This is a genomic window from Ruminococcus sp. YRD2003 (assembly GCA_900109435.1).
Taxonomy (GTDB): Bacteria; Bacillota; Clostridia; order Oscillospirales; family Ruminococcaceae; genus Ruminococcus; species Ruminococcus flavefaciens_G.
In genome coordinates this window covers 135188-189848 of the sequence record FNZT01000010.1, presented here as the reverse complement: position 1 = coordinate 189848, position 54661 = coordinate 135188, and the positions used below count along the sequence as shown (strand labels likewise).

The following is a 54661-nucleotide window of genomic DNA, read 5'->3' as shown; positions in this document are numbered from 1 at the left end:
GTATCGGTGCAGATACCCGAGAGCGTAACTCTCATCGGCGAGAACGCCTTTATGGACTGCTCATCGCTTGCAGAGGTCAATATCCCCGAGGCGGTGACAGGCATAGACAGAGGCGCGTTCGTCGCCTGCACGAGCCTTACCGAGGTCACTATCCCGCAGAACGTGGAATATGTCCATGAGGAGGCATTCACAGCCTGCGAGGGGCTCACCACCCTGCGTATACTCAATCCCGACCTGAAATATGAGAACTGGGGACTTGAAGACCTTCCCGACCTCATCATCTACGCTCCCGAGGGCTCGGAGGTGCTGAACTGGGCACAGGAGAGGGGCTTCAACTACATCGCGATATAAAGCGGAGGCATGGCAATGAAGAAGAGAATACCTGCCGCAGTCGCAGCAGCAATATGTCTGCTTGCCTGCGTTTCATGCGGAAAAGAGGCGGAGATATCGGTAAATGAGAACGTATCGGTGAACACATCACCGAGCGCCGCAGCCGATACCGCACCCACAGTCGGCGACATCGTCGAGCCGAAGGAGGGCAGCGAGGAATACGACCTCGGAAGCTACCGCGTAGCCGCCGACGGAGTCAAGTTCTACTATGAGGAGCCCGTTTCCGAGGAGCTGATGTTCGCGCTTGACAGATACTTCACGTCTTTCCAGAACGAAGACTTCGAGACATATCAGGAACTCATCTACCCCGACTACAAGGAGCGCTACGGCACATATTTGCAGGAAGAGTATGAGTACGGACTTGAAGACTCCTTCAAGCTCAACTGTGAGAATCTCAGGACCATAATGCAGAATGCGGTAGCGGGTGACGACGGCGACAGTTCGCAGTATACTGGCGATTTCACCATTACCCGCATAAAGGCGGAGCAGCCCGAGCTCAGCGAGGGGGAGACACTCGACGACCTGAAAGCGGACCTCTTCAGCTATTTCGACGAGATATTCGACACCGACTACTACGAATATGTCAAGGCGAATTCGGATGACATAGAATACGTCAGCTTTTATATATACGCCAAGGGTGAGGACGGCGCAGAGCACCGTCTGATAAGCGGCTACGAGATAGCCTTTGCCGTAGTTGACGGCAAGTATTACACCTTTGGCTGACAGGAGGAAGAGAAATGAAGAAGATGAACAAGGCAGCCCTCGCAATATTGCTTGCGGGAGCCATGCTGACAGCGGTATCCTGCGGTGACAAGGGAAGCTCATCGACATCGTCATCATCGTCAGGCGTGCGCATAGACGGCGGAGAGAACGCCCGCAAGAACATGACCGACGAGGAGTACCATTCGGCGTATATGGCGAACGACGACCTCAAGCCCGCAGATGACAGCAATGTCAGCATACAGATAAGCTACGACAACTCCTTCTGGAATGATTCCACGGGTTATGACGAGCTCTACATGGTCAACAAGTACGTGGAGGCACTCAACAGCGGCGACTACGAGGCTATAGCCGCCTGCTACTACCCTGGCTTCCTCGACGGCGTATGCAAGGCGAGCGAGAGGTACGACTCCGAGGAGAAGTTCATCGAGGACTACTATACGACCATGGAGCAGACCCTGTGCGAGGGCTTCAAGATAAACTTCATCGAGATATCGGACTGTCGTCTTGCAGGCGATACCGAAGCAGACGCGAGGTTTGAGTCGCGCGACCAAAACCTGAAGACAGTGTTCGGCGACGACATCATCTCAAAGATAACCGACCGCAAGCTGCTCACAATGGGCGGATACACCTACTATGGCAACGAGGAAAGCAATTATATCACTGAGCTGACGAACGTGCTGCCTGAGGGTATGCTCTTCTGCGTGTACACCATAGACGGCAAGCCGTATATTTTTTAAGCGGTCAGAGCTCAGAGCTCAGATATTGCGAAAAGCACTTGACAATTGCAAATCAGCGTGGTATAATAATTATAACCACATAAGAAAATATGTATATGGTTTTCACCAACAAGCGAAAAACCCCGAGAGTGGCACCTCTCGGGGTTTTTCTTTGTGGGCTGTTTGTCGGCATTATGACTGTTTAGCCACTTGCTCACGAAGTCACCAACTAAGCGAGCCGTAACAGCCACGATAAAAGAAAATATGTAATTCACGGTTTTCACCTCCTTCCTATCGGAAGAAGCCGACACTATGAGTATAACATAAACCGAAATTTTATGTCAAGAAAAGCCCCGCATATCGCGGGGCTTTAGCTGTTTTATATCTGTGTTGAATAGTTGGGAGCTTCCTTTGTGATGTAGATATCGTGGGGATGGCTCTCCTTGAGACCCGCGCCTGTGATGCGTATGAACTGAGCCTTCTCATGGAGAGTGGGGATATCAACGCAGCCGCAGTATCCCATACCCGAGCGGATACCTCCGACGAGCTGGAACACAGTGTCCGCAACGGAGCCCTTAAACGGCACACGACCCTCAACGCCCTCGGGAACGAGCTTCTTTGCGCCCTCCTGGAAATATCTGTCCTTGGAGCCGTTGGCCATAGCGCCGAGGCTTCCCATTCCGCGGTAAACCTTGAACTGACGGCCCTGATATATCTCGGTCTCACCTGGAGCCTCCGCACAGCCTGCGAGGAGCGAGCCGAGCATAACGACGTTAGCGCCTGCCGCGAGAGCCTTAACGATATCGCCGCTGTACTTGATGCCGCCGTCGGCGATAACGGGCACGCCGTACTTCTGAGCCACACAAGCGACGTCATAAACGGCAGTTATCTGCGGAACACCGATACCTGCGACAACGCGGGTAGTGCAGATAGAGCCGGGGCCGATGCCGACCTTTACGCAGTCAGCGCCCGCCTTGATGAGGTCCTCAGCGGCTTCTGCTGTAGCGATATTGCCTGCGATAACGGGAGTATCGGGGTACGCCTCCTTTATCATGGAGAGGCACTTGAGGATATTGGCGCTGTGTCCGTGAGCGGAGTCGAGCACAAGAACGTCAGCCTGAGCCTCGATGAGAGCCTTGGCTCTGTCGAGCACGTTGGCAGTCACGCCGATAGCGGCGCCGCAGAGGAGCCTGCCCTGAGAATCACGGGCGGAGTTGGGGTACTGCACAGACTTCTCGATATCCTTGATAGTGATAAGGCCCTTGAGGTAGCCCTCATTGTCAACAATGGGGAGCTTTTCTATCTTATGAGCGCGGAGTATCTCCTGAGCCTGAGCGAGAGTAGTACCCACAGGAGCTGTGATGAGGTTATCCTTGGTCATGACCTCGGAGATCTTAGCCTTGAAATCGGTGAGGAAGCGCATATCGCGGTTAGTGATTATGCCGACCAGCTTGCCGCTGCCGTCAACTATCGGAACGCCCGAGATACGGAACTTGCCCATAAGCTCGTCCGCATCAGCAACGATGTGATCCTCGGTGAGCGAGAAGGGGTCAACGATGACGCCGTTTTCGGAGCGCTTCACCTTGTCCACTTCCTCAGCCTGCTGTTCGATAGACATATTCTTGTGGATGATGCCGATACCGCCTTCACGGGCGATAGCGATAGCCATACGCGAATCAGTAACGGTGTCCATAGCGGCAGTCATGATAGGCGTGTTGAGGGTGATAGTCTTGGTGAGCTTGGTGCCGAGCTGTATCATATTGGGGGTGACGTCCGATTTAGCGGGTATGAGCAATACGTCGTCGAAGGTCAGACCCTCCTTCTGAAATTTGCTGTTCATGTCGGTCAGCATAAAATTTCCTCCTCCTTATTATATTATATTACCTTTAATGATACCAATTTTTTGTCGTTCTGTCAATACCTGAGCGGGTAAAACGGATATAGAAAAATTATACGAAAATATGGTTTAAATATGTTTATTCGTGTCGCATTAAAGCGACGAATCACTTAAGGCAATACCGTACAAAGCCTTCAGGCGTGCTTTGTGCGGTGTTGCCTTAAAGAGTGGAGAGCCGCGCATACTCGATGAGTATCTTTGTAGCGTCCTTTGCGTCTATCATCTTATCGGGAGACATATCGCCTACGATCCTCTGCCACGGGCTGAAAGACAGCTCAGCCCCCGTAGAGGCGCTTGAGTATTCGGCGAGCACAGCCGAAGCGTCCTTGGCATCGACCTTTTTGTCCTTGTTTACGTCGCCGACGAGGTAATTATCGGGGTCGAGGAAGTCGAAACCGTTCTCGTTGGCGTAGGTCTCGGCAGAGCTGCCTGTTTTGCCGCCGATGATAAAGCCCTCGGTCCTGACGGTATAGGACGAGTGCGCGTCAGACTGATAGCCTATTGCGGAGTATCCGATATCCGTGACGCTCTCGGGAATGAGGGTATCGAGCTCGGGGCAGCCGAAGAAAGCCTCTGCGCCGATAGTTTTCAGACCGTCGGGGAGGTAAGCCTCCTTGAGCGAGCTGCACGAGAAGAAGCATTCATAGGGTATATCCTTCACGCCCTTGCCGACAGAAACGGTCGTGAGGCTGTAGCAGCCCATAAATGCGCTGTCTTTGATGAACTGCACCGAATCGGGGATAACGAGCTGCGTCATCGCAGTGCAGCCTGCAAACGCCGATTTTTCAATATATTCGAGCTTGCTCGGGAAATACACGAATTCGAGCTTTGTCTGCCCGAGGAAAGCCTTCTCGCCTATGCCGATGACGGTGTGACCGTCTATCTCGTCGGGGATAGTCAGTGCGCCCTCGGCGGGTGTAGCGCTCATTATCGTTATTCCCGCAGGTTCCGAGTCCTCAATGGTGTAGGTGTAGGTCACGCCGTCGACAACGGCGGTGTGTCCGTCAAAATTGCCCTCAGCGTATGCCGAGGCGGGGACTGCGCATACCGCGAGCACGGCTGCTGCTGCGAGTGCAAAAATACGTTTCATATTATACCTCCCTGCGGATGAATTGTCCGTTTATAGCTACGAGCGCGGGCTCGCTCATCAGTCCGAGCGGGTCATCGCCCTTGCGGTAGAGCTGAACGTCCGCGTCCTTTCCGACCGCGATACTGCCTATTCTCTCCTCCGCGCCTATTATCTCGGCGGGAACTATAGTCAGCGCGCGCAGAGCCGTCATCTCGTCGAGCCCGCCCTTTACGGCAGCCTGAGCCGAGAGCGGCAGGTACTGTATCGGGATAACGGTGTGGTCGGTGCATATAGCGAGCTTAACGCCGTTTTCAGCGAGAACGGCGGCATTTTTGAGTTCCTGACCGCGCATCTCGGGCTTGCAGCGGTCGCATATTATCGGACCGCATATCACGGGGATCTCCTCCTCCGCGATGATATCGGCTATCTTGTAGCCCTCGGTGCCGTGGATTATGACGGTATCGAGCGAGAATTCCTTGGCTATTCTCATTGCGGTGCAGATATCGTCGGCGCGGTGACAGTGGAAGAACGCCTTCTGCTTGCGGTCGAGCAGGGGGAGAAGAGCCTCGAATTTCGCGTCATATTCGGGCGGGTCGCAGTTCTCGTTGTCGGAGTAGTAGCTGTCCATATCGTGGGCGTAGCGGCGGGCTTTGTAGAGCCCCTCGCGGATGAGTGCGGCAGTAGCCATACGAGTGACGGGAGTATCGTCCTTGTCGTTGTAGACGCGTTTGGGGTTTTCGCCGAGCGCGAATTTTATACCCGCATTCACGACGAGCATATCGTCGACGCGCCTGCCGACGGTCTTTATGACGCATATTTCGCCCCCGCAGGCATTCGCACTTCCGGGGCAGACCGCCGCCGCAGTGATACCGCGCATACGAGCTTCCTCGAAGCAGCGGTCGAACGGGTTGATACCGTCGAGCGCGCGCATCTGAGGCGTAAAAGGGTCGGTAGTCTCGTTGCAGTCATCGCCCTCGAAGTCGAGCCCGTCCTCGATAATGCCGAGGTGGGTGTGAGCGTCTACGAAGCCTGGCAGGAGAGTACCGCCCTGCGCGTCGATATCGCCGTCGGAGACAGAGTCGGGCATACCGCTTCCGAGCGCGGATATCTTCCCGTCCGCGAGTTCTGTCCAGCCGTTTTCGATGACGCCGTCCGCGTCCATGGTGTAGATCTTGGCGTTGTAAATCTTCATACGTGGCGACCTCACTATCGGTATTTCTTCACGGCGTCGGCGATCTTCTCGGCGGTCTCGATAGGACTTCCGCCGCAGTCGATCTGCACGTCGGAGTGCTCGATGTAGAGCACCCGCCGCGTATTGAATCGCTCACGGAGCTCTTCCTTGCTTGATGAGGCAGCTATCGGGCGGTTCTTGTCGTTGCAGATACGCTCATAGCAGGTCTCGAAGTCGGCGTCGAGGAAGACGACCACGCCCGCCTCCGAGGCAGCCTTAGCGGTATCGGGGTTGAGCATGGCACCGCCGCCGCAGGCGACCACTGCCGCCTTACCGCAGACGGACTTCACGATATCAGCCTCGACCCTGCGGAAGTATGGCTCACCCTTCTGAGCGAATATATCGGGGATAGACATTTTCTGGTCATCAACAATGAGGTCGTCGGTGTCGCAGAAGCCGCAGCCGAGCTTTTTCGCCGCGAGCTTGCCGACAGTAGTCTTGCCGCAGCCCATAAAGCCGCAAAGAAATACAGTCATGGCGTTCTTGTCCTTTCTAAGCCATTAGCCGTTAGCCGTCAGCCATTAGCTAATGGTATCGCCTTACGGCGATTTATTTAAATATTTGTCCGCGAAGCGGACACCGAGAGCCAAAGGCTAATAGCTAAAGGCTCTTAATTGTTCATAGCGTTGACGTGCTCCTCGACGTCGACGATTATCTTCGAGATATCCTCGGCTGAGAATTCGCCGCCGTACCAGTATTCGTGAGCCTTCACCGCCTGATACACGAGCATGGAAGCTCCGCCGACAGCGACCTTGCCGAGTGCGCGTGCCTTTCTCATGAGGAGTGTCTCGGTGGGGTTGTAGATGACGTCGAAGAAGCTGCCGCAGTCGGCGATGACGTTGTCGGAAACAGCGCAGTTTTCGGTCTTGGGGAACATACCCACGGGTGTCGCATTTATGAGCAGGTCGAAGCCGCCCTCGATGTCGTCAACGAGGCAGATACGCACATTTGCGCCGCTGCACTTGGCGAGTATCTCCGCCATAACGAGCTGAGCGTTCCTGATATCCTGCGGGATAACGGCGATAGTGAGCTCGGCGCCGTGAAGAGCGGCTTCAATGGCTATCATGCGTCCGACGCCGCCGCAGCCGACGAGCAGCACTTTTCCGCCGAGGGGGAGGCACTCTGCCGAGCGGAGGAAGCCGTCGCAGTCGGTATTGTAGCCGACGAATTTCCCGCCGTTATTGCTTATGCAGTTGACGGAGTTATATCGCAGAGCGCTCTCGCTGAGCTCGTCTGCGAAGGGGATAACGGCGGTTTTATGGGGGATAGTGATATTGAAGCCCCTCAGCTGCCTGAGCTCCTCCATGCGTGTTTCAAGGTCGGCGGGAGCGATGTCGATGAGCTCATAGCTGTAGTCGGAAATGCCGCTGAGAGCGAAGAGCTTCTCGTGAATGAGGGGGGACATAGAGTGTCCGAGCGGGTGACCGATGAGACCGTACTTATCCATAGATTTCCTCCGATTTTTCGAGAGTTTCGAGGTTCTCGACATTGAACGCCCTTACGTCTGTGAGAGTTTTCTTGACGAGCCCCGTCAGCGTCTTTCCGGGACCGAACTCAACGAAAGTGTCGGCGCCGTCGGCGTGCATGGCAGCGAGCTCCGAGGTAAAGCGCACGGGCGAAACGATGTGCTTTGCAAGGAGAGCGGGCATATCGCTGAAATCGGTCAGCTCGCCGCCCGTCACATTTGAGTAATACTTCACGTGCGGAGCCTTGAACGGTATCTTCTTAGCGGCTTCGTAGAACTTATCCGCAGCAGACTGCATCAGCTTCGAGTGGAAAGCGCCCGCGACGTTGAGCCTTACGACCCTCGCCTTCATTTCGGCGAAAATCTCGCTGACCTCGTCGATGCCCTCGGGAGTACCCGCGATAACGGTCTGCATGGGAGAGTTGTAGTTGACCGCCGCCACGTAATTCTTGGCGCTGCTGCATACCTCCTCGATTTTCTCGGGAGCGAGCTTCATAACGGCAGCCATAGCGCCCTTGTGTTCGCGGGCAGCCTCGTCCATAGCCTCGGAACGCGCCTTAATGAGGCGGAATACGTCCTCAAGCGAGACCATACCCGACATCGTGAGCGCCGCATACTCGCCGAGCGAGTGTCCCGCAACGCCGTCGAAGCGGAAGGGGATACCCGCCTTATGGACGCGGGTTATGGCAGCGGAGTTGCAGACGAGCGAAGTGAGGAGCACAGCGGGCTGCGCGTTGATAGTCTGCGCGAGCTCCTCGGGAGAGCTCTCGAAGCAGACCTTACGCATATCGCGCCCGAGCACATCGGAGGCGATATCATAGAGCTCGCCCGTGTGCGGGTAAGCGGCGAGGATATCATTTCCCATATTGGGGTATTGGGAGCCCTGTCCCGAAAAGAGAGAAATAATCATGAAGAGGAAGTCCTTTCTGTGAGATTTTACCGAATATCACAAGAGATATTTGTGAAAAATAACGATATCTCTTTTTTAGCAAAGCAAAGGGAAAAAATATCGTTGAAAAAATTTCGGAAATGATTTATAATATATATTGTATACTGCTATGGCTATATCCCGTAACAGTATAGATATAATATAGCACATTATTACTTAAAATGCAAGTGTCAGGTGCTACGGACACGGAACACGGAAATTACAATTGTAACCGATAAAGTTACATTTAGTACATTGGCAGAACGGCATAGATGTGATAAAGTGGAGTTAGTCCGCAAATTGTACCGTGCGGAGGTGAACTATCGTAGGGGCTGCCTTTGGCAGTCCGACGGATTCACCGACCTGCGGACGCCCGAAGGGCGCCCCTACGGCAGTTACGGATACTCGTTAATATAGTTCCACATACAAAAGGAGACAAAATATGGGCATAAAAATACTGGGAACGGGGTGCTACCTCCCCGACCAAAAGCTCACAAACAACGATTTCACCAAGTTCGTCGATACGAATGACGAGTGGATACGCACCCGCACAGGCATAGCCGAGCGCCGCATGGCAGGCTGGGAGCCCGTGTGGTATATGGGCAGCGAAGCCGCAAGGCAAGCCATAGCGCAGGCAGGCATCGCCCCCGAGGATATCGGGCTCGTCATTGCCGCGAGCGCCACGAACGACTTCCACACGCCGAGCATCGCCTGCCTCGTCCAGCACGAGACGGGCGCGGTAAATGCGGCTGCATTCGACGTAAACGCAGCGTGCTCGGGATTTGTTTATGCGCTCGATACCGCAAGACGCTTTCTTGAGACCGACACAGGCATGAAGTACGTCCTCATCGTGGCAGCGGAAGCGCTTTCCCGCTTCCTTGACTTCGGCGACCGCTCATCGTGCATTCTTTTCGGAGACGGTGCAGCAGCCGCGGTGATAGAGCGCAGCGACAAGCCGTTCACCTCGGCTCTCGGAGCTGACGGCAGCGGCGGAAGGCTTCTCTACGCAAGGAGCGTCGGAGTAGCAGAAGAGATAAAGGTCGAGCACGAATTCGACGACGGCTTCCCCGAGAAGCGCCTGCACAAGCTTTATCAGGACGGCAGGGAGGTCTACAAATTCGCAACGAAGGCGCTGCCGAAGGCATTCCACCTCGCCGCGGACAAGGCAGGCATCACCCCCGAGGACATCGACTGGTTCGTACCTCATCAGGCGAACATCAGGATAATCGAGACAGCCGCCAAGAACCTCGGAGCCCCGATGGAGAAGTTCATCGTGACCCTCGACCACTACGGCAACACCTCGAGCGTGTCGATACCGCTTGCGCTGCACGAATCCATAGAAAAAGGCGTCATAAAGCGCGGCCAGAAGCTTGCACTGATAGGCTTCGGAGCAGGACTGACATACGCGGGCGCCATCTTTGAATACTAAGGAGAATAACTATGAAAACACGTATAACCGAGCTTTTAGGCTGTAAATATCCGATAATACAGGGCGGCATGGCATGGGTAGCCGAGCACACACTTGCCTCCGCGGTATCGAACGCGGGCGGCATCGGACTCATCGCTGGCGGCAGCGCACCGATAGACTACCTCCGCGACCAGATACGCAAGTGCAAGGAAAAGACCGACAAGCCGTTCGGCGTGAACATAATGCTTATGAGCCCCAACGCAGACGACCTCGCACAGCTCTGCATCGACGAGGGCGTGAGCGTGGTAACGACGGGCGCGGGCAATCCTGGCAAGTACATCGCCGCATGGAAAGAGGCAAATATCAAGGTAATACCGGTCGTTCCGTCGGTAGCGCTCGCCAAGAGAATGGAGCGCGCGGGTGCAGACGCAGTAGTCGCAGAGGGCACCGAGAGCGGCGGACACATCGGCGAGAATACGACGATGTGCCTTGTTCCGCAGGTAGTTGACGCACTGGAGATACCCGTTATCGCGGCGGGCGGTATCGCCGACGGCAGAGGCATGGCGGCGGCGTTCATGCTCGGAGCCGAGGGCGTGCAGATAGGCACGCGCTTCCTTGCGTCGGAGGAGTGTCAGATACACCCGACATTCAAGGAGCTCGTCATCAAGGCAAAGGACACAGACAGCGTAGTCACGGGGCGCTACACAGGCCACCCGTGCCGCAATATCAAGACGAAATTCTCGAAGAAGCTTGCCAACGGCGAAAAGGACGGCAGTCTCTCGCCCGAGGAGTTCGAGCAGATAACACTCGGCTCACTCCGCAAGGCAGTCGTAGACGGCAACGTTGACGAGGGCTCGTTCCTCTGCGGAGCTATCGCAGGCATGGTAAACGAGATAAAGCCCTGCAAGGACATCGTTGAGGAGATAATGGCAGGAGCGGAGAAATTGCTTGCCCGCTAAATAAGAACGCGGACGGAACGCCGAGGGCGGCGTTCCCTACAATAGATACGGTGGCATATTTTACGAATCTGTATGCCGCGCGGATATCGTTTCCGATTTGAGCAGATTATGGCGCGAAATCGGGGGTGCAGGGGACGCTGTTCCCTGCCGGGGTCTGGGGCAGAGCCCCAGCAGAGTAGGGGCTGTCTTTGGCAGTCCGACAAATCTGTTTATCTGCGGACGCCCGAAGGGCGCCCCTACAGAGGGAAATTCGTATATATCGCCGTCAGGCGATACCACCAGCTAATGGCTAACGGCTAACGGCTAATGGCTAACAATTACACATCAGAAATACGGAGGGAATATAATGGCAACAGCGATAATAACAGGAGCATCACAGGGCATCGGAGCCTGCATAGCGAAAAGGCTTGCCAAGGACGGCTACGACGTAGCGATAAACCACTATCCGAGCGACGGAGACAAGGAGAAAGCGCTTGCGGTCGCGGAGGAGTGCCGCGCATTCGGCGTAAAGGCTGAGTGCTACGCAGCCGACGTGTCCAAGTATGCAGACTGCGAGGCTATGGTCGATAAGGTAAAGGCAGACTTCGGCACTATCGACGCCCTTGTAAACAACGCAGGCATAACGAAGGACACCCTTCTTGCGCGCATGAGCGAAGACATCTACGACGCAGTCATTGCAGTGAACCAGAAGAGCGTATACAATATGATGAAGCTCGTCTGCAATGTCATGGGCAAGCAGAGGAGCGGCAGGATAGTGAACGTCTCATCGGTCGCGGGACTCTACGGCAACCCGGGTCAGGTGAACTATTCGGCATCAAAGGCAGCTATCATCGGCATGACGAAGTCAGTGGCGAAGGAGTACGGCAAGCGCAACATCACCTGCAACGCTGTTGCTCCGGGACTTATCCGCACGCCCATGACGGACGTCCTCTCAGACGAACTCAAGGCAAAAATGCTTGAAGCGGTAGCGCTCAAGCGCTACGGCGAGCCCGAGGAGATAGCCTCGGTGGTATCTTTCCTCGTGTCGGACAACGCAAGTTACATCACGGGACAGGTCATCGAGATATCGGGCGGACTTTCAATGTAATGCAGGCCTTCGGCTTGCAGAGCTCGGGCGGGACGCCGTGGGCGGCGTCCCCTACAAAGGCTTGCCGTTGACGTTTCTGTCATTGCGGACGCCAGAAAGGCGCCCCTACAAGGAAAAATCAGATATATCGCCGTCAGGCGATACCGCAAGCTAATGGCTAAAGGCTAACGGCTAACGGCTTCTCAACAAAAGATTCAGAATACGAAAGGGTAATATATGAGCAGAAGAGTTGTAATTACGGGTATGGGAGCTGTGACTCCCCTCGGAACAGGCGTTGAAAAATTCTGGGAGGGCATCAAGGCTAACAAGATAGGCTTCTCCTTCATTGATAAATTCGATACAGAGCGCACGGGCGTCAAGATAGCGGGCATCGTCCGCGACTTCAGCGAGGAGGACTACTTCGATGTTGAGGGATGCTTCGACAAGAAGGAGTCCAAGCGCATGGATACGTTCACCAAGTACGCCCTCGTTGCGGCGCATGAAGCGCTCACCGACGCGGGAACTGATTTCTCCGACCTCGACCCATACAGAGCAGGCGTTATCGTCGGCTCGGGAATAGGCGGAATCGACCTCACACTCAGCGAGTACGGCAAGTATCTTGAAAAGGGACCCGGCAGAGTTTCCCCGTTCTATATCCCCATGATGATAAGCAATATGGCAGCGGGAACTATCTCGATGAAGACGGGCTTCCGCGGAGCTAATTTCGACGTAACTACAGCCTGCTGCACAGCGACTCACGCTATCGGCGAGGCATTCCGCAAGATAAAGGACGGCTACCTTGACGCAGCTATCGCAGGCGGCACCGAGAGCACCAACGTAGAGTTCACATACGCAGGCTTCTCAAATATGAAAGCGCTGACAAAGAGCGACGACCTCACCCGCGCGTCGATACCGTTTGACAAGGAGAGAAACGGCTTTGTCCTCGGCGAGGGCAGCGGCATCGTCATCCTCGAGGAGTACGAGCACGCCAAGGCACGCGGAGCGAAGATATACGCGGAAGTAGCAGGCTACGGCGCAACCTGCGACGGTTATCATATGACCTCGCCCATGCCCACGGGCGAAGCGGCGGGAAAGGGAATGTCCCTCGCAATGGAGGAGGCAGGCTTGAAGCCCTCCGACGTAGACTACATCAACGCGCACGGCACATCCACGGGACTGAACGACAAGTACGAGACAGCCGCAATAAAGCTCGCATTCGGCGAGGACGCCTACAAGGTGAAGATAAACTCCACCAAGTCGATGACGGGACACCTCCTCGGCGCGGCAGGCGGCATAGAGGCGATAATCTGCGCAAAGACGATAGAGGAGGGACTTATCCACGCTACAGTGGGATATAAAGTCCCCGACGAGGAATGCGACCTCGACTACTGCGTAAACGGCAACATTAAGCAGGAGGTACGCGCGGCGCTGTCGAATTCGCTCGGCTTCGGCGGACACAACGCGACCCTCTGCTTCAAAAAAGTAACAGACTAAGGAGAACAAAGATGAACGAGATATTCGGTATGACCGACCTTGACACGATAAGCAGCCTTGCGGACATCATCAACAGCAAGGAGCTTTCGGAGATAACGATAACGGAGGGCGGCAGGACTATCACGATAAAGGGCAGGAAGTGCATCCCCGCACCTCCTCCGCAAATGGCAATGCCCCCCATGCCGCAGATGAGCGCAGGAGCACCTGCCCCCGCACCGCAGACAGCGCCCGTCCCCGACGAGGCAAACGGCGGCAACATCGTAAAAGCGCCGATAGTAGGCACCTATTACCGCTCGCCCTCGCCCGACAAGCCGCCCTTTGTAAAGATAGGCGACAGAGTAAAGAAGGGCGACGTGATAATGATAATCGAGTCGATGAAGCTGATGAACGAGGTACAGTCCGAGTTCGACGGCGTAGTCGAGCGCATACTCGTTACCGACGGTCAGGCTGTTGAGTACGACCAGCCGATAATGATAATCAAATGAAACCGTCGGAGCTCACCTACATCACGCAGGACATCATAGACAAGGGCACGTTCAACGTGACCTCGCCCGAGATGCTCGAAGAGGCGCGGCGCTACAATATGGACGCCGTTACCAATAATTCCAAGCGAAAGCGTATGACGGTCACGACGGGGATATGGCTGATAATACAGATACCCATTATCATTGCCTCGATATGTATGTATCTGACGCTCGAGACGCTGTCAGACCATAACGCGTTCAGGGCAGGCGATTTCGGCTTGATAATGTCCTACGCGCGCCTCGGAGCGATGTTCCTCGGGCTGTTCGCGTATCTGGGACTGTTCGGCTACTACATCATCTTCCGCTTTCAGCGTGACCCGAAGATAATGTTCCTTTGTTCAGCCCCCGCTATGCTGACGACCTTCTGGGGCGTTCTCATCGTGATAATAAACGTTGTTGTGGCTTATATTTACGAGCACAAGGAGGAGAAATTCTCCGAGGAGGCAGGCTATCCCGCATTCGTGCGTCTCGCGGTCACTACCGTAGAGAGCGACGCAAGGAGCATACAAGACCTCACCTACGACAGCATAAAGGAGCGCACGAAGCACTGGCGCGCGGAAGGAGATGAGTTCCTGTGACGATAAGCGACCTCAAATACATCACCCCGCTCGATATACAGGCAGCTCACCTCAACGTGACCTCAGCGGAGATGTACGCCGAGGCTAAGGATTTCAACAGGCATATGTACGATATGCAGCGTATCCGCCACCGCTTCCTGCGGGATATGTGGGGGATACTGATACTCAACGTTGTGGTATTTGCGCTTGCCCTGCCCACTGCGGCGAGCAATTACACATCCCTGCTTTTCGGCGCGACGGGCGGAAGAGGCCCGCTCGGCGTGGCAGAGGGCGGAAATCTCACGCTGACGTATCTGCCCGCGCTCATATACGCGGCGGCATTCATATACTTCATACTGATAAAGAAGCTTTACAACTGGAAGCTCATACTCGTTCTGAGCCTTATACCCATACCCACGCATTACGCGTTCATCGCACTTGCGATAGGCAACACCCTGCTTGTCAAGAAGATGAACGACACGGACAACGAGATGAAGGACGAGGTAGGATATCCCCACTTCGTCGAGCTGACGCTTTCGTATATACGCGACGAGGAGAACGCCGAGGACAACGGAATGGAGTCCTACAGCGAGGACGAGAAGTCCGACGACCTGATAAGCGAGCGAAAGGAGAATCCCTTCGACAAATACCGCACGGTATGGGGCGAGGGCGGCGGTTCGATGCTCGCAGACAATGATATAAGCACCGCAATAAATAAAGATAACATAGCTAAGGAGTAAAAACTATGTCCGAAATACTTATGAATAAAGAGCAGATAATGGAGATAATCCCGCACCGCGACCCCTTCCTCCTCATAGACGAGATAGTTGATATGGAGGTGGGCGTAAAGGTACACGCCCGCAAGTACATAAAGGAGGACGACTTCTGGTTCAAGGGACACTTCCCTGGCTATCCGGTGACTCCGGGCGTGCTCATGGTAGAGATGCTTGCACAGGCGGGAGCTGTATGTATGCTTTCCAAGCCCGAGTTCAAGGGCAAGATAGGGCTGTTCGGCGGCATAGACAAGGCAAAGTTCCGCAGACAGGTAGTTCCGGGCGACGTGCTCGACCTTGAAGTCGAGATAATCAAGCAGAGAGGACCTATCGGCACAGGCAAGGCGCTTGCATCGGTCGGCGGAGAGAGAGCAGTCTCCTGCGAGATAACCTTCGTTGTCACTGATGGAGAAAACAAGTGACCCCTATCTGCAATTTTTGAGCCATTAGCTATTAGCCATTAGCCATTAGCTTGTGGTATCGCCTTCGGCGATATATTCAGATATGTCCGCGCAGGCGGACACAACGAGCTAAAGGCTAAAGGCTAAAGGCTAAAGGCTCGACCAAGCAAGGAGATAAATACAAATGTTCAAGAAAATACTCATCGCCAACAGAGGCGAGATAGCGGTACGCATCATAAGAGCCTGCCGCGAGCTCGGGATACGCTGTGTCACGGTGTATTCCACAGCGGACAGAACGTCCCTGCACGCGCAGATAGCCGACGAATCGGTCTGCATAGGCCCCCCCGCGACGAAGGACAGCTACCTCAACATGAATGCGATAATACAGGCAGCCCACAACGTCGGCGCGGACGCCATACATCCGGGATTCGGCTTCCTTTCGGAGAACGCGGAGTTTGCGCGTCTCTGCGAGAAGAACGGCATCACCTTTATCGGACCTTCATACAAGGCGATAGAGATGCTCGGCGACAAGGCAGCCGCGAAGGAGACCATGGCAGCCGCGGGAGTCCCCGTGATACCGGGCTCAAAGGGCGCAGTCAAGAGCCTTGCCGAAGCAAAGCGCATAGCAGAGCAGTGCGGCTACCCAGTGCTCGTCAAGGCATCCGCAGGCGGCGGCGGACGCGGTATACGCCGCGTGGATTCGCCGAAAGACCTCGAATCGCAGATGACAGCCGCCAAGCAGGAGGCGCTCAGCTTCTTTGGTGACGATACCGTATATATCGAAAAATTCCTGATAAACCCGCACCATGTCGAGATACAGATGATAGCCGACGAACAGGGGCACTACATCTACCTTGGCGAGCGCGACTGCTCAATGCAGCGCCGCAATCAGAAGGTGCTGGAGGAGTGCCCGAGCCCTATCGTTGACGCCGAGCTCCGCAGACAAATGGGCGAAGCGGCGATAACAGCAGCAAAGCAGTGCGGCTACTACAACGCGGGAACGATAGAGTTCCTCGTAGACGAGAACCGCGACTTCTACTTTATGGAGATGAATACGCGCATACAGGTCGAGCACCCGATAACCGAGGAGGTAACGGGCTTTGACATAGTCAAGGCGCAGATAGAGATAGCCGAGGGCTTGCCGCTGCACGTGACGCAGAGTGATATCAAGCTGCGCGGACACGCGATAGAGTGCCGCATCAACGCCGAGAACCCGAAGCTTAACTTCCGCCCCTCACCGGGCACGATAAACGCGCTGTACGTTCCGGGCGGCCCGGGAATACGCATAGACGGCGCAGTATATCAGGGCTACACGATAACGCCCTACTACGACTCAATGATAAGCAAGCTCATAGCCCACGGCTCCGACCGCGACGACGCTATCCGCAAGATGCGCTGGGCGCTGTCCGAGTTCATCGTTGACGGCGTAGACACGAATATAGACTTCCAGCTGCAAATAATCAAGCAGCCCGAATTCCTGAGCGGGAACTACGATATCGGATTCCTGAACAGGTTCATGGAAAAGAGCGGGAAGTAAGGGGGGAGACAGCAGATGTTTGACGATTTTTTCAACGTAGTTAAGCTGCGCTTCAACGGCGGAGACGAGGACGAAGTGCCCACCTTCAAGTGTCCGAGATGTCAGAGCCCCGTCCCCAGAGACAAATACGAGGAGCTGCACAGGGTATGTCCCAACTGCAACTACCACGGCAGACTGCCCGCCTCCGAGCGAATTGCTATAACTGTTGACAAGGGCAGCTTTACGGAGTTCGACTCCGAAATGATAAGCGGCGACCCTATCGACTTCCCCGAATACGGCGAAAAGCAGAAGGAGCTCCGCAAGAGCACGGGTCTGAAGGACGCCGTAGTCACGGGCACAGCGAAGATAAAGGGCATAGAGACCGTGATAGGCGTCATGGACTCGAACTATATGATGGGAAGTATGGGCAGCGTAGTGGGCGAGAAGATAGCCCGCGCATTCGAGTACGCGACCGAAAAGGGGCTTCCCGTGGTTCTTTTCACGGCTTCGGGCGGAGCCCGAATGCAGGAGGGCATAGTCTCTCTCATGCAGATGGCAAAGACCTCGGGAGCAGTAAAGCTCCACAGCGATAACGGCGGCTTGTACATCACAGTCCTCACAGACCCGACAACAGGCGGCGTCACGGCGAGCTTTGCCTCGCTCGGAGACGTGATAATCGCCGAGCCGAAGATACTCATCGGCTTTGCGGGACGCCGCGTCATCGAGAGCACGATGAAGCAGCGTCTCCCCGAGGACTTCCAGCTTGCCGAATTCATGCAGGAAAAGGGCTTTGTGGATATGATAGTCGAGAGAAAGCGCATGAGAGCGACCCTCGGACATATCCTCGCGCTCCACGGCTATAAGGAAAAGGAGGTCTGACCTGTGGACGAGAAAAAAACTGCGTGGGAGCGACTGAAGCTTGTCCATACCAAGGGCAGACCCACGATAAACGACTATATACCGCTTATTTTCGACGAATTCTACGAGATGCACGGCGACCGCTTCTACGGCGATGACAAAGCGATATTGGGCGGCATCGCCTCTCTCGACGGCACCCCCGTGACAGTGATAGCACAGGTCAAGGGCAGGGACATCGACGAGAACAAGGCTTGCAACTTTGCAATGCCGCTCCCCGAGGGCTACAGAAAGGCACTGCGTCTTGCAAAGCAGGCGGAGAAGTTCCACCGTCCGATAATCTGCTTCATCGACACTCCTGGCGCATATGCGGGAGTAGCGGCGGAGGAGAGAGGACAGGGCGAGGCTATCGCCCGCAATATAGCGGAATTCATGACATTGCGCACGCCGATAATCTCGATAGTTCTCGGCGAGGGCGGAAGCGGCGGAGCTCTTGCACTGGGCGTTTGCGACGAGCTCGCCATGCTCGAGAACGCACAGTATTCGGTAATATCGCCGCGCGGTTTCGCGAGCATCCTGTGGAAGGACGCCGAGCGTGAGGAAGAAGCGTGCAATATAATGAAGATAACCGCGGAAGATATGGTGCGTCTGGGTGTCGCAGAATCCATAATTGAAGAGCCTCTCGGCGGCGCACACAACGATTTAGACAAAATTTCGGAAAATATAAAGGAATATTTGTCATATAAAATCCCCGAAAAATGCAAAAAAGATATTGACGTTTTGCTGAAAGAACGTTATACTAAGTTTAGAAAAATCGGAGAGTTCACAGAGTGACAGATTTTTCATCCTTCTGCGCGGGCAGGAGGGCCCATAAATATAAAAAAGAAACGGAGGAAAAAATATGGTATTTGATAAGCTCAAGGAGATCATCGTAGAACAGCTCGGCGTTGAAGAGGACGCTGTAACACCCGAGGCAAACATTCAGGAGGATCTCGGCGCAGATTCTCTCGACATCGTAGACCTTATCCAGACGATCGAGGACGAGTACGACCTCTCTATCCCTGACGAGGCTGTAGAGGAGATCAAGACGGTTAACGACATCGTTAACTACATCGAGAAGAACACCGAGGAATAATTCGGTAATAAAATCGGCTCCCGTCATGGGAGCCTTTTTTGTTTGCTTTGAAGGTTATTGCTTGTCATAGTATTTTTTACCCGAATCGGGACGGAAATATGTCCTGATGTAGCCATCTGTGGATAAAACAACGAATTCATTCGTGCTCTCAATATAGAACACGTCATCGCCGTCTTCCTTTTCTGTTTTGTGCAGTGCCGCGACGTTGTTGATGACGTTGCTCGCGCCTCGTTCGTATTCCTCTGCGGTGGTGTAGCCGAAATCGTCGGCAAATTCAGCGCCGTGTTTGGAAAAATGCTGGTTAAGGAGCGATTTGCTGCGGAAATGATATTCAACGTACACTTTTTGTGTAGTTGTTGTTGCAGTTGTTGTGGTAGTAGTGGTGCTGGTTGTCGAGGTAGTTGTAGTAGTAGTTGTTGTTGTTGTTGTCGAGAGCACGGCAAAGTATTCTTCAAGCGGCTTTGTTCCGCCTGTGGAAATGTATGAGTAATACGCAAGTATCATCGACGCGTCCTTGGAATCGGTCATGCCGTCACTGTTCAGGTCGGCACGCGCCTTTTTTTCATCGGTGAATGAGCCTGCCTTGTCAGTTGAAAGGAGCGAATATTCCGCAAGAACCTCCGAGGCGTCCTTTGAATTGACTGCGGTGTCGCCGTTTACGTCGCCGAGTGAAAAGCTCTGAGCTGCGGCTGTATCAAGAGGAATGCCCGCAGAATTGGCAGGAGCGTTGAAGACTGTGCATACGAGTGCGGCGGAAAGCAGAGCTGCTGCTATTTTGCGGATAATCATGATTTGACCTCCTTGGTTTTTGATAGTTTTATTATATTATAAGCAGCGGGTGTTGTCAAGTTTTTGCTGTTTACTATAGTCTTAACTCTCTCTTGGGACGAAGTCCCAGTATGACCCGAGAAAAAGTACTTGCATTTGACAGTGTAAAGTGGTATAATATAAGTTACAGGATTTTTTATAAGCCTAAATGAGGACAAATATGAAAAAGATAACCATTATCACAGGTCACTACGGAAGCGGAAAGACCAATCTCTCGGTAAATCTTGCCGTAAGAGCCGCTGAGGAGGGCAAGAAGGTCGCAGTTGTCGACCTCGACCTCGTAAATCCCTACTTCCGCACAGCCGACTTCAAGGAACTTTTCGAGCAGAAGGGGATAAAGCTCATTGCCCCCGACTTCGCGAACACCAACCTCGATGTTCCGTCGATACAGTTTGACGTCGAGCAGCTCGCGATAAACGAGGACTGCCTCATCATCGACGTAGGCGGCGACGACGCGGGAGCCACCGCCCTCGGGCGCTATGCCGAGGCGATGCTTGAACGTTTCCCCGACGATATAGATATGCTCTACGTCATCAACCAGCGCCGCACGCTCACCTCAAACGCGAACGAGGCAGCAGCGCTGATGTACGAGATAGAGGCGGCATCGCGCATGAAGCACACCGCGATAGTGAACAACACCAACCTCGGCTGCGAGACGACCATAGATATCGTGGAGCAGTCGGCGGAGTTTGCAGCGAAGGTCTCGGCGAAGACGGGGCTGCCGCTCGCGTTCACGACCTGCCCCGAGGAGCTGTGCGAGCTCACCGAGAGCAGCGGCATACTGCCGATAAAGGTCTACGTAAAACTGCCGTGGGACAAATAATGTAGGGGACGGCGTCCTCGACGTCCCGCCAATGAACTCAATTGTAGGGGACGGCGTCCTCGACGTCCCGCCAATGAACTCAATTGTAGGGGCGAGTTCCGCTCGCCCGTAAATTTGTCGGCAATTATCGGGCGCACGGATAAGCAGCACACCAAATCTTCGATTTGGATTGTGATGCTATATGCAGCTTTGCTGTAATGCGCCCCTACACGATATTGATATAATATAAGGTAAAAACGCGGAAATTCCGCTTTACAATATACAGCTATGCGAAGGGAGTGAAAAGAATGGCAAAGATGACTGTTATTACCGAGCGCTGCAAGGGCTGCGGACTATGTACTGCTGCCTGTCCCAAGAAGATAGTTGCTCTCCAGAAGGAAAAGCGAAACAAGAAGGGATATTTCTACGCTGAGTGTACAGACGAATCAGCTTGCATAAGCTGCGCGATGTGCGCAACTATGTGCCCCGACTGCGCTATCGTTATCGAAAAGTAAACATTCATTATTGAAAGGAGCTGTTTAGCTTTGGAAAGAAATCTTATGAAGGGTAACGAGGCTCTTGCCGAGGCTGCTATCAGAGCAGGCTGTAAGTGCTTTTTCGGCTACCCCATCACTCCCCAGACAGAGCTTGCCGCATATATGGCAAAGCGTATGCATAAGGCAGGCGGCGTATTCCTTCAGGCAGAGTCTGAAATTGCCGCTATAAATATGGTCCTCGGCGCTGCTTCGACAGGCGTCAGAGCAATGACATCATCGTCATCGCCGGGAATCTCGCTCAAGAGCGAGGGCGTATCATACATTGCAGGTTCCGACCTCCCCGCTGTAATCATCAACGTAGAGAGAGGCGGCCCGGGTCTCGGCGGTATCCAGCCCTCACAGGCTGACTACTGGCAGGCAACGAAGGCTCTCGGCCACGGCGACTTCCAGCTTCTCGTTTATGCACCCGCATCCGTTCAGGAAATGGTAGACTACGTAGTAAAGGCATTCGACCGTGCCGACAAGTACCGTATGCCCGCAATGATACTGGCTGACGGACTTCTCGGACAGATGATGGAGCCTGTTTCCTTCCCCGAGATAAATCCCGACGCATACGACAAGAGCGGCTGGGCTGCTAATGGTCACAAGAACGCAAGAGACCACCACATCATCAACTCTCTCTACCTCAAGCCCGACGAGCTCGAGAATTCCATCATCGAGCGCTACAAGAGATATGATATCATCAAGGAGACCGAGACAGAGGCAGAGCTCTACCTCACCGAGGACTGCGATATCCTCCTCTGTGCATTCGGTGCGACCGCAAGAGTCGTAAAGTCCGCCGTAAACACAGCAAGAGAGCAGGGCATCAAGGCAGGACTGTTCCGTCCCAAGACCTTGTGGCCCTTCCCCGTAAAGGAGATAAACGAAGCTGCAAAGAGCGCGAAGGCACTCCTCAGCGTCGAGATGTCCATGGGTCAGATGGTAGACGATATCAAGCTCGCTATCAACTGCTCAAAGCCCGTTGAGTTCTTCGGAAGAACAGGCGGCGTAATCCCGACACCTGCCGAGGTACTTGCTGAAATAAAGAGAATAGGAGGTACACTCTGATGTCAGTAGTATTTGAAAGACCCCATGCACTCATTGATGTGCCTACACATTACTGCCCGGGCTGTACACACGGAATCGTACACCGCATACTCGCCGAGGTCATCGACGAAATGGGCATCGAGGGCGACACTATCGGCGTATGTCCTGTTGGCTGCTCGGTAATGGCATATGATTACTTCGGCTGCGATATGATAGAGGCAGCTCACGGACGTGCTCCGGCTGTAGCTACAGGCGTAAAGCGCACAAATCCCGACAAGTTCGTATTTACATATCAGGGTGACGGAGACCTCGCCGCTATCGGTACTGCCGAGACAGTACACTCCGCAACAAGAGGCGAGAACATCGTCGTTATCTTCATCAACAACACTATCTACGGCATGACAGGCGGCCAGATGGCACCTACCACACTCCCTGGTCAGGTAACACAGACGACCCCCTTCGGACGCAGCCCTCAGCTCGCAGGCTACCCCGTAAAGGTATGCGAGATGCTCTCACAGCTCACAGGTACAGCTTATGCAGAGCGTGTAGCTGTTGACAGCGTACCCCACGTCAAGGCAGCAAAGAAGGCTATCCGCAAGGCATTCGAGAATCAGAAGGCAGGCAAGGGCTTCTCTATCGTAGAGGTTCTGTCTACCTGCCCGACAAACTGGGGTCTCACACCTCTTGAGGCTATCAAGCGCCTTCAGGACGAGATGATCCCGTATTATCCCCTCGGCGTATACAAGGACGTTGAAGAGGGAGTATTTCCCGCAGAAGGAGGCAACGAATAATGGCAACAACTGAAATTCTCCTCGCAGGCTTCGGCGGACAGGGCATCCTCTTCGCAGGAAAGATACTGGCATACTGCGGACTCATGGACAACAAGGAGCTCTCATGGCTCCCTTCGTACGGCCCCGAGATGAGAGGCGGCACGTGCAACTGCTCGGTATGCATCTCGGATGAGCCCATCGGCTCACCTCTGGTACTCACCCCCGACCTCCTCATCGTAATGAACCAGCCCTCGTTCGACAAGTTCGTGAAGGACGTACGTCCTGGCGGAAAGGTATTCTTCGACAGCACTATGATAGAGGCAAACACCGACAGAACAGACATCGAGCTGTACGGCATCCCGTCGCAGCAGATGGCAGACGACAACGCTCTCAAGGGCGGTTCGAACATCATACTGCTCGGCAAGCTCCTCAAGGAGACGAACATCTGCTCGCTCGACACGATGAAGAAAGCTATCGAGAAGGTAGTACCGCCTAAGAAGGCAGCACTTATCCCGAACAACTACAAGGCTATCGAGCTTGGTATGAATGCATAATCAAGAGCTAAGAGCTCAGAAAAGGGCACACCTTTAGGCTGCTCTCCTTAGCGGAAAAAAGTGGGCTACCGAGCCGTAAAGTAACGGCTCATATTTGGTAACCTGCGAATCCGCCAAAGGGGGCTCCCCTTGGTGTGCCCTTTCTTTGCATGGGGAGTTTTGCCGTGTGACAAAATTGACATAACCTCTCTGATATGCTATAATAAAACAAATCTGAGAATTGCAGGTGATAATATGACAAATATAGAAAAGCTTGTAGCGCTGTACCGCAAGATGTCGCGCATCGAGAAAGATTATGACGGACAGTCTTTCGACTATGCGGTCGGGATGAAGCTTGGCGCAATGGCAAAGGACGGCGAGGAGGTGCTTGCCGCCGTAACAGGCGACGCAGTAGAGAATGCGGACGGCAGCTATGGAATGCAGCTCATCATCGCGCCGAACGGAGGCAGGAACTATTTCATCATCTTCCCGAATACCGAGACGGCAGCGGATATGGGCACAGGCTATACGATGTGCAGTCTCTCGCAGCTTCTGGAGCTCGCGGACGAAACGCCGCAAATGGCAGGTCTACAGCTTATTCTCTCTGTAGACAAGTCGACGGGACGTTTCGGCTCGGGCGAGATAAACGAAAACATGGTAAGGATAGCGGTAAACTACTCAAAGGAGAAGAAATAAGAAAGTCCCTGCCGAAGCAGGGACGGTAGAGCGTATCAGTAGCCGCGGTTATTTTCGCCGTTGCTGTGGTATTTCGAGCGGGTGCGGGCGATACTTTCCTCGCTGCGCTTGATGAGGTTGAGCAGCGACGACGAATATTGCGCATAATCCTTTTGCAGAGTAGAAGTAGTGATGTAGAGAGTATCGAAGTTGTCGATACAGTCATTGCCGTCGAGGGCGATACCGCTTGAAGCGGCTTTGATATCGGCTTCGCTCATAGAGATGATAGCGTTCGAGCTGTCGTTTGCGATGACCTTGGGGATGCGGAAGAGCTTCTGGTCGTTGTGGGGATTAGCGTTATAAACGATACGGAAGAGCTTGTAAACGGACAGCATGAGGTAAGACGATACCTCTTTGATGAGGGTAATGCTGTTAGCCTTCTGCGCGAGTGAGAAGAGCAGACTTATCGAGTTGTTGATGATACGTCTGTTGAAGTTGATTATCTCGGGCGAAGGCATCTTGAGGGTATTGTTTCCGTCGTCGTCGGGGATATCCTCGATAGTGATGACCTTTCCCTCGGGCTCGGGAGTACGACCGAGCAGGTAGTCGCAGGATACATTATAGTAATCAGCGATCTTGACGAGGAAATTCAGACCGCACTCTCTGATGCCTTTTTCGTAGTGAGAGAGCAGAGCCTGAGAAATGCCGAGGTCTGCGGCAGCCTGTTTCTGACTGATGTGGCGTTCTTTTCTCTGCAATGTGATGATACGTGCGAAATCTGAATTCATGGGGATTCCCTCCTAAAAAGAAAATTTGATACAAATAGCATTATGCGGATGGATGCATACTGAAAGTATATTTTTGCCGTAATATTATTATATAACAATCTGTATAAATTGTAAATATGCTGAAATATGGAAATACGGGCAGATTTCAAGTGCTAATTTGTAAGAATTACCAACAGTCATAAAAAACGGGCTGCATTTTGGCGGTTTTGCATAATGAGAAGGAGCATAATATGAAAGGATACAGGATAAGCGTTATCCGCCACGGACTGACCGAGGCGAACGAAAAGGGAATATACATCGGAAAGACGGATATGCCGCTCTCTGCCAAGGGAGCAGCCGACCTTGCGGCGAAAATGGACGAATTCGACTACCCGTCCGTACACAGGGTCTACACATCGCCTCTTCTGAGGTGCAGGGAGACCGCGGACATTCTCTTTCCCGAGACAGAGATAGTCCCCGTGGACGACTTCCGCGAGCTCGACCTCGGCGAATTTGACGGCAAGAGCGTGGATGAGCTGATAAACCGTGCCGACTACAAGGCGTGGCTCCGCGGGGGCAAGGACGCGCGTCCGCCGAAGGGCGAGAGCCTTGAGGAGATGACGGCACGCACGTACACGGGACTTCACGCCATCATCACGGATATGATGCAGAGCGGGCTGACGCACTGTGCTCTCATCACGCACGCAGGGATAATATCGAATATGCTTGCGGGCTTCGGCATACCGAAGTATTCGCCCTCGCAGATAACGACGGAGGCGGGCGGCGGATTCGACATACTGACGACGGCGCAGATGTGGCTTAATTCCCAGTGTTTCGAGATACTGGGCTACTGCCCCTACGAGCGCATAGAGGACGACGGTCCCGATTTTGAATAAAATCCCATAAAGCTCACATAATACCAGTGTAATTCGGAATGCGAAATTCGGAATTATAAGCCTTTAGCCGTTAGCCTTTAGCTTGCGGTATCGCCTACGGCGATGATTTTAAAATTGTAGGGGCGCCCTTTGGGCGTTCGTGTGACAATAACGTTGTTTTATGCAGTCGGCGGAACGCTGCCCCTACATTTCAATTATTATCGGCGAAGCCGATACCATAAGCTGACGGCTAAGGGGAGCCCCCTTTGGCGGTTTCGCAGGATACCGAATATGTACCGTAAATTTACGGCTCGGTAGCCCACTTTTTCCGTTAAGGGGAGCACACTAACGGCTAACGGCTTTAATCTTAGCTCTTTTGCGAATTGTGTGTGGGAGTGGTTATTTGAGTATATGGCAGCTTATCGGCTATACACGGCGGCGTATCCGCGGCAGGCGGGCGGAGCTGCTGCTTGTCTGTCTGCCGCCTATAGCGGCGGGACTGCTTTTTCGGCTCGGCGAGGCGGCATTTTTCAGTATGCTCCTTTACTTCGGAGCGATGCGCCCTGCCGAGCTTTTCAGCGGGAGTTTTGCGGGACAGCTCGTCCTCGCGGCAATGCTGACCCTCCTGCGCTGGGGAGTCACCGCACCGCTGAAATGCGCGGCAGCAGCGAAGCTTAGGAGCGCGGTCACAGACGGAGCGGAGGACGTTCCCGTGTCGGAGCTGCTTCTCCGCGGGAGCTTCGTGCGCCGCAGTATCACGGCATATGCGGCAGGCAGGCTGCTGTGCTTTGCGGCACTGGTGCCGACGGCTCTGCTCGGAGCATACACGTACACTCTCATTGCCGACGGAGGCGTGGGCAGCGAGCTTTTTGCTGCATGGAATGCGGCGGCTCTTGCCGTATTATCGGCATTTTTATGGCTCGCAGCGCGGCTTTGCGTGACGGCAGTGCCCTTTCTGCTCGCGGAATATCCCGAGCACGGCGGCATCTCCTGCGTGCTGATGTCGCTGAGCTTTATGCGCGGCAGGAAGCGGCTTCCGCTGGGACTGGCGGCGGTGTATTTTCTGCCGCTGGCTACGGCAGTCGGCATACCGATATTTCTGCCCGAAGCTGCGGCAGCGTTCGCGACGGGCATTTCCATTTTCATAAAAGAGGACGAATACGCGCATTCAGCGGTGCGTCGCGTCCGACGGGCGGGGTGAAACAGTGGCGGAGCTGAGATTTATAGTAGACACGGAGGAGCCCGTGACGGTCAAGACCTTTCTGCGCGGGAGAAACGGCGTATCAGCGCGGCTTCTGGCGAAGTTGAAGCATCGCGAAGGCGGCATCACCTGCAACGGGAGCCCGATACGGAGCATAGACACGGTCAGGGCAGGGGACGTCCTCGTCCTTGATATGGGCGAAAACGCCGCAGCAGAGCCGAATCCGCAGCTCTGTGTGCCGATAGTGTACGAAAATCCGAGCCTTGTGGTGTTCGACAAGCCCGCAGGAATGCCTGTTCACGAGTCGCACGGGCACCGCGGAGACACTCTCGCGAATTACTTTGCACACCTGTATCCCGAGAGGTCGTTTCGCCCTGTAAATCGGCTTGACAAGGACACATCGGGGCTGTGTCTGGTCGCAAAGGACGCTCATGCGGCGAATCTGCTTCAGGGGAGCTGCGAAAAGGTCTATTTTGCGGCGGTCGAGGGCATCACCGACGACGCGGGCGCCATCGACGCCCCCATTGCCCGCGAGCAGGAGAGCGTGATACTGCGGTGCGTGCGCGAGGACGGCAGACCGTCGGTCACGCATTACAGGAAAATAGCCGAAAACAGGCACTTTTCGCTGCTGGAGATAAGGCTGGAGACAGGACGCACCCACCAGATACGCGTGCATTTCGCGTACATAGATCATCCACTGGCAGGGGACGATATGTACGGAGGCTCGGTCGCGGATATAAGCAGACAGGCTTTGCACTGCGGAAAACTGACGTTTACCGTGCCGCTCACGGGCGAGAAGGTCACTGCGGAGGCAGAGCTCCCCGAGGACATAAAACGCCTCTTCACCGATGAGGTCGGCAGACCGTGACACAGGGTCGCGTGACAGAATGTTCCACGTGGAACAAATGTTTTTCGGACGTAAAAACAGGGAAAAATCCAAGAAAATGCTAAGTTTCAGCGTATATAAGCGTGTATATCAGATTAATGATTTAGCATACCGCGTCAACTTATAAAACAATATATACGCTTTAACGGACGCAAAACTGTGCTCTGCTGTTGGCTGAAAAACCTGAGCTTGCAGCGACAGCCCCGCGTGTCTGTCCGCAATAATTATGCGGAGCCGACAACGCGCGGAAGTGTCCCTGCGCCTGTCCACGGGAAGCTGAACACCCGCAGATGCCGATTTTTCGGTATGTGTGCTTGTTTGCGGTCGGGTGATATCTGCTCCTGCGGGTCGCTGCTGCACTTGCACAGACGACGGTAAAACAGTTAGCTAAGGCAACACCGCACAAAGCCCGCCTGAATGCTTTGTACTGGATATGCTTGCATATTTTCCGTCATCATGCACAGAAATTCCTTGACATACGTCAGTATGCCTGTGGAATTTCTATACAATCTGACGAAAAATCTGTCGGCGCATCTCCAGCACAAGCTTTGTGCGGTATTGCCCTAAATACAGCCTGATTTTTGTGCAGACCTACAAAATTCCCGCCTGATGACTTTTTTCGAGCCCTTTTCCCGTTGTTTTTTTCCAAGAATAAGCTATAATATAATGTGTCTCCAATAACCGCTTTTAGGCGGTTATTGCCCCGAACTTCGTTCGGAGAGCGCAAATTCTTTACAATATTTGGAATTTGCGCGCCGCATTAATTGAGGTCAAGCTCTTTTTGCCACGAAGGGCAAAACAAAGTGCAAGAAAATATCAATATCCTTGTTTTTCTTGCACCATGACAACTAAAAATCGGCTTTAAAAAGCTATATGATGCCAATTTTTAGTTGTTGAGCAGACATTGATATAATGTGTCTTCAATAACCGCTTTTAGGCATTTGCTGACCCGAACTTCGCTCGGGAACGCTGATTGTTAAAAAAATTGCAAATTTTCGATTTGCATTTATTGGCGTCAGGCTCGGTCTGAACTGAAGGGCAAAATGGACGAGCTGACATTAAAACTATGGAGAGGAGTATCGCTTTTTGGGCATTTTCCATAACGCAGCCGACGCTGTGACAAGCCTTTTTGTCCGCGCCGCTCACTGCACTTTCAAGTTCATTGCGGCTATACTGCTCGCCGTGATAAAGACCCTCTGCTTCATCGCCGCCGAGCTTCGGGACATGTTAAAGGCTGTTGGCGGCGGTATTTTATGGCTCTGGAGAGAGTTTACCGAGTCATTCCGAAGCCGTGTCAAGCTCTCGAACGAGCTCACACGAAAGGTGCGCAAAGCTAAAAAAGAGGGCAAACGCGAGTACATCACCGCGCTCGTCAACTTCGTCGGCTCCTTCTTCTTCGGCGAGAACGGCGTCATCTACACTGCCTTCAACTACACGCTCCCGATACTCTGCATCGCCTTCCTTGTGGGGGTCGTGCGCTTCGGCTCGGGTCTCGAATACGGTATTGCTGTCGAGTACAACGGGCATGAGATAGGCATTATCTCAGCAGAGTCCGACTTCGATTCCGCCGCGCGCGATGTCAAGCAGAGAGTCGCTTACTCCGATAACGGTGAGGCTCTTGATATGTCCGCAAAGCTCTCGCTCCGCGTTATATCCGATGACGACAAGTTCATTACCGCGGGTCAGCTCGCGGACAAGATGCTCGAAGCTTCCGATGAGGACCTCACCGAGGCTTACGGTATCTACATCGACGGCTCTTTCGTCGGAGCTGTCAGCAACAAGAAGGCTGTCGAGGATGCGCTCGAGGACAGGCTCCTCAACTACGATGTAAAAGGCACCGTCAGGGACGTTTCCTACGTCAATAAAATAGAGTATACAAAGGGTATTTACCTCCGAAACAGTGTAAAATCGGAGGACGAGACCATCGCTCAGCTTACCTCCGCAAAGGAGAAAAAACGCGTCTATGTCGCTCAGGCGGGCGATAATATCGTCACCGTCGCACAGAAGTACGGTATGGAGCTCGAGAAGATAAATGAGCTTAATCCCGATATCGGCGTTGAGCTCAGAGACGGTCAGATGATAAATGTCATTCAGACCGAGAGCTACCTGCCAATTCAGTATGTCCGCGAAATGGACACGCTCTCCTTCCTCGAGTATGAGACCGTTGAGGTCGAGACAAGTGCGCTCAATGTCGGCGTCGTTGCTACCCTGACAAAGGGCGAGCGCGGCGAAAAAGAGAGCAAGGTGGAGATAACCTATATCGACGGCATCGAAGCGTCGCGCAAGGTCATCAGCAATAATATCACTAAAAACCCCGTCATGGAGGTCATCGGCTACGGTACTTACTCCGCTATGCCTGATAACCCCGATACCTGCTTCTTCGGTCAGCCCCTCACGGGCACGGGAGAGTTCGGCTGGCCGCTCGACGGCGGCTGGGTAAGCGATACCTTCATCAGTGACCGTAACCATAAGGGCCTTGATATCGCTGCTCCCGAGGGTACGGAGATATACGCTGCCGAGGAGGGTGAGGTAGTGTCGGCGGGCTGGAACTCGGGCGGTTACGGAAATGTCGTTATGATCGAGCACCCAGGCGGCTATGCCACCGTTTACGGTCACATGATATCCGTTTATGCGGTCGAGGGCGAGTACGTACAGAAGGGGCAGCTCATAGGCTTCGTCGGCAATACGGGCAACTCCTTCGGCGACCACTGCCACTTCGAGGTCCGCTATCAGGGTATCTGCTATGACCCCGCCTCCTTCCTCAATACCGAGAATATGGCTGAGGAAAAGAAAAAACGCGACGAGGAGAAGGACTGATTTTGCAGAGAGGCGGGATATCCCGCCTCTTTTGTAGTTATGCTGCGCGGAGGTATCTGCCGATTTTGACAAGGTATGGCGCGAACATTGGGATTCCAAAGGGGCTGCGTCCCTTTGGCAGGGTCTGGGGCAGCGCCCCAGCAGGGTGTGGGACGGCGTCCCACACCAAAGCGCGCTCCGCAAGGGGATGAATCGAAAAACAGTCCGGCGGACTGTTTTTCGAGATAAGCTGCGTACCAAATCTTTGATTTGGCTTTCGCAGCTATATGCAACTCTGTTGCTGGGGACGCCCTGCAAGAGAGGGCGTCCCCTTGTGGCAGTTCACAATTGATATGCCCGCGGAATTATTCCGCGCGCGATGACAACGCCTTTTTATTCGGGCGCACGGAATGCGCCCCTACAATGCGTGTCCCTACATTATGTTAATTGTTCGTTTGATTTGCGGGGCGATGTGGGCATCGCCCCCTACAAAGCGCTCGTTGTGACAATCTCACAAAATTTTGACGGAATTATCTGTAAAGTTCTACAGGCAAAATTTTGCCAATGCTTGCATTTGCCCTCAATATATGGTATAATTGTCATTGTTGAGCGCACCCTGATCCGTGCGCGACTGCAAAAAGATATGCGAGGAAGCGGAAGGTTGCTGTCGGTCTGACAGGGAATTTCCGTGGAGTATGTCCGATTTTAAACCGGGCGAATGGGATAATGAACACAGTTCGTGTTATGCATCAGGCGCAGCTTGCGTATGCGCTTGCTATGCTCACTTTGTGTCTCAATATGTCTGAACGCGGCTCGGAAAATAACGATTTTTCGAGCTTTTTTAATACGGTCAAGCATGAAACACACGGAAACGTGTGTATCCCAAGAAGCGTCCCCAAAATTTTTCAAGGAGGCGAAATCATGGCAGTCAACGAAAAGATCAGATTCAAGATCAAGGGCTACGATCACGCTACAGTAGACATCGCTGCAGCTAAGATCGTTGAGGCGGCTAAGAGAAGCGGTGCGAGAGTTTCGGGTCCTATCCCGCTCCCCACAGATAAGGAAGTTGTTACTATCCTTCGCGCTGTACACAAGTACAAGGACAGCCGCGAGCAGTTCGAGATGAGAACTCACAAGAGACTTATCGATGTTCTCCGTCCCACAGACAAGACATCAGCTGCTTTCGAGAAGCTCGAGATCCCCGCAGGCGTAGACGTTGTTATGGAAGTCAAGTAATTGACCGATATTACGCTTGAAATCGCCGCTCGGGAAGCGGTATGGCGGTAGTCCGCCGGTCATGTTGACGACCTTCGTCAACCAATAACCTAACAGGAGGAAAATGATATGCAGAAAGGCATTATCGGCAAGAAGATCGGTATGACTCAGATCTTCGACGAAGCAGGAAAAGTGATTCCTGTAACAGTAGTTGAAGCCGGTCCCTGCGTTGTGGTACAGAAGAAGACCGTTGAGAATGACGGCTACGCTGCACTTCAGCTCGGCTACGGCGACGTAAAGGTACAGAGAGTAAACAAGCCTATGAAGGGCCACTTCGATAAGGCTGACGTTGCTTGCAAGAAGAACCTCAAGGAGTTCAGACTCGATGACTGTGACGCTCTCAATGTGGGCGACATCGTTAAGGCTGACACATTTGCTGTGGGTGACGCTATCGACGTCATCGGCACAAGCAAGGGTAAGGGCTTCGCAGGCGCTATAAAGCGTCACAATCAGCACAGACTCAAGGAAACTCACGGTACAGGCCCTGTTCACAGACAGGCAGGTTCCATGGGCGCTTGCTCGTCTCCTTCCCGTATCTACAAGGGCAAGGGCATGGCAGGTCACATGGGCGCAGAGCAGGTGACTGTTCAGAACCTCGAGATCGTTAAGATAGACGCAGAAAACAATCTCATCGCTATCAAGGGTGCAGTTCCCGGTCCTAAGGGCGGAATCGTATATATCGTTGACAGCGTTAAGGCTTAAGGAAGGAGGAAACGTTAATGTCTACAATTTCAGTATTTGATATGGCCGGCAAGCAGGTATCCGAGACAGAGCTCAACGACGAGATCTTCGGTATCACTCCCAACGAAGCTGTTATGCACGCAATGGTTGTAAACTACCTCGCTAACCAGAGACAGGGCACACAGTCCACTCTTACAAGAACCGAAGTAAGCGGCGGCGGCAGAAAGCCCTGGAGACAGAAGGGTACAGGTCATGCAAGACAGGGCTCGACACGTGCTCCTCAGTGGTACCACGGCGGCGTTGCTCTTGGTCCCAAGCCCAGAGATTACAGATACGCACTCAATAAGAAAGTAAGAAGACTTGCTATGAAGTCTGCTCTTTCCACTAAGGTGCTCGATAACAATATGATAGTTCTTGATGCTCTCGCTCTCGACAGCTACAAGACAAAGACTATCGCTGATATGCTCAAGGCTCTCGGCGTTGAGGGCAAGGCTCTCATCGTTACTGCTGAGGCTGACGCAAAGGTTATAAAGAGCGCTGCTAACATCCCCGGTGTTAAGACAGCTGCTGTAAACACCCTTAACGTATACGACATCCTCAACTATGACAAGTTCATCGTTGTTAAGAATGCCGTAGGAAAGATAGAGGAGGTGTACGCATAATGAAAACAGCACAGGATATCATCCTCAAGCCCGTTATCACTGAGAAGTCTATGGACGGTCTTCAGGCAGGAAAGTACACCTTTAAAGTAGCTAAGGACGCTACTAAGCCCGAGATAAAGAAGGCTGTTGAGAAGCTCTTCGGCGTTGAGGTCGACAAGGTCACCACAATGAACGTGAGCGGCAAGGCTAAGCGCCTCGGCAGATATGAGGGTATGACTGCTTCTTGGAAGAAGGCTATCGTTACTCTTACCGAGGATTCAAAGGCTATCGAGTTCTTCGAGGGTATGTATTAATAGTTGATACCTTTTAATAAGGAAGAACAAGTATGGGAGTAATGCTCCCGCGAAAACGCATTAAAGGAGAAAATTGAAATGGCTATTAAAACCTACAAGCCTACTACTCCTTCCAGACGTCAGATGACTGTTACCGATTATTCGGTACTCTCTAAGGTAGAGCCCGAGAAGAGCCTTCTCGAGCCTATGAAGAAGAAGTCGGGAAGAAATAGCTACGGCAGAATCACAGTTCGCCACAGAGGCGGCGGTAACAGAAGAAAGTACCGCGTTATAGATTTCAAGCGTGACAAGGACAACATGATCGCTGTTGTTCAGACTCTTGAGTACGATCCCAACAGAAGCGCTTTCATCGCTCTCGTTCAGTATGAGGACGGCGAGAAGAGATACATCCTCGCTCCCAACGGTCTGAAGGTTGGCGACAAGGTAGAGTCCGGCCCCGAGGCTGATATCAAGCCCGGCAACGCTCTCAAGCTCGAGGACATCCCTGTTGGTACATTCATCCACGCTATCGAGCTTTACCCCGGCAAGGGCGCTCAGCTCGTTAGAAGCGCAGGCAACCAGGCTCAGCTCATGGGCAAGGAGGGCGGATATGCTCTTATCAGACTTCCCTCCGGCGAGATGAGAAAAGTTCCGATAGGCTGCAAGGCTGCTGTCGGCCAGGTTTCCAACATCGACCACGAGAACGTAAACTACGGTAAGGCCGGTCGTGTAAGAAACATGGGCTGGAGACCTACAGTCCGCGGTTCTGTTATGAACCCCTGCGATCACCCGCACGGCGGTGGTGAGGGTAAGTCACCTGTCGGCCGTCCCGGACCTGTTACCCCTTGGGGCAAGCCCGCTCTCGGCTATAAGACACGCAAGAAGCACCACAGAACAGATAAGTTCATCGTAAAGCGCCGCAACGGCAAGTAATCTGAAAGGAGGAACTTGATAAATGAGTAGAAGTATCAAAAAGGGACCTTATGTCCAGGAAGTTCTCCTGAAGAGGGTCGTTGCAATGAATGAGGCAGGCGAGAAGAAGGTTCTCAAGACATGGAGCCGTTCTTCCACGATTTTCCCTGACTTCGTAGGTCACACATTCGCTGTTCATGACGGTCGCAAGCACGTTCCGGTTTATGTAACAGAGGATATGGTAGGTCACAAGCTCGGCGAGTTCGCACCTACAAGAACATACAAGGGCCACGCAGGCTCCAAGACATCCAACAACGGTAAGAAGTAAGCGAAAGGAGGAGCTGAATGATGGAAGCAAGAGCTTATTTAAGAAATGCTCGTATATCACCCAGAAAGGTGCAGATCGTTCTCGATCTCATCAGAAACAAGCCGGTTGACATCGCACTGGCTACTTTAGATCTTACTCCTAAGGCTGCAAGTCCTATCGTTTCAAAGCTTGTAAAGTCTGCTCAGGCAAACGGTGTGAACAACTTCAGCATGGACGGCGATAACCTCTATGTTGCAGAGTGCTTCGTTACACCCGGTCCTATAATGAAGAGGATCATGCCCAGAGCACAGGGTAGAGCATACAGAATTTTAAAGAGAACATCACATATAACAGTTGTTCTTAAAGAAAAAGAATAATCCCAAGGAGGTCTGATTATGGGACAGAAAGTTAATCCGCACGGACTCCGTGTCGGCGTTATTAAGGATTGGGATTCACGCTGGTATGCCGATAAGGCACACTTCGGCGACACTCTCGTTGAGGACTACAACGTTCGTAATTTCATTAAGAAGAGCTTATATGCTGCTGGTGTTCCCAGAATTGAGATCGAGCGCTTCAACGATAAGGTGAGGATCCACATCCACTGCGCTAAGCCCGGTATCGTTATCGGCAGACAGGGCGCTGAAATAGAGAAGCTCAGAGTACAGCTCGAAAAGATGATGAAGAAGCAGGTATTCGTGAACATCATCGAAGTTAAGCAGCCCGATATGGATGCTACACTCGTTGCCGAGAAGATCGCTCTCGACCTCGAGAACCGCGTTTCTTTCAGAAGAGCTATGAAGCAGTCTATCGGCAGAACAATGCGTCTCGGCGCGAAGGGTATCAAGGTCAAGGTTTCAGGCAGACTTGCCGGTGCCGAGATCGCAAGAAGCGAGAGCTACCACGAGGGTACTATCCCGCTCCAGACTATCCGTGCTGATATCGACTACGGTTTCGCTGAGGCTGATACAACATACGGCAAGATCGGCGTAAAGGTTTGGATATACAAGGGCGAAGTTCTCAAGGGCGATGCTGCTAAGGCTGCTGCTCAGAGAGAAAAGGTTGAGAGAAAGAACGACCGCGGAAACGACAGACGTCGCCGTGATGACAGACGTGACGGCAACAGACGCGGCGGCAACGGCAGAAACTTCAACCGTGACGCTAAGAGAGAAGGAGGTAATCAGTAATGCTGCTTCCAAAGAGAGTAAAGTACCGCAGAGTCCACAGAGGACGTCTGAAGGGTAAGGCATACAGAGGAAATAAGGTAACTTACGGTGATTACGGTCTTCAGGCACTCGAGCCCGCTTGGATAACCTCCAACCAGATCGAGTCTGCCCGTATCGCTATGACACGTTACATCAAGCGTGGCGGTCAGGTTTGGATAAAGATATTCCCTGACAAGCCCATCACAGAGAAGCCCGCTGAAACACGAATGGGTTCAGGTAAGGGTTCACCCGAGTACTGGGTAGCTGTTGTTAAGCCCGGCAGAGTGCTCTTCGAGATCAAGGGCGTTGCTGAGGAAACGGCAAGAGAGGCTATGCGTCTCGCTATGCACAAGCTCCCCATCAAGTGTAAGTTCGTAACTAAGGCAGAGCAGGAGGTTGAGCAGTAATGAAGGCATCAGAGATAAGAGAAATGTCAGTAGATGAGCTCAACGAGAAGCTCGTAAGCCTGAAAGAGGAGCTTTTCGCTCTCCGCTTTCAGCACGCTGTAAATCAGCTCGACAATACAGCACGTCTTAACGCTGTAAAGAAGGATATTGCTCGCATAAAGACGTCTCTGCGTGCCGCAGAGCTCGCGCAGCAGTAAGAAAGGGAGGATTTAGCTAATGTCTACTGAGAGAAACCTTAGAAAAACAAGAGTAGGTAAGGTTGTAAGCGATAAGATGGATAAGACCGTCGTAGTTGCTATCGTTGATAACGTTAAACACCCGCTTTACAAGAAGATCATCAAGCGTACCGTTAAGCTCAAGGCTCACGATGAGAACAATGAGTGCAGGATCGGCGACCGCGTTGAGGTCATGGAGACACGCCCGCTTTCCAAGGATAAGAGATGGCGCGTTACCAATATCATCGAAAAGGCTAAGTAATTTTGATATAAAGCGTTAAGCTTTGAAAGGAGGAACTCGCTGTGATACAGATGCAGACTTATTTAAAGGTCGCTGATAACACAGGCGCTAAGGAGCTTATGTGTATCAGAGTTCTGGGTGGTACACGCCGCAGATATGCAAATATCGGTGACGTAGTGGTTGCTTCCGTTAAGAAAGCAACACCCGGAGGCGTTGTAAAGAAGGGCGACGTTGTAAAGGCAGTTATCGTTCGTTCAGCAAAGGGTCTCAGAAGAGAGGACGGAACTTATATCCGCTTCGATGAGAACGCTGCTGTTATTATCAAGGAAGACAAGAACCCCAAGGGTACCCGTATTTTCGGACCTGTTGCTAAGGAGCTCCGTGAAAAGGAATACACGAAGATCCTCAGCCTCGCTCCCGAGGTTCTTTAATGGAGGTGTCATTCGATTATGAGTAAAGTTCACGTAAAAACCGGTGACACTGTTATCCTTCTCACAGGCAAGTATGAAGACAAGTACGAGAAGAACGGCGACAGAAAGACCGGTAAAGTCGCACAGGTAAGCCCCAAGGAGGGCAAGGTCATCGTTGAGGGAATCAACGTTATCACAAAGCACGTAAAGCCCACAAGAGTCGGTCAGCAGGGCGGTATCGTCAAGACTGAGGCTCCCGTTTACGCTTCAAAGGTCCAGCTCGTTTGCCCCAAGTGCGGCAAGCCCACAAGAGTTGGTCACGTTATCGAGGGCGACAAGAAGCTCCGCGTTTGCAAGAAGTGCGGCAAGTCTTTTGAATAATAAAGGAGAAACGACATGGCAAGATTAAAGGATTATTATGTTAGCGACGTTGCTCCTGCACTTATGAAGAAGTTCGGCTATAAGAGCGTTATGCAGATCCCGAAGCTCGACAAGGTCGTTATCAATGTCGGCGCAGGTGAGGCAAAGGACAACGCTAAGGTCATCGACGCTATCATGACCGATCTCGCTGCTATCACAGGTCAGAAGCCTATCGTGTGCAGAGCTAAGAAGTCGGTCGCTAACTTCAAGCTTCGTGAGGGTATGCCTATCGGTGTTAAGGTAACACTCAGATCCGAGAAGATGTATGAATTCGTTGACAAGCTCTTCAACGTTGCGTTCCCCCGCGTTCGTGACTTCAGAGGCATCAGCGCTAATTCGTTCGACGGCAAGGGCAACTATTCAACAGGTATCAAGGAACAGCTTATCTTCCCCGAGATCGAGTATGACAAGATCGACAAGGTAAGAGGTATGGATATCAACTTCATCACAACAGCTAACACGGATGAAGAGGCAAGAGAGCTCCTCTCTCTCCTCGGCGCTCCGTTCATCAAGTGATCAGGGAGGAAGAAAAATGGCTAAAAAGGCAATGATCAATAAGCAGCAGAGAACTCCCAAGTATTCCACAAGAGCATATAACAGATGCAAGATCTGCGGCAGACCGCACGCATATCTCAGAAAGTTCGGCATCTGCCGTATATGCTTCAGAGAGCTTGCTCACGACGGACAGATCCCCGGCGTTAAGAAGGCAAGCTGGTAAAAATACGAAAAGGAGGTCATCTGTATGCAAATCACTGATACAATCGCTGATCTTTTAACAAGAATCCGCAATGCGAATACTGCTAAGCACGCCACAGTTGACGTTCCCGCTTCTAATGTTAAGAAGGCTATCACTCAGATCCTCGTTGATGAGGGTTACGTTAAGGGCTTTCAGGTAATAGAAGACGGAAAGCAGGGTGTTATAAGGATCACGCTCAAATACGGCGACAATAAGTCACCTGTAATCACAGGGCTCAGAAGAGTTTCCAAGCCCGGTCTGCGTATCTATTCAAGCTGCGCAGATATGCCCAAGGTCCGCAAGGGTCTGGGTATCGCCATCGTTTCAACTTCAAAGGGTATCGTTACCGACAAGAAGGCAAGAGAGCTCAATGTCGGCGGCGAGGTACTCGCATACATCTGGTAAGGAGGAGCTATTATGTCAAGAATAGGAAGAATGCCTATCGCAGTTCCCGCAGGTGTAGAGGTCAAGAACGATAATAACTGCCTCACAGTCAAGGGACCTAAGGGCGAACTTACAAGACAGTTCAGCCGCGAGCTCGGCATCGAGATCGACGCTGCTGCTATAACAGTTACAAGACCCAGCGATGACAAGCGTCACCGTTCACTTCACGGTCTTACAAGAACTCTTATCGCTAACATGGTAGAGGGTGTTACAAACGGTTACTCCAAGACTCTCGAGATCGAGGGCGTTGGTTATCGTGCTGCAAAGAGCGGCAACAAGGTTACTCTTAACCTCGGTTACTCTCACCCCGTTGTTATTGAGGAAACAGACGCTATCAAGCTCGATGTTCCCCAGCCCAACAAGATCATCGTTAACGGTATCGACAAGCAGGCTGTAGGTCAGTTTGCAGCTGAGATACGCGAGAAGCGTCCGCCTGAGCCGTATAAGGGCAAGGGCATCAGATATGAAGGCGAACATATCATCCGCAAGGAAGGTAAGGCCGGTAAGGGCAAGAAGTAATTAGGAGGAGCAAATTGCTATGGTAAAAAAGTTTGACAGCAATAAGGCAAGATTAAAGAGACACCGCAGAGTACGCGCGAAGATCTCCGGAACTGCTGAGCGTCCCCGCCTTAATGTATTCCGTTCATCAAAGCACATCTATGCACAGCTCATCGACGACATAAACGGCGTTACTCTTGCTTCTGCATCCAGCATGGACAAGGGCTTTGAGGGCAACGGCGGCAACGTTGACGGTGCACGCAAGGTCGGCGAGCTCATCGCTAAGAACGCAGCTGATAAGGGTATCAGCGAGGTCGTTTTCGACAGAGGCGGCTACCTCTATCACGGCAGAGTTCAGGCTCTGGCTGAGGGCGCTCGCGAAAACGGATTAAAGTTCTAAGAGGGAGGTAAAACAATGGCTAATATAGAAACACAGGCTCCCGAGTTTCAGGAGAAGGTCGTTGCCATAAACAGAGTTTCAAAGACTGTTAAGGGCGGCCGTATCATGAAGTTCTCGGCACTCGTTGTTGTCGGCGACGGCAATGGCACAGTAGGCTTTGGTCTCGGTAAGTCGGGAGAAGTTCCTGACGCTATCCGCAAGGGTATCGAGGACGCAAAGAAGAACCTCTGCAAGGTAGCCCTCAAGGGTACAACTATCCCTCACGAGGTCATCGGCGCTTTCGGCGCAGGCAGAGTCCTCATGAAGCCCGCTGCACCCGGTACCGGCGTTATCGCAGGCGGTCCTGTTCGTGCAGTCATCGAGGTAGCAGGTATCAAGGATATCAGAACAAAGTCTCTTCGTTCCAATAACCCCTGCAACGTTGTAAGAGCTACTATCGACGGCCTCAAGGCTTGCACTTCCGCTAAGGACGTTGCTGAAAAGAGAGGCAAGTCTGTAAAGGAAATTTTAGGTTAAGGAGGACTGACAAATGGCTAAGAATATCAAGCTCGTAAAGAGCCTCATAGGCAGAAAAAAGGATCAGATCGCTACTGCTCAGTCACTCGGCCTTCGTAAAGTCGGCGACGTAACTACTCAGCCCGACAACGCTCAGACACAGGGCAAGATCAACAAGATCTCACACCTCATCGAGGTTACAGAAGCGTAAGCAAGGAGGTGCAACAAGAATGAAAATTCACGAATTAACTCCCGCAGCTGATTCCAACAAGGCTGTTAAGCGTGTAGGCAGAGGTCACGGCTCGGGCAACGGCAAGACAGCAGGCAAGGGTCACAAGGGTCAGAATGCAAGAAGCGGCGGCGGCGTAAGGATCGGCTTTGAAGGCGGTCAGATGCCCCTCGCAAGACGTATACCCAAGAGAGGCTTCAACAACATCTTCGCAAGCAAGTTTGCGATCGTTAATGTATCAGACCTCAACAAGTTCAAGGACGGTACCGTTGTTGACGCTGAGCTCCTCAAGGCAGCAGGCCTTATCAAGAAGGAGTATGACGGCGTAAAGGTCCTCGGAAACGGAGAGCTTACCGCTAAGCTGACAGTCAAAGCTGCAAAATTCTCACAGAGCGCTGTTGAGAAGATCGAAAAGGCAGGCGGAAAGACTGAGGTGATGTAATGTGTTTCAGACACTGAAACGTGCTTGGAGCGTTCCCGAGATAAGGAAAAAGCTTTTATACACATTACTCATGGTCATCATCTTCAGATTGGGAAGCGCTATCGCTGTTCCCTATCTTAACACGGAAGTAGTCAACGCCTGGATGGACAGCAATGCCGTAAACGGCAACTTCCTCGAGTACCTCAACACTATTACAGGTGGTGCGCTCTCGCAGGCTACTATCTTCTCACTCTCGATCACGCCTTACATCAATGCGTCGATCATCATGCAGCTCCTCACCTACGCGCTGCCGCCTCTTGAGAGGCTCAGGGACGAGGGCGAGGAAGGCAGAAAGAAACTCAATAAGATCACGGCGGCTGTTGCACTTGTGCTCTCTGTTGTGCTCGGTGCAGGCTACTACATGATCCTCAGACGTATGACGGGTGTTACCGACAACGACGGCAATCTCCTCGGAGATGCTCTCAAGTATGCGGACGGCGGTTACGGCATATTTGCTGCTATCGTTATTATCGTTACTTTCGTTGCGGGCGCTTCGTTCGTAGTCTGGATGGGCAACCGTATCAGCGACAAGGGTATCGGAAACGGCGTTTCCATGCTCCTCTTCGCAGGTATCGCAGCCCGCTTCCCTGTTGATGCAGGCAAGCTCATCGGTTATACTATCGACGAGCCTTCAAAGTACCTCTGGGTAACTCTCGGATACCTCGTATTCATCATCTTCGAGTTTGCGTTCATCGTATTCATGAATGAGGCTGAAAGACGTATCCCGATACAGTACGCTAAGCGCGTCGTTGGCAGAAAGCAGTACGGCGGTCAGAAAACGCACATACCCATGAAGGTTATGATGAGCGGCGTTATGCCTATCATCTTCGCTATGTCGTTCATGGCTCTCCCGCAGACCATTCAGCTCTTCAAGGAGAATCCCCACGACGGCAGCTTCTATGCTAAGTTCTGCGACTTCTTCTCAACAAGAAGCCTCGGATACGCTGCGATCTATTTCGTACTCATTATAGCGTTCAACTATTTCTACGTTTCGATACAGTACAACCCCGTCGAGATAGCCAATAACCTCCGTCAGTCCAACGGCGGCATCCCCGGCATCAGACCCGGTAAGCCCACTGCGGACTACATCCAGAGAGTTCTCTCCAAGATATCTCTCGTAGGTGCGGTATTCCTCGGAATCATCGCTGTTATCCCGATATTCTTCTCTATGGCTGACGAAAAGCTCAACCATATGTCTATGGGCGGTACTACTATCCTCATCGCAGTAAGCGTTGCGCTTGAGACTACACGTACACTCGAATCACAGCTTATGATGAGACACCACAAGGGATTCCTTTCATAAGCCCCTGACATGGAGGACATAAATATGAATCTTATTTTCTTAGGCGCTCCCGGCGCAGGCAAGGGTACACAGGCTGAGGTAGTTTCCGATGCTCTGAATATCCCCCAGATCTCCACAGGTAACATTCTTCGCGAGGCTGCCAAGAACGGCACTGAGTACGGTCTCAAGGCCAAGGCTGCTATGGACGCGGGCGCGCTCGTTTCCGACGATATCGTTATCGGTATCCTCAAGGAGCGTATCGCCGAGGACGACTGCAAGGACGGTTTCATCCTCGACGGCTTCCCGAGAACAGTTCCGCAAGCTGAGGCACTCGACGCTATGGGTATACAGATAGACAAGGTAATTGAGATAGACGTTGCAGACGAGACTATCAAGCAGAGAGTTTCGGGCAGACGTGTCTGCCAGGGCTGCGGCGCTTCTTACCACGTTGAATACAAGCCCACTAAGGTCGAGGGCGTTTGCGATAAGTGCGGCGACAAGACTGTTATCCGCAAGGACGATCAGCCCGAGGTAGTGCTCGACCGTCTCGCTACTTATCACGAAAAGACAGCTCCCCTCAAGGACTATTACGAGAAACAGGGCAAACTTGTTACCGTAAAGGGTCAGGAGGAAGTTGCTGAAACATCCAAGCTCACACTTGCTGCCGTAGGTGTCAAGTAATGAGCATAACCATAAAATCAAAGTCCGAATTAGCCATAATGCGTGAGGCAGGTAAAATTACCTGCGGCGCAATATGGTATGCGGGCGAAAAACTTAGGGCAGGAATGTCTACGCTCGACGTCGATAAGCTCGTCGGAGAGTTTTATGCCAAGCACGGCGTCAAGTCCTGCTTTAAAGGGCTTTACGGATTTCCCGCGAATGCCTGCATCTCGGTAAACGAGGAGGTCATCCACGGTATCCCTAAGGCAAGCCGAAGGTTAAAGGAAGGCGATATTGTAAGCATCGACACGGGAGCTGCGTTCAACGGCTTCAATGCCGACAGCTGCTGGACCTTCCCCGTAGGCAAGATTTCTGATGAGGCAAAGGCATTGCTTGAGGTCACCGAGAAAAGCCTGTTTGAAGGCATCTCGAAGGCTCAGGCGGGCGCAAGAGTCGGAGATATCTCACATGCTGTGGAAGAATACTGCGCTTCACGAGGCTACGGGATCGTAAGAAATTACTGCGGCCACGGTATCGGCAGAGAGGTACACGAATCACCCGAGGTGCCGAATTGGGGACGTGAAGGTCACGGTCCCAGACTGGTTTCGGGTATGACGATATGTATAGAGCCCATGATAAATGTCAAGGGCGACGATGTTAAAACTCTCAAGGACGGTTGGACCGTGGTTACCAAGAATGGTTCACTGTCAGCTCACTTTGAGCACATGATCGCAATAACTCCTGATGGTCCCGTCATTTTGACACAGCCCTGACGGAGGGAATTATTGTGAAGATATACGTAGGTTCGGTCGTGAAAGCCAATGCGGGACGCGACGGCGGAGGGTTCTTCGTCGTGACGGCTGCGGAGGGAAACAGGTGCTCCATCGCGGACGGCAAGAGCAGAAAGCTTGATAAGCCCAAGCGGAAGAATATAAAGCATCTCTCACCGACCGACAGCATGATAGATATTAACGGTATAACTGATAAACAGCTCAGGATAAAGCTCAGGCAGCTGAGCGCTGAGTAAGGAGGTTGTTCAAGTGTCCAAAGAAGATGTGATCGAGGTTGAGGGCGTTGTTACAGACGCACTTCCCAATGCAATGTTTAAGGTACAGCTGGAGAACGGTCATGAGGTTCTTTCTCACGTTTCCGGCAAGCTCAGAATGAATTATATCAGAATCGTTCCAGGCGATAAGGTGAAGCTTGAAATGTCACCGTATGACCTCTCGAAGGGGCGTATCACCTGGCGCGTAAAGTAAACGAGGACTAAGGTCCGCTATCCGCTAAGGAGGTATTTTCAATGAAAGTCAGACCTTCAGTAAAACCTATTTGCGAAAAGTGCAAGGTTATCAAACGTAAAGGCAGAATCATGGTGATCTGCGAAAATCCTAAGCATAAGCAGCGTCAGGGCTAATCCTCGGCTGCAATAATGGAGGTAATAACAATATGGCAAGAATAGCTGGTGTTGACCTTCCCAAGAATAAGAGGATCGAGATCGGTCTCACTTATATCTACGGAATCGGTCGTCAGACTGCAACTAATATCCTCGCTGCCACAGGCGTTGATCCTGACGTTAGAGTTAAGGACCTCGCAGAAGAGGATGTAGCTAAGCTTCGTGACTATATCGATGCAAACTACACCGTTGAGGGTGATCTCCGCCGTGAGACTGCACTCAACATCAAGAGACTTGTTGAAATAGGCTGCTACAGAGGCGTTCGTCACAGAAAGGGTCTGCCTGTAAGAGGTCAGAGAACCAAGACAAACGCAAGAACCCGCAAGGGCCCTGTAAAGACTATCGCTAACAAGAAGAAGTAAGGAGGTCATGAGCTTTGGCACAGCAGAAAGGTAAAAAGGTCTCTACTATCAGAAGACGTAGAGAGCGCAAGAATATCGAAAGCGGCGCAGTTCATATCCAGTCCACTTTCAATAACACAATCGTAACTATCACTGATACTCAGGGCAACGCTATCTCCTGGGCAAGCGCAGGCGAGCTCGGATTCAGAGGCTCTAAGAAGTCTACTCCCTTCGCTGCACAGACAGCTGCTGAGACAGCTGCTAAGGCTGCTATGGAGCACGGTCTCAAGAACGTTGAAGTTTACGTAAAGGGACCCGGCGCAGGCCGTGAGGCTGCTATCAGAGCACTCCAGACCGTTGGTCTTGAGGTAAGAATGATCAAGGATGTTACTCCTATCCCGCACAATGGATGCCGTCCGCCTAAGAGACGCCGCGTCTGATGAAAGAGGAGGTAAATTGATATGGCAGTACAGAAAGAACCTATTCTTAAGAAGTGCAGATACCTGGGCATCAGCCCCGCTGTAATGGGCGTCTCAAAGAAGGAATCCATCCGCTTCAAGAATGCTAATAACAGAAAGAAGATCTCCGAATACGGTCTCCAGCTCAAGGAAAAGCAGAAGCTGAAGTTTATCTACGGAGTGCTTGAGAAGCAGTTCAGACACTACTTCTCTATCGCTGAGAAGATGGAGGGCAAGGCCGGTGATAACCTTATCACTGTTCTCGAATCCAGACTCGACAGCGTTGTTTACAGAATGGGTCTCGCTCTCACAAGACGTGAGGCAAGACAGCTTGTCGTTCACAGCCACTATACTGTAAACGGTCAGAAAGTTAATATTCCTTCTTACAGAGTTAAGGTTGGCGATGTTATCGCTCTCAGAGAGAAGGACAGAACTTCCGAGAAGTTCAAGGCTACAGTTGAAGAGACTAAGGACAGGATCGTTCCTACATGGCTCGATGCCAAGAAGGACGATTTCTCAGCTACAGTTACTCGTATGCCCTCAGCAGAGGATATTGATTATGAGGTAGCAACACACCTCATCGTCGAGCTGTACTCCAAGTAATCGTAGGATCGCTTGATATATCAGAACTCGAAAATAATTATTATTGCGAAACAGGAGGGTCATTATGCTGGAAAAGATCAATAAGCCTGATATCGACATCGTCGAGCTTAAAAGTGACGGCAAATACGGCAAATTCGTTTTAGCACCGCTTGAGCGCGGATACGGTATTACACTGGGCAACAGCCTCAGACGTGTGCTGCTCTCCTCACTTCCGGGTGTGGCTGTGACTTCCGTAAAGCTCTCGGGCAAGGACGGTACGGTTCATCATGAGCTGTCCACCATCCCGGGCGTTAAAGAGGACGTCACAGAGATCATCCTCAGCATCAAGGGTCTTACAGCTAAGCTCTACGGAGAAGGTCCCAAGACTGTATACGTAGAGGCTGAAGGCGAGTGCGAGATAACTGCGGGCGATATCAAGACCGATTCTGAGGTCAATATCCTCGATCCCGGTATGCACATCGCTACGCTGGGCAAGGACGCAAAGCTGTATATGGAGATCACTATCGACAGAGGCAGAGGCTATGTTTCCGCTGAAAGAAACAAGAAGCAGATAAACCTCCCCGTTGATGTCATCGCTGTTGACAGCATCTATACGCCTGTTCTGAAGGTAAACTACACCGTGGAGGACACACGTCTCGGACAGGTTACCGACTATGATAAGCTCACTATGGAGGTATGGACCGACGGTACTATCTCCGCTAAGGAGGCTTTATCACAGGCAGCCAATCTCCTCAACGAGCATCTGAAGCTGTTCATCGAGCTCTCTGAAGAGTCCGGAATCGCTGAGGTCCTCGTCGAAAAGGACGAAAAGGGCAAGGAGAAAATCCTTGAGATGACCATTGAGGATCTTGACTTATCGGTGCGCTCCTTTAACTGCTTAAAGAGAGCGGGAATCAATACTGTAGATGACCTCATCAATAAGTCTGAGGAAGAAATGATGAAGGTTAGAAACCTTGGAAAGAAATCCTTCGATGAGGTCAAGGAAAAGCTCCAGTCACTGGGCTTTGACCTCTCATCCGAAGAAGAATAACTAAACCATCACTTAAATATTAGTAAAGGAGTGAAATACATGCCGGGTACAAGAAAACTGGGCAGAACATCTGACCACAGAAAGGCTATGCTCAGAGGCATGGTAACTTTCCTTCTTGAGAACGGTCAGATCGAAACGACTGTTACAAGAGCAAAGGAAGTTCGTGCGGTTGCAGAAAAGATGATCACTATCGGTAAGAATTCCGATCTGCACTCCAAGCGTCAGGTAATGTCATACGTAACTAAGGAGTCCGTCGCTAAGAAGCTCTTCGACGAGATCTCTCCCAAGTATGCAGACAGAAACGGCGGTTATACTCAGATCGTTAAGATCGGTCCCCGCCGCGGCGATGCTGCTGAAATGGCTATTATCAAGCTTGTGGACTAATTCACATAAAACGTGCGGCTGTCAGCTCTCTGGCAGCCGCATTTTTTTGTAGGGCGCCCGCAAATAACACATCGCTTGCCGCTTACGTAATTGTGGGACGTCGAGGACGCCGTCCCCTACAATTGGTTGGTTGGGGCGTGTGTTGGCGGGCGGCGGGACGCCGCCCCTACAGAATGGGAACGTAAGGTATGAGAGGAGCAGCGGGTCGACGTGGGCGTCGACACCTACATAATGTCGTTTCACCTGTTCGTTTTCGGGCGGATGATATCCGCCCCTACAGTTGGTTGGTGGGGCTTCTCACCGAAAAATTCGGCAAAATGCTTGCATTATCCTTTGGAATGTGTTATAATATACCTTGCATTGATATTTTTACGGAATAAGGAGTTATAACTATGAAAAGGAAATTAGCCGTTATTATACCGACAGCTCTTATGACTGCTGCGGCGTCAATGAACTGCGCTGTCAGCGCTTTCGCTACCGAGGCTGCCGCTTCGGGGGACACTGCACAAAAAACCGCAAACCCGCTGCTCACTTTCGTTCTTCCGCTCGGTTTCTTCTTTGTTCTGCTCTACTTTATGCTCATCAGACCCCAGAAAAAACGCGAGCAGGAACAGAAAGAGCTCCAGAGCAATGTACAGATAGGCGACGAGGTAATCACAACGGGCGGTATCATCGGTATCGTTGTCCGCGTGGCTGAGGATAATATCGTTCTCGAAACAGGCGGCGAGCGTACCAAGATAAGAATGAAAAACTGGGCTATCGCCGAGAATGTAAGCGCTAAGGAGCGCGCTAAGGCGGCTGCTCCGAAAAAGAAGTCCGCTCTCGAGACTGCTGCTGCTGTCGATGAGACAGAAAAGAATTCCAAGAAGAAAAAGAATAAGGACGAAGAATAATCGCCGATGCCTCCGCATAGAATCGTATGAACGATACTATAAGGAGGCATTTTTTATGCGCCGACACCGTCAGAGCCTCTGGGCTAACCCTATACTCAGCCTTGCGGCTGCTGTGCTGTGCGGGAGCGCTGCTTTGCTCATTTCGGTCGTCGTTTCGGCGGCTTTGACGTACTTCGTGCTCGCAGATATGCAGTTTGTCGGATTCTTTGCTGCACTCTCCGCTGCGCTCGGTGCTTTCTCGGCAGGCTATATCTACGGCAAGTTCCACCGCCGTCACGGTCTTATCGGCGGCATAGCGTGCGGAGCGGCACTGTATGCAGCTATCAGCATTGTCGGACTTTGCACTGTCGGTGCTCCGGCAGATATAAGAAAACTCCTCCTGCTGACCGTTGCGGGTGCAGCAGGAGGAGTTGTGGGGGTCAACTCGGTTCGACCAAAAAGCCTTACCGATTAGAAGTCACCCGAGGTATCGGGCATGAGCTTGAATTCTATATTGTAGTAGCTTATGTCGCCGTCCTTAGTTACGTGGGCACACGTTGCGGGTACTTTGTCTCCTGCGGCGTAGGAGGCGCTTATCGTGTCGTAGAGGTCGTCGTAGGTCTTGATGGACTTGCCGTTGATAGCTGTGATGAAGTCGCCTGCCTTGAGGTCGGTGTTCGCAATGTCGCAGTTCGGGTCGAATGCGTCGATGTACACGCCTTCAAATCCTTCGGGGATGGGGAAACCAAGCTTCTCCTCTATCGTCTCTATCTTCGATTCCGAGGACATATCAACAAGCGTTATGCCTATACGGAATCTTCCGCCGATAAAGCCGTTGCTGATGAGCTCCTCGATTATGGGCTTTGAGTCATTTATCGTTATGGCAAAGCCGAGTCCTTCATATGAGCTGCTGACGTACTTCGAGGACGTGATGCCTATTACCTGTCCGTACATATTTACAAGTGCTCCGCCCGAGTTGCCAGGGCTGATAGCGGCATTTGTCTGTATGCAGTTCATCTCGAAGCCCGTGGAATCGCTGCGTATCTTGCGCCCCACTGCCGAGACTATGCCGTCTGTCACCGTGTTCGACAGTCCTGCGGGATTGCCTACGGCGATGACCTTCTCGCCTACTATTACTTCGTCGGAGTCGCCGAGCACTGCGGGACACAGCTCAGCATTGTTGACCTTTATGACTGCGATATCGGTCTTGGCGTCTCTGCCCACTATCTTGGCATTGTAGACCTTGTTGTCGCAGGTGTGGATGTCGTGGTAGCCGTCTGCAAGCAGTACGTGCGCGTTTGTCACTATGTAGCCGTCTGCCGTGAGGACTACTCCCGAGCCCGTGCCTTTCAGCGTCGAGCGGAAGGGGTCGCTGTAGGTGTATATCTCGACGATAGACTCCTTCACCGCTGCGGCTGCTCCTTCGGTGGTGTATCTGCCGTTTTCATCGACAAAGTTTTCAAGGTCGTTCGCGCCCTCGGGTTTGGAGTTCTGATAGAGCACTACGTTCGTGCCGCCTATAGCCTTCATATGGTCCTTGCTGCGTATCAGGTCTGCCGTTATCCCGACTATGCATACGGTCAGTGCAAGCAGCACCATGAGGAAGAACAGCACGAGGATAGCCCTCTCGCGGGCTGTGCGGAGCTTCCTTTCCCTGCGCTCCTCATCTGCCTTTATCTCGGCGGCGCTCATCCTGTCGTATTCGTCGAAGCCTATCGGCTCATACATGAACGAGTCGTATACGGGTCTGTGCGGGCGGGGCGGCTGCGGGGCGGGAGCGGGCTGCTCCTGCTGCGGGGCGGGCGCCTTTTCGTGCTTGGGGATATATGTATTATCAGAGGCGGGCGGTACTATGCCGCCGCCTGTGTATATGTTGTTATCGTCCATATTTGCTCCTTTGGCAGTGCTGCGAATGCGTCAGCTCTGCTTTTCTTTTTTCTCTGTATCCTTTTTGTCTTCTTTTTCTCTGGGGTCGACGGGTATCTGTATCTGGAATTCGGTATACTCGCCTTCGACGCTCTTGACTACGATGTGTCCCTTGTGGAGATGCACTATCTTGCGCGAGATGGACAGTCCGAGACCGAGACCTGTGGTGTCTTTGCCGCGCGAGGAGTCGGTCTTGTAGAAGCGGTCGAATACCTGACGTATCTCGCTGTCCTTCAAGCCCTCGCCCGTGTTCCTGATACCGACGATGCAGATGTCGTCTTTCTTGTCAAAGCGGAATGAGAGCGTTCCGCCGTCGTTTACGAACTTCACGGCGTTCTCTACAAGGTTGTATATCACCTGCTGCATGAGGTCGGCGTCGACTATCGCTGTGAGGCGGTGGCTGTCGAGCTCCTCGACATTCAGGTGCTTCTCCTCTATCTTCTTCTCGAACATCAGCACGACCTGTATCACGAGGTCGGTGAGGTTGGTCTCGCGGAAATTCGGGCGCATCGTTCCCGACTCAAAGCGCGTCATGTTCAGCATTGATGTTATGAGTATGCGCAGACGCTTTATCTCGTTCGACACGAGGAAAAGGTACTCCTGCTGGCGGTTCTTGGGGATAGTGCCGTCGAGTATGCCGTCCACAAAGCCGCCGATAGTGGTGATGGGCGTGCGGAGCTCGTGCGAGACATTCGCGATGAACGTCTTGCTGGTGTCTTCGCTCTTTTCGACGTTTGCTGCGAGCGCGTTCACGCATTCGGAAATATCTTTCAGATTTCCAGGCAGCTCGGTGGGGAGCTTCTCGGAGAAGTCGCCCTTGGAGTATTTCTCGCTCACCTTGAGGAAGTGCTCTTCAAATGCGATGTGCTTCTTGATGCTGTTTTTCAGCAGGAGATAGCACAGCGTTACGCCGATGATGCCGAAGAGCACATACAGCGCGACTATCTTGATGGTGAAGAGGTTGAGCTCGTCGGTGCTGCCGTATACAAGGACGTATACGGGCACGTATTTCATCGTGGACTGTTTGAGGTATACCTTCGAGCCGTAGATGAGATAGGGCTTGTTGTGGGATATGGTGTTCGAGCTGAGGTCGAGGTAGTCGTCGTCGTCGAGCGCCTTCTGCATATTGACGGGCAGGGGAGCGGTCTCGCTGACTGCTGCGCTGTCGCCCGACAGCACACAGCTTCCGTGCTCGTTATAGATGTATATCCTCACGTCGTACTGTCCCATGAACATCTCCTGCAAGTGCTGTGCCTGCCCGAGATAGCCATCGCCGCTGCGCTGGTATTCCTCCGTTATACTGCTGATGTAAAGCTCGCCGACGGACTGTATCTCGCCAAGCTTCGACTTCTTGTAAATTGCCGAGCACAGGCTCATCATCACCGTACCGATGAGCAGCAGCACGAGGATTACGATTATCAGCGCAAGCCTGAACAGCTTGTAGTATGAGCTCTTTTTCTTGTTCATGGGTTATCACCTCGCAAAAAAGCAGGGGACAGCCTGTCCCCTGCGATGATGACAAGCTTCGGAGCAGGCTTATTCCTCTTCCTCTGCTTCAAATTTGTAGCCTACGCCCCATACGGTCTTGAGCGCCCACTTTTCGGACACTCCTTCCAGCTTTTCGCGGAGACGCTTGATGTGGACGTCGATAGTACGCGAATCGCCGTAGTATTCAAAGCCCCATACTTCGTCAAGAAGCTGGTCACGGGTATAGACCCTGTTGGGGTTGGAAGCGAGATAGTAGAGAAGTTCGAGTTCCTTCGGCGGTGTGTCGATATTCTTTCCGTTTACCTTCAGCTCATAGCGCGTCATATTCACCACGAGCTTGTCATAGCGGACTTCCTTTATCTCGGGCTCAACGTTGATGTTGCCCACTCTGCGGGTAACTGCGTTGATGCGTGCTATGACTTCCTTGGCGTCAAACGGCTTGACTATGTAGTCGTCTGCACCCAGTTCGAGGCCGATGACCTTGTCGATGGTCTCGCCCTTCGCCGTTATCATTATTATCGGGACATTGGACTTTTTGCGTATCTCGCGGCATACCTGCCAGCCGTCCATTCCCGGGAGCATTATATCAAGAAGCACCATATCGGGCTTGAGTGCGTTGAACTTGACTACCGCTTCCTCGCCGTCGTGAGAGAGTATAACGCTGTAGCCGTCCTTTTCGAGGTAGAGCCTGAGCAGGTCGCATATATTCTTATCATCGTCGACGATAAGGACCTTCAGACTTTTTTCGTTTGCCATAATATTACCCTCTTTCTATGAAAATTTGAATAAATTATCACTTTATATTATAACCTACTTTTATTAATTTGTCAATAAATTTCTGCAAATTACTGCTGCATAAAAAATTTGCATTTGGGGATAGGTGACGGCGTGTGCATACGGGCGGTTGAACGTTAAAGGACGTCCGCTCAGCGGACGTCCTTTCCTTACGATTTCGGTGCTTCTTCGGGCTCATACTCCGTCTGAGATGCGTCCTTCGGACGAAGCATCTGCGCACGCGGGTCGAGCTGGATTATCAGCTTCTTGATATCTTCGTCAAGCGTGAGATTGTATGTTATCTTCATCGCCTGTACTGCGTTCTCCTTGTCGCCGAGTCCCATGTAATGCGCGGCAAGCTGTGCAGATACCTCTATTACGTGCTTGTCGGGGCCGTATTCGATATCGTACTTCTTCATTACCGCTACCATTTCCTCAATGGACGGCTTCCTGATAGGCGTGCCCTTGAGGTTCGCAAGATGCTGCATCTCGTAGGGGACTGCGGGGTTAGGTGCAAACATTACGCTCGCTACATAGAACGCTGCCGCGTCTTCGTAGTCGCCCGAATCGGTCAGCGCGTAGCCGATGTTGGAGTAGCAGCGGGCTATCGACAGCGGTGAGTATGCTACTCTCAATGTCTCGCGTGAGACATCCAGCACCATTTTCTTGTTCTTGATGAGCTTGTATATCTCCGCAAGCTCGAATCGCGGCGCTACGTCGATGGGATTGAACGCTATCGCCTTTTCAAGTACGGGGATAGCGTCTATGTTTGCGCCCGTCTCGATGAGAATGTAGGCGTAGGTGGTCAGGTACATCGTGAAGTTGAACGGGGTGCGGTTGAGTATCTTGTCCTCACTGAAAAGAAACTGGCAGAGGTTGTCCTCGAACGGGTTGCGGAGCGATACGAACTTCGCCTTTTCGGTCTCCGCGAATTCAAGGCATATCTTCTTGTAGAGCTTTTCTGCCTTCGGGAGAGCTTCGAGATATTTCTTCTCCTTGACGAGAGCTTCTATCTCGTCGTAGACTTCGTTGAGGCGCTTGCCGTCGATGTATGTGAGGCGGTTGAGCTCCTCGCGGCGCTCTTCGGGCATATTTTCCATAATGAGCTCGCCTACTGCTTTCAAACCGTCGTAGCTGCCTTCACCTGCGAATCTCTTGCCCTCTTCTTTAAGTATCTTTTCGTTTTCCTCGGGCGAGTCTCCGAGCTTTGCGCGGAGCTGCTCAAGTATATCATTGTATGCCATTGATTTCCCTCTCATTTCTATTATTATAATATCAACGCAGGACATAACGGGTATGTCCTGCGCTGTTTAAGTCATATTGCCGTACTCACGGGGAAAGGTTACTTCAATAACCGCCCCTCTTTGCCATTTCCTTTCTGAACTTGGCGTCTATCTTCTCCTGCTTCTTCATCGCCTTGAGCTCTGCCTTTGTGAGCGGTCTGTCGTCGACAGGCATGGGCTTCGGAGCGGGTCTGCTCGGCGCTGAGGACATTGAAGATGTGCTCCTTGCGGGGGCTTTGTACTCCTGAAATGCAGGGATGCTCTGCTGTACCTGTGCGTCGACAGCCTTCTTCTGCTTTATGGAGTTGTCACCGAGCTGTGAGAGTACGTCCTCGATAGAGCCGATAACACGCGTTCTCTGCTGGAGTCCCTGTGTGTCTGTAAGGCTCTGGTTCGCGTATTCCTTCGACTCGGAGATAGCGTTGATGAAAGCCTGTGATGTAGCTCTTGAATGCGGATTCGTCGCTATCTTGGACACGTTCGCGCTTATGGGCGAGCCCTTCGCTGCTTCTGCTGCGGCTATTCTCTGACCAGGTGTCATATCGTGAGCTGAGGTGGGTACCTCCTGTGCTGCTCTGATAGCCTCCTGAAGACGGGTGTTCTTGTTGAAGGGCATCTCGAACTCGGGTATTTCCTGTCCGGGAACGGGTGAGAGGACGGGCTGTCCGTTCTCGCCGTAGCCTGTTATCTGCATCTGGACATATGTGTATATGGGCTGCTTTGCAGCGTCATAGCCTGTTATCTGAGGTACGGAGATGACCTGTCCCATTGCGGGCATTCCTGCGGGAGCTGCGGCTGTCTGCTGTACTGCGGGTGCGGGATTTACAGGCGCGGGCTTTACGGAAATGGGCTTCACGGGGGCGGGTGCAACTGCCTTGGGTGCGTTCTGAGCGGCTGCTGCTACTGCGGAGGCGATGTCGTCTATGACGGGTGCCTCTTCCCTGGCGGGAGCTGCCTGCTGAACGGGTGCGGCTGCCTTGGGTGCGTTCTGAGCGGC

71 protein-coding genes and 1 pseudogene (1 of these 72 only partly in view) are annotated in these 54661 nt (G+C 52.5%); 59 read left to right on the top strand and 13 right to left on the bottom strand.

Annotation, left to right across the window (positions count from 1 at the left end):
• The 3 genes in view from BMX22_RS10045 to BMX22_RS10035 are tightly spaced (at most 15 nt apart) and all read left to right on the top strand, a layout consistent with a single transcriptional unit that may run on beyond the window.
• A protein-coding gene (locus tag BMX22_RS10045; protein WP_074742322.1) for a leucine-rich repeat domain-containing protein crosses the window boundary here: on the top strand, positions 1-351 show its final stretch. Its footprint begins 360 nt before the window's first position; 351 of the gene's 711 nt are visible here — the last part of the coding sequence; its start codon lies off the left edge, out of view; the stop codon is at positions 349-351.
• Between the two features lie 15 nt (positions 352-366).
• A complete protein-coding gene (locus BMX22_RS10040; RefSeq protein WP_074742321.1) occupies positions 367-1113 on the top strand; it encodes a hypothetical protein in 747 nt (248 codons plus the stop codon).
• 14 nt (positions 1114-1127) lie between these two features.
• Positions 1128-1850 (top strand): hypothetical protein, encoded by a 723-nt coding sequence (locus BMX22_RS10035; RefSeq protein WP_074742320.1) that lies wholly within the window; start codon positions 1128-1130, stop codon positions 1848-1850.
• Positions 1851-2208: 358 nt separating this feature from the next.
• Here the strand turns inward: BMX22_RS10035 and guaB are convergent, their stop codons facing one another.
• The 6 genes from guaB to BMX22_RS10000 all read right to left on the bottom strand — a co-directional run bounded on the left by guaB (position 2209) and on the right by BMX22_RS10000 (position 8401).
• Complete coding sequence (gene guaB / locus BMX22_RS10025; RefSeq protein ID WP_074742318.1) at positions 2209-3681, bottom strand: IMP dehydrogenase; 1473 nt, start codon at positions 3679-3681, stop codon at positions 2209-2211.
• Between the two features lie 205 nt (positions 3682-3886).
• The gene (locus BMX22_RS10020; RefSeq protein ID WP_074742317.1) at positions 3887-4816 is read right to left on the bottom strand and encodes a leucine-rich repeat protein; all 930 of its coding nucleotides are present in this window, start codon (positions 4814-4816) and stop codon (positions 3887-3889) included.
• A gap of 1 nt (position 4817) precedes the next feature.
• Positions 4818-5987 carry an amidohydrolase gene (locus BMX22_RS10015; protein ID WP_074742316.1) on the bottom strand — a complete coding sequence of 390 codons (1170 nt, stop codon included), beginning with the start codon at positions 5985-5987 and terminating at the stop codon, positions 4818-4820.
• Between the two features lie 14 nt (positions 5988-6001).
• Positions 6002-6502, bottom strand: a complete 501-nt coding sequence (locus BMX22_RS10010) for a shikimate kinase (protein ID WP_074742315.1) — start codon at positions 6500-6502, stop codon at positions 6002-6004.
• Positions 6503-6636: 134 nt separating this feature from the next.
• Positions 6637-7473, bottom strand: coding sequence for a shikimate dehydrogenase family protein (locus tag BMX22_RS10005; protein ID WP_074742314.1), 837 nt, complete (start codon positions 7471-7473; stop codon positions 6637-6639).
• Positions 7466-8401, bottom strand: a complete 936-nt coding sequence (locus BMX22_RS10000; RefSeq protein WP_074742313.1) for an ACP S-malonyltransferase — start codon at positions 8399-8401, stop codon at positions 7466-7468. The genes BMX22_RS10005 and BMX22_RS10000 overlap by 8 nt, the downstream gene beginning before the upstream one ends.
• A gap of 460 nt (positions 8402-8861) precedes the next feature.
• On the opposite strand from BMX22_RS10000, the gene BMX22_RS09995 reads away from it, so the two are divergent.
• From BMX22_RS09995 to acpP, 12 genes are all read left to right on the top strand, one after another.
• A complete protein-coding gene (locus tag BMX22_RS09995; protein WP_074742312.1) occupies positions 8862-9848 on the top strand; it encodes a beta-ketoacyl-ACP synthase III in 987 nt (328 codons plus the stop codon).
• 11 nt (positions 9849-9859) lie between these two features.
• The gene (gene fabK / locus BMX22_RS09990) at positions 9860-10786 is read left to right on the top strand and encodes an enoyl-[acyl-carrier-protein] reductase FabK (protein WP_074742311.1); all 927 of its coding nucleotides are present in this window, start codon (positions 9860-9862) and stop codon (positions 10784-10786) included.
• A 346-nt stretch (positions 10787-11132) separates the two neighbouring features.
• On the top strand, positions 11133-11873 hold the full coding sequence (gene fabG / locus BMX22_RS09985) for a 3-oxoacyl-[acyl-carrier-protein] reductase (protein ID WP_074742310.1): 741 nt from the start codon (positions 11133-11135) through the stop codon (positions 11871-11873).
• 216 nt (positions 11874-12089) lie between these two features.
• Positions 12090-13346 carry a beta-ketoacyl-ACP synthase II gene (gene fabF, locus BMX22_RS09980; RefSeq protein ID WP_074742309.1) on the top strand — a complete coding sequence of 419 codons (1257 nt, stop codon included), beginning with the start codon at positions 12090-12092 and terminating at the stop codon, positions 13344-13346.
• Between the two features lie 11 nt (positions 13347-13357).
• Complete coding sequence (accB, locus tag BMX22_RS09975; protein WP_074742308.1) at positions 13358-13831, top strand: acetyl-CoA carboxylase biotin carboxyl carrier protein; 474 nt, start codon at positions 13358-13360, stop codon at positions 13829-13831.
• Positions 13828-14448 carry a hypothetical protein gene (locus tag BMX22_RS09970; RefSeq protein ID WP_074742307.1) on the top strand — a complete coding sequence of 207 codons (621 nt, stop codon included), beginning with the start codon at positions 13828-13830 and terminating at the stop codon, positions 14446-14448. Before accB ends, BMX22_RS09970 begins: the two co-directional genes overlap by 4 nt.
• Positions 14445-15167: a hypothetical protein gene (locus BMX22_RS09965; RefSeq protein ID WP_074742306.1), complete on the top strand. Its 723-nt coding sequence runs from the start codon at positions 14445-14447 to the stop codon at positions 15165-15167. The genes BMX22_RS09970 and BMX22_RS09965 overlap by 4 nt, the downstream gene beginning before the upstream one ends.
• A 5-nt stretch (positions 15168-15172) precedes the next feature.
• Positions 15173-15622 carry a 3-hydroxyacyl-ACP dehydratase FabZ gene (gene fabZ, locus BMX22_RS09960; protein ID WP_074742305.1) on the top strand — a complete coding sequence of 150 codons (450 nt, stop codon included), beginning with the start codon at positions 15173-15175 and terminating at the stop codon, positions 15620-15622.
• A gap of 163 nt (positions 15623-15785) precedes the next feature.
• Entirely contained in the window at positions 15786-17138 is a 1353-nt protein-coding gene (accC, locus tag BMX22_RS09955; protein ID WP_074742304.1) for an acetyl-CoA carboxylase biotin carboxylase subunit, read from the top strand.
• Between the two features lie 15 nt (positions 17139-17153).
• Positions 17154-17996, top strand: a complete 843-nt coding sequence (accD, locus tag BMX22_RS09950; RefSeq protein WP_074742303.1) for an acetyl-CoA carboxylase, carboxyltransferase subunit beta — start codon at positions 17154-17156, stop codon at positions 17994-17996.
• A gap of 3 nt (positions 17997-17999) precedes the next feature.
• Positions 18000-18806, top strand: coding sequence for an acetyl-CoA carboxylase carboxyltransferase subunit alpha (locus BMX22_RS09945; protein WP_074742302.1), 807 nt, complete (start codon positions 18000-18002; stop codon positions 18804-18806).
• A gap of 67 nt (positions 18807-18873) precedes the next feature.
• Entirely contained in the window at positions 18874-19107 is a 234-nt protein-coding gene (gene acpP / locus BMX22_RS09940) for an acyl carrier protein (protein ID WP_074742301.1), read from the top strand.
• A 54-nt stretch (positions 19108-19161) separates the two neighbouring features.
• Here the strand turns inward: acpP and BMX22_RS09935 are convergent, their stop codons facing one another.
• Positions 19162-19896: a dockerin type I domain-containing protein gene (locus BMX22_RS09935; protein WP_074742300.1), complete on the bottom strand. Its 735-nt coding sequence runs from the start codon at positions 19894-19896 to the stop codon at positions 19162-19164.
• 199 nt (positions 19897-20095) lie between these two features.
• Between BMX22_RS09935 and BMX22_RS09930 the strand changes: the two genes are divergently transcribed.
• The 6 genes from BMX22_RS09930 (at position 20096) to BMX22_RS09905 (ending at position 24319) form a co-directional block, all read left to right on the top strand.
• Positions 20096-20758, top strand: coding sequence for a P-loop NTPase (locus tag BMX22_RS09930; RefSeq protein ID WP_074742299.1), 663 nt, complete (start codon positions 20096-20098; stop codon positions 20756-20758).
• A gap of 287 nt (positions 20759-21045) precedes the next feature.
• Entirely contained in the window at positions 21046-21252 is a 207-nt protein-coding gene (locus tag BMX22_RS09925) for a 4Fe-4S dicluster domain-containing protein (protein WP_074742298.1), read from the top strand.
• Positions 21253-21297: 45 nt separating this feature from the next.
• Complete coding sequence (locus BMX22_RS09920) at positions 21298-22341, top strand: 3-methyl-2-oxobutanoate dehydrogenase subunit VorB (protein ID WP_074742340.1); 1044 nt, start codon at positions 21298-21300, stop codon at positions 22339-22341.
• Positions 22341-23111 carry a thiamine pyrophosphate-dependent enzyme gene (locus tag BMX22_RS09915; RefSeq protein WP_074742297.1) on the top strand — a complete coding sequence of 257 codons (771 nt, stop codon included), beginning with the start codon at positions 22341-22343 and terminating at the stop codon, positions 23109-23111. Before BMX22_RS09920 ends, BMX22_RS09915 begins: the two co-directional genes overlap by 1 nt.
• Positions 23111-23644, top strand: coding sequence for a 2-oxoacid:acceptor oxidoreductase family protein (locus tag BMX22_RS09910; RefSeq protein ID WP_074742296.1), 534 nt, complete (start codon positions 23111-23113; stop codon positions 23642-23644). Before BMX22_RS09915 ends, BMX22_RS09910 begins: the two co-directional genes overlap by 1 nt.
• Before the next feature lie 234 nt (positions 23645-23878).
• Positions 23879-24319, top strand: a complete 441-nt coding sequence (locus BMX22_RS09905) for a hypothetical protein (protein ID WP_074742295.1) — start codon at positions 23879-23881, stop codon at positions 24317-24319.
• A gap of 35 nt (positions 24320-24354) precedes the next feature.
• Here the strand turns inward: BMX22_RS09905 and BMX22_RS09900 are convergent, their stop codons facing one another.
• Positions 24355-25086, bottom strand: coding sequence for a helix-turn-helix domain-containing protein (locus BMX22_RS09900; protein WP_074742294.1), 732 nt, complete (start codon positions 25084-25086; stop codon positions 24355-24357).
• 230 nt (positions 25087-25316) lie between these two features.
• Between BMX22_RS09900 and BMX22_RS09895 the strand changes: the two genes are divergently transcribed.
• The 38 genes from BMX22_RS09895 to BMX22_RS09710 all read left to right on the top strand — a co-directional run bounded on the left by BMX22_RS09895 (position 25317) and on the right by BMX22_RS09710 (position 48668).
• A complete protein-coding gene (locus BMX22_RS09895) occupies positions 25317-25961 on the top strand; it encodes a histidine phosphatase family protein (protein WP_074742293.1) in 645 nt (214 codons plus the stop codon).
• Positions 25962-26343: 382 nt separating this feature from the next.
• Entirely contained in the window at positions 26344-27141 is a 798-nt protein-coding gene (locus tag BMX22_RS09890) for a hypothetical protein (protein WP_074742292.1), read from the top strand.
• 4 nt (positions 27142-27145) lie between these two features.
• Entirely contained in the window at positions 27146-28009 is an 864-nt protein-coding gene (locus BMX22_RS09885) for an RluA family pseudouridine synthase (RefSeq protein WP_081349163.1), read from the top strand.
• A gap of 1104 nt (positions 28010-29113) precedes the next feature.
• Positions 29114-30844 carry a peptidoglycan DD-metalloendopeptidase family protein gene (locus BMX22_RS09880; RefSeq protein WP_074742291.1) on the top strand — a complete coding sequence of 577 codons (1731 nt, stop codon included), beginning with the start codon at positions 29114-29116 and terminating at the stop codon, positions 30842-30844.
• Between the two features lie 900 nt (positions 30845-31744).
• Positions 31745-32059: a 30S ribosomal protein S10 gene (gene rpsJ, locus BMX22_RS09875; protein WP_031563375.1), complete on the top strand. Its 315-nt coding sequence runs from the start codon at positions 31745-31747 to the stop codon at positions 32057-32059.
• A 108-nt stretch (positions 32060-32167) separates the two neighbouring features.
• Positions 32168-32800, top strand: coding sequence for a 50S ribosomal protein L3 (rplC, locus tag BMX22_RS09870; protein WP_074742290.1), 633 nt, complete (start codon positions 32168-32170; stop codon positions 32798-32800).
• A 17-nt stretch (positions 32801-32817) separates the two neighbouring features.
• Entirely contained in the window at positions 32818-33441 is a 624-nt protein-coding gene (rplD, locus tag BMX22_RS09865; protein ID WP_074742289.1) for a 50S ribosomal protein L4, read from the top strand.
• Entirely contained in the window at positions 33441-33734 is a 294-nt protein-coding gene (gene rplW / locus BMX22_RS09860; RefSeq protein ID WP_031563382.1) for a 50S ribosomal protein L23, read from the top strand. The genes rplD and rplW overlap by 1 nt, the downstream gene beginning before the upstream one ends.
• Before the next feature lie 78 nt (positions 33735-33812).
• On the top strand, positions 33813-34646 hold the full coding sequence (gene rplB, locus BMX22_RS09855) for a 50S ribosomal protein L2 (RefSeq protein WP_074742288.1): 834 nt from the start codon (positions 33813-33815) through the stop codon (positions 34644-34646).
• A gap of 22 nt (positions 34647-34668) precedes the next feature.
• On the top strand, positions 34669-34953 hold the full coding sequence (gene rpsS / locus BMX22_RS09850) for a 30S ribosomal protein S19 (RefSeq protein WP_009984992.1): 285 nt from the start codon (positions 34669-34671) through the stop codon (positions 34951-34953).
• A 20-nt stretch (positions 34954-34973) separates the two neighbouring features.
• Entirely contained in the window at positions 34974-35309 is a 336-nt protein-coding gene (gene rplV / locus BMX22_RS09845; RefSeq protein ID WP_074742338.1) for a 50S ribosomal protein L22, read from the top strand.
• 18 nt (positions 35310-35327) lie between these two features.
• Positions 35328-36116 (top strand): 30S ribosomal protein S3, encoded by a 789-nt coding sequence (gene rpsC, locus BMX22_RS09840; protein WP_074742287.1) that lies wholly within the window; start codon positions 35328-35330, stop codon positions 36114-36116.
• Positions 36116-36541, top strand: a complete 426-nt coding sequence (rplP, locus tag BMX22_RS09835) for a 50S ribosomal protein L16 (protein ID WP_019680106.1) — start codon at positions 36116-36118, stop codon at positions 36539-36541. The genes rpsC and rplP overlap by 1 nt, the downstream gene beginning before the upstream one ends.
• Positions 36541-36738: a 50S ribosomal protein L29 gene (gene rpmC, locus BMX22_RS09830; protein ID WP_031563395.1), complete on the top strand. Its 198-nt coding sequence runs from the start codon at positions 36541-36543 to the stop codon at positions 36736-36738. The genes rplP and rpmC overlap by 1 nt, the downstream gene beginning before the upstream one ends.
• 19 nt (positions 36739-36757) lie before the next feature.
• Complete coding sequence (rpsQ, locus tag BMX22_RS09825) at positions 36758-37018, top strand: 30S ribosomal protein S17 (RefSeq protein WP_019680108.1); 261 nt, start codon at positions 36758-36760, stop codon at positions 37016-37018.
• A 41-nt stretch (positions 37019-37059) separates the two neighbouring features.
• Positions 37060-37428 carry a 50S ribosomal protein L14 gene (gene rplN / locus BMX22_RS09820; RefSeq protein WP_009984984.1) on the top strand — a complete coding sequence of 123 codons (369 nt, stop codon included), beginning with the start codon at positions 37060-37062 and terminating at the stop codon, positions 37426-37428.
• A gap of 18 nt (positions 37429-37446) precedes the next feature.
• Positions 37447-37788 (top strand): 50S ribosomal protein L24, encoded by a 342-nt coding sequence (gene rplX / locus BMX22_RS09815; RefSeq protein WP_074742286.1) that lies wholly within the window; start codon positions 37447-37449, stop codon positions 37786-37788.
• Positions 37789-37803: 15 nt separating this feature from the next.
• Positions 37804-38343: a 50S ribosomal protein L5 gene (rplE, locus tag BMX22_RS09810; RefSeq protein ID WP_031563403.1), complete on the top strand. Its 540-nt coding sequence runs from the start codon at positions 37804-37806 to the stop codon at positions 38341-38343.
• A gap of 16 nt (positions 38344-38359) precedes the next feature.
• On the top strand, positions 38360-38545 hold the full coding sequence (locus tag BMX22_RS09805; RefSeq protein ID WP_009984979.1) for a type Z 30S ribosomal protein S14: 186 nt from the start codon (positions 38360-38362) through the stop codon (positions 38543-38545).
• A gap of 24 nt (positions 38546-38569) precedes the next feature.
• The gene (gene rpsH, locus BMX22_RS09800; protein WP_031563406.1) at positions 38570-38968 is read left to right on the top strand and encodes a 30S ribosomal protein S8; all 399 of its coding nucleotides are present in this window, start codon (positions 38570-38572) and stop codon (positions 38966-38968) included.
• Positions 38969-38980: 12 nt separating this feature from the next.
• The gene (gene rplF, locus BMX22_RS09795; RefSeq protein WP_074742285.1) at positions 38981-39526 is read left to right on the top strand and encodes a 50S ribosomal protein L6; all 546 of its coding nucleotides are present in this window, start codon (positions 38981-38983) and stop codon (positions 39524-39526) included.
• A gap of 19 nt (positions 39527-39545) precedes the next feature.
• Complete coding sequence (rplR, locus tag BMX22_RS09790; RefSeq protein ID WP_074742284.1) at positions 39546-39905, top strand: 50S ribosomal protein L18; 360 nt, start codon at positions 39546-39548, stop codon at positions 39903-39905.
• A gap of 15 nt (positions 39906-39920) precedes the next feature.
• Positions 39921-40421, top strand: coding sequence for a 30S ribosomal protein S5 (gene rpsE / locus BMX22_RS09785; protein ID WP_031563412.1), 501 nt, complete (start codon positions 39921-39923; stop codon positions 40419-40421).
• 13 nt (positions 40422-40434) lie between these two features.
• The gene (rpmD, locus tag BMX22_RS09780; RefSeq protein WP_031563414.1) at positions 40435-40611 is read left to right on the top strand and encodes a 50S ribosomal protein L30; all 177 of its coding nucleotides are present in this window, start codon (positions 40435-40437) and stop codon (positions 40609-40611) included.
• Positions 40612-40630: 19 nt separating this feature from the next.
• On the top strand, positions 40631-41071 hold the full coding sequence (gene rplO, locus BMX22_RS09775) for a 50S ribosomal protein L15 (RefSeq protein WP_074742283.1): 441 nt from the start codon (positions 40631-40633) through the stop codon (positions 41069-41071).
• 1 nt (position 41072) lies between these two features.
• Entirely contained in the window at positions 41073-42413 is a 1341-nt protein-coding gene (gene secY / locus BMX22_RS09770; protein WP_074742282.1) for a preprotein translocase subunit SecY, read from the top strand.
• 24 nt (positions 42414-42437) lie between these two features.
• Positions 42438-43073, top strand: coding sequence for an adenylate kinase (locus tag BMX22_RS09765; protein ID WP_074742281.1), 636 nt, complete (start codon positions 42438-42440; stop codon positions 43071-43073).
• Entirely contained in the window at positions 43073-43825 is a 753-nt protein-coding gene (gene map / locus BMX22_RS09760) for a type I methionyl aminopeptidase (RefSeq protein WP_074742280.1), read from the top strand. The genes BMX22_RS09765 and map overlap by 1 nt, the downstream gene beginning before the upstream one ends.
• A gap of 14 nt (positions 43826-43839) precedes the next feature.
• Positions 43840-44079 (top strand): KOW domain-containing RNA-binding protein, encoded by a 240-nt coding sequence (locus BMX22_RS09755; RefSeq protein WP_074742279.1) that lies wholly within the window; start codon positions 43840-43842, stop codon positions 44077-44079.
• A gap of 13 nt (positions 44080-44092) precedes the next feature.
• Positions 44093-44311, top strand: coding sequence for a translation initiation factor IF-1 (infA, locus tag BMX22_RS09750; protein WP_009984966.1), 219 nt, complete (start codon positions 44093-44095; stop codon positions 44309-44311).
• Between the two features lie 41 nt (positions 44312-44352).
• Positions 44353-44466 carry a 50S ribosomal protein L36 gene (gene rpmJ / locus BMX22_RS09745; protein ID WP_009984964.1) on the top strand — a complete coding sequence of 38 codons (114 nt, stop codon included), beginning with the start codon at positions 44353-44355 and terminating at the stop codon, positions 44464-44466.
• Between the two features lie 32 nt (positions 44467-44498).
• On the top strand, positions 44499-44867 hold the full coding sequence (gene rpsM, locus BMX22_RS09740; protein ID WP_031563428.1) for a 30S ribosomal protein S13: 369 nt from the start codon (positions 44499-44501) through the stop codon (positions 44865-44867).
• A gap of 14 nt (positions 44868-44881) precedes the next feature.
• Positions 44882-45286: a 30S ribosomal protein S11 gene (gene rpsK / locus BMX22_RS09735; protein ID WP_031563430.1), complete on the top strand. Its 405-nt coding sequence runs from the start codon at positions 44882-44884 to the stop codon at positions 45284-45286.
• Between the two features lie 21 nt (positions 45287-45307).
• Positions 45308-45907: a 30S ribosomal protein S4 gene (gene rpsD, locus BMX22_RS09730; RefSeq protein ID WP_074742278.1), complete on the top strand. Its 600-nt coding sequence runs from the start codon at positions 45308-45310 to the stop codon at positions 45905-45907.
• Positions 45908-45971: 64 nt separating this feature from the next.
• Complete coding sequence (locus BMX22_RS09725) at positions 45972-46937, top strand: DNA-directed RNA polymerase subunit alpha (protein ID WP_074742277.1); 966 nt, start codon at positions 45972-45974, stop codon at positions 46935-46937.
• A gap of 39 nt (positions 46938-46976) precedes the next feature.
• The gene (gene rplQ / locus BMX22_RS09720; protein WP_074742276.1) at positions 46977-47321 is read left to right on the top strand and encodes a 50S ribosomal protein L17; all 345 of its coding nucleotides are present in this window, start codon (positions 46977-46979) and stop codon (positions 47319-47321) included.
• A 392-nt stretch (positions 47322-47713) separates the two neighbouring features.
• Complete coding sequence (gene yajC / locus BMX22_RS09715) at positions 47714-48214, top strand: preprotein translocase subunit YajC (RefSeq protein WP_074742275.1); 501 nt, start codon at positions 47714-47716, stop codon at positions 48212-48214.
• 55 nt (positions 48215-48269) lie between these two features.
• Positions 48270-48668, top strand: a complete 399-nt coding sequence (locus BMX22_RS09710) for a TIGR04086 family membrane protein (protein WP_074742274.1) — start codon at positions 48270-48272, stop codon at positions 48666-48668.
• On the opposite strand, the gene BMX22_RS09705 is transcribed toward BMX22_RS09710, so the two are convergent.
• From BMX22_RS09705 to BMX22_RS09685, 5 genes and pseudogenes are all read right to left on the bottom strand, one after another.
• On the bottom strand, positions 48665-50080 hold the full coding sequence (locus tag BMX22_RS09705) for a S1C family serine protease (protein WP_074742273.1): 1416 nt from the start codon (positions 50078-50080) through the stop codon (positions 48665-48667). The genes BMX22_RS09710 and BMX22_RS09705 overlap by 4 nt on opposite strands.
• A 30-nt stretch (positions 50081-50110) precedes the next feature.
• Positions 50111-51586 (bottom strand): sensor histidine kinase, encoded by a 1476-nt coding sequence (locus tag BMX22_RS09700; RefSeq protein WP_074742272.1) that lies wholly within the window; start codon positions 51584-51586, stop codon positions 50111-50113.
• A 69-nt stretch (positions 51587-51655) separates the two neighbouring features.
• A complete protein-coding gene (locus BMX22_RS09695; protein WP_074742271.1) occupies positions 51656-52363 on the bottom strand; it encodes a response regulator transcription factor in 708 nt (235 codons plus the stop codon).
• A gap of 188 nt (positions 52364-52551) precedes the next feature.
• Positions 52552-53625 (bottom strand): tetratricopeptide repeat protein, encoded by a 1074-nt coding sequence (locus BMX22_RS09690; RefSeq protein WP_177173007.1) that lies wholly within the window; start codon positions 53623-53625, stop codon positions 52552-52554.
• Between the two features lie 103 nt (positions 53626-53728).
• Positions 53729-54661: pseudogene (locus BMX22_RS09685) on the bottom strand (hypothetical protein); the annotation flags it as partial.

Coding starts and splice junctions, on each gene's coding strand:
- BMX22_RS10040 (WP_074742321.1), top strand. CDS start 367: ATGAAGAAGAGAATACCTGCCGCAGTCGCAGCAGCAATATGTCTGCTT.
- BMX22_RS10035 (WP_074742320.1), top strand. CDS start 1,128: ATGAAGAAGATGAACAAGGCAGCCCTCGCAATATTGCTTGCGGGAGCC.
- guaB (WP_074742318.1), bottom strand. CDS start 3,681: ATGCTGACCGACATGAACAGCAAATTTCAGAAGGAGGGTCTGACCTTC.
- BMX22_RS10020 (WP_074742317.1), bottom strand. CDS start 4,816: ATGAAACGTATTTTTGCACTCGCAGCAGCAGCCGTGCTCGCGGTATGC.
- BMX22_RS10015 (WP_074742316.1), bottom strand. CDS start 5,987: ATGAAGATTTACAACGCCAAGATCTACACCATGGACGCGGACGGCGTC.
- BMX22_RS10010 (WP_074742315.1), bottom strand. CDS start 6,502: ATGACTGTATTTCTTTGCGGCTTTATGGGCTGCGGCAAGACTACTGTC.
- BMX22_RS10005 (WP_074742314.1), bottom strand. CDS start 7,473: ATGGATAAGTACGGTCTCATCGGTCACCCGCTCGGACACTCTATGTCC.
- BMX22_RS10000 (WP_074742313.1), bottom strand. CDS start 8,401: ATGATTATTTCTCTCTTTTCGGGACAGGGCTCCCAATACCCCAATATG.
- BMX22_RS09995 (WP_074742312.1), top strand. CDS start 8,862: ATGGGCATAAAAATACTGGGAACGGGGTGCTACCTCCCCGACCAAAAG.
- fabK (WP_074742311.1), top strand. CDS start 9,860: ATGAAAACACGTATAACCGAGCTTTTAGGCTGTAAATATCCGATAATA.
- fabG (WP_074742310.1), top strand. CDS start 11,133: ATGGCAACAGCGATAATAACAGGAGCATCACAGGGCATCGGAGCCTGC.
- fabF (WP_074742309.1), top strand. CDS start 12,090: ATGAGCAGAAGAGTTGTAATTACGGGTATGGGAGCTGTGACTCCCCTC.
- accB (WP_074742308.1), top strand. CDS start 13,358: ATGAACGAGATATTCGGTATGACCGACCTTGACACGATAAGCAGCCTT.
- BMX22_RS09970 (WP_074742307.1), top strand. CDS start 13,828: ATGAAACCGTCGGAGCTCACCTACATCACGCAGGACATCATAGACAAG.
- fabZ (WP_074742305.1), top strand. CDS start 15,173: ATGTCCGAAATACTTATGAATAAAGAGCAGATAATGGAGATAATCCCG.
- accC (WP_074742304.1), top strand. CDS start 15,786: ATGTTCAAGAAAATACTCATCGCCAACAGAGGCGAGATAGCGGTACGC.
- accD (WP_074742303.1), top strand. CDS start 17,154: ATGTTTGACGATTTTTTCAACGTAGTTAAGCTGCGCTTCAACGGCGGA.
- acpP (WP_074742301.1), top strand. CDS start 18,874: ATGGTATTTGATAAGCTCAAGGAGATCATCGTAGAACAGCTCGGCGTT.
- BMX22_RS09935 (WP_074742300.1), bottom strand. CDS start 19,896: ATGATTATCCGCAAAATAGCAGCAGCTCTGCTTTCCGCCGCACTCGTA.
- BMX22_RS09930 (WP_074742299.1), top strand. CDS start 20,096: ATGAAAAAGATAACCATTATCACAGGTCACTACGGAAGCGGAAAGACC.
- BMX22_RS09925 (WP_074742298.1), top strand. CDS start 21,046: ATGGCAAAGATGACTGTTATTACCGAGCGCTGCAAGGGCTGCGGACTA.
- BMX22_RS09920 (WP_074742340.1), top strand. CDS start 21,298: ATGAAGGGTAACGAGGCTCTTGCCGAGGCTGCTATCAGAGCAGGCTGT.
- BMX22_RS09915 (WP_074742297.1), top strand. CDS start 22,341: ATGTCAGTAGTATTTGAAAGACCCCATGCACTCATTGATGTGCCTACA.
- BMX22_RS09910 (WP_074742296.1), top strand. CDS start 23,111: ATGGCAACAACTGAAATTCTCCTCGCAGGCTTCGGCGGACAGGGCATC.
- BMX22_RS09905 (WP_074742295.1), top strand. CDS start 23,879: ATGACAAATATAGAAAAGCTTGTAGCGCTGTACCGCAAGATGTCGCGC.
- BMX22_RS09900 (WP_074742294.1), bottom strand. CDS start 25,086: ATGAATTCAGATTTCGCACGTATCATCACATTGCAGAGAAAAGAACGC.
- BMX22_RS09895 (WP_074742293.1), top strand. CDS start 25,317: ATGAAAGGATACAGGATAAGCGTTATCCGCCACGGACTGACCGAGGCG.
- rpsJ (WP_031563375.1), top strand. CDS start 31,745: ATGGCAGTCAACGAAAAGATCAGATTCAAGATCAAGGGCTACGATCAC.
- rplC (WP_074742290.1), top strand. CDS start 32,168: ATGCAGAAAGGCATTATCGGCAAGAAGATCGGTATGACTCAGATCTTC.
- rplD (WP_074742289.1), top strand. CDS start 32,818: ATGTCTACAATTTCAGTATTTGATATGGCCGGCAAGCAGGTATCCGAG.
- rplW (WP_031563382.1), top strand. CDS start 33,441: ATGAAAACAGCACAGGATATCATCCTCAAGCCCGTTATCACTGAGAAG.
- rplB (WP_074742288.1), top strand. CDS start 33,813: ATGGCTATTAAAACCTACAAGCCTACTACTCCTTCCAGACGTCAGATG.
- rpsS (WP_009984992.1), top strand. CDS start 34,669: ATGAGTAGAAGTATCAAAAAGGGACCTTATGTCCAGGAAGTTCTCCTG.
- rplV (WP_074742338.1), top strand. CDS start 34,974: ATGGAAGCAAGAGCTTATTTAAGAAATGCTCGTATATCACCCAGAAAG.
- rpsC (WP_074742287.1), top strand. CDS start 35,328: ATGGGACAGAAAGTTAATCCGCACGGACTCCGTGTCGGCGTTATTAAG.
- rplP (WP_019680106.1), top strand. CDS start 36,116: ATGCTGCTTCCAAAGAGAGTAAAGTACCGCAGAGTCCACAGAGGACGT.
- rpmC (WP_031563395.1), top strand. CDS start 36,541: ATGAAGGCATCAGAGATAAGAGAAATGTCAGTAGATGAGCTCAACGAG.
- rpsQ (WP_019680108.1), top strand. CDS start 36,758: ATGTCTACTGAGAGAAACCTTAGAAAAACAAGAGTAGGTAAGGTTGTA.
- rplX (WP_074742286.1), top strand. CDS start 37,447: ATGAGTAAAGTTCACGTAAAAACCGGTGACACTGTTATCCTTCTCACA.
- rplE (WP_031563403.1), top strand. CDS start 37,804: ATGGCAAGATTAAAGGATTATTATGTTAGCGACGTTGCTCCTGCACTT.
- BMX22_RS09805 (WP_009984979.1), top strand. CDS start 38,360: ATGGCTAAAAAGGCAATGATCAATAAGCAGCAGAGAACTCCCAAGTAT.
- rpsH (WP_031563406.1), top strand. CDS start 38,570: ATGCAAATCACTGATACAATCGCTGATCTTTTAACAAGAATCCGCAAT.
- rplF (WP_074742285.1), top strand. CDS start 38,981: ATGTCAAGAATAGGAAGAATGCCTATCGCAGTTCCCGCAGGTGTAGAG.
- rplR (WP_074742284.1), top strand. CDS start 39,546: ATGGTAAAAAAGTTTGACAGCAATAAGGCAAGATTAAAGAGACACCGC.
- rpsE (WP_031563412.1), top strand. CDS start 39,921: ATGGCTAATATAGAAACACAGGCTCCCGAGTTTCAGGAGAAGGTCGTT.
- rpmD (WP_031563414.1), top strand. CDS start 40,435: ATGGCTAAGAATATCAAGCTCGTAAAGAGCCTCATAGGCAGAAAAAAG.
- rplO (WP_074742283.1), top strand. CDS start 40,631: ATGAAAATTCACGAATTAACTCCCGCAGCTGATTCCAACAAGGCTGTT.
- BMX22_RS09765 (WP_074742281.1), top strand. CDS start 42,438: ATGAATCTTATTTTCTTAGGCGCTCCCGGCGCAGGCAAGGGTACACAG.
- map (WP_074742280.1), top strand. CDS start 43,073: ATGAGCATAACCATAAAATCAAAGTCCGAATTAGCCATAATGCGTGAG.
- rpmJ (WP_009984964.1), top strand. CDS start 44,353: ATGAAAGTCAGACCTTCAGTAAAACCTATTTGCGAAAAGTGCAAGGTT.
- rpsM (WP_031563428.1), top strand. CDS start 44,499: ATGGCAAGAATAGCTGGTGTTGACCTTCCCAAGAATAAGAGGATCGAG.
- rpsD (WP_074742278.1), top strand. CDS start 45,308: ATGGCAGTACAGAAAGAACCTATTCTTAAGAAGTGCAGATACCTGGGC.
- BMX22_RS09725 (WP_074742277.1), top strand. CDS start 45,972: ATGCTGGAAAAGATCAATAAGCCTGATATCGACATCGTCGAGCTTAAA.
- rplQ (WP_074742276.1), top strand. CDS start 46,977: ATGCCGGGTACAAGAAAACTGGGCAGAACATCTGACCACAGAAAGGCT.
- yajC (WP_074742275.1), top strand. CDS start 47,714: ATGAAAAGGAAATTAGCCGTTATTATACCGACAGCTCTTATGACTGCT.
- BMX22_RS09710 (WP_074742274.1), top strand. CDS start 48,270: ATGCGCCGACACCGTCAGAGCCTCTGGGCTAACCCTATACTCAGCCTT.
- BMX22_RS09705 (WP_074742273.1), bottom strand. CDS start 50,080: ATGGACGATAACAACATATACACAGGCGGCGGCATAGTACCGCCCGCC.
- BMX22_RS09700 (WP_074742272.1), bottom strand. CDS start 51,586: ATGAACAAGAAAAAGAGCTCATACTACAAGCTGTTCAGGCTTGCGCTG.
- BMX22_RS09695 (WP_074742271.1), bottom strand. CDS start 52,363: ATGGCAAACGAAAAAAGTCTGAAGGTCCTTATCGTCGACGATGATAAG.
- BMX22_RS09690 (WP_177173007.1), bottom strand. CDS start 53,625: ATGGCATACAATGATATACTTGAGCAGCTCCGCGCAAAGCTCGGAGAC.